Here is a 55,469-nt window from a genome sequence, read left to right as displayed (position 1 = left end):
CGAATTGAATGGTTCGAATAAAGACTATTTAGCGAAAACTCGCCAATATTTGCAAGATTTGTTGGATGAAAAATAAGCTTATGGTCATACTTTTATGAAAGATATTAAAGAGATGAACGCCTACATGAAGTTTGTTTTCATAACCGGTATAGGTACTTCGTTTTTATTGAATTTATAAATTCCTCATTCATGACGTGGGATGGTGGAAATTCATTTTGACCTTTTATCTTTCTTATTGGATAATTTATACCGGAGGAAAATGGTTGTTTGTAGGTGCTAAGAAAGAGTAAAATAAAAAAGGTTACTGGGAATTTTGATGCGACGTCTCGAAGGGAGTTCTTTTTATTATTGAGGAAGGTAAAGCTTGCGCATGATGAACGTTTCGAGAATTTCGAAAAAACAAACTTGATTGAAGGTTTGTTTAACAGTTGACATCTCTTTTTCCGCAAGGCGGTTATTGTAAATAATCTGATATATTTGTACGCGTAAGCAGCAGCAACATAATGATTAAATACGGAACATGATAACTCCTCGCAGACTGTGGAATTGGTGCCGACGGATCCGGCATAGAGGCGGTTTCGGAGTGCAGTCGCCGACGGATTTTTTTTTGGTTACTTCCGTCATTTATGAAAAGCGCCCATATTATGCCTATCGTACTTTGCAAATGCGTGAGTATGATGGTTATCTTCCTCACTACAGGCCAAAGGTCAACAGGCTTCTCTTTAGGCTGGTCAATTTCTATCAGCCTACTAATTTGATTGAGTTCGGACGAGAAAACGGCGCTTCCTTTGATTATATGTGTGCCGCTAATCGGAAGATGAAAGCTTATGCTGTTCGCAGTCGTGGCAGAGAGAGTTCCTTAAACGAGTTACAACAAAGGTTGGAAAAGATAAAGCAAGTCGACTGTCTGCACATCGGGCATACTCCCTATTACAAGGAAGTGTACGAGAAGGCAATCTTATATGGAAAGGCCGAGACTTGGTTCATCGTAGCCGGGATTCACGAGTCAGAGGAAAAACGTTTCTGGTGGAGGCAGATCCAGAAAGATGAACGTACGGGACTGACATTTGATCTATTTGATATAGGGCTTGTATTCTTTGATAGGAAACGTTATAAAGAACATTATATTATTAATTTTTTGTAATCATGAAAATATATACTCGAACAGGTGATAAGGGAACGACTTCTTTGGTTGGAGGAGTACGTGTTCTGAAAACGGATGTGCGTTTAGAGGCTTATGGAACGGTAGACGAGTTGAATGCACAATTAGGTTTGTTATATACTTATCTTGCAGCCGCGGAAGATTTGGAATGCATGAATTACTTGCAGCGGAAATTGTTCTCGATCGGCGGATATTTGGCCACCGATCAATTGCAGACGGAATTGAGAGGAAGCTGTGGGGTGACTTCCGAGGATGTGACGAAGATAGAAAATGCCATCGATGCTGTTACGAAGGATTTGCCTCCTTTAAGATCGTTTATTATTCCCGGAGGATCGCGGGGAGCGGCCGTGTGTCATGTTTGCCGAACTGTTTGCCGGAGGGCGGAGCGCCGTATTCTGTCGTTGGGCGAGCGCTTTGAAGTAGATGCACAATTGACTGCTTTTATGAATCGGTTGTCCGATTATTTTTTTGTCCTTTCGAGGAAATTGAATCTTTTATCCGGAGAAGAAGAAAAATTATTGGATATTAGTGGCACATGATCTAAATTATACTATCTTTGCGCCGAAAATTAGGTGTATGTAATTCATTTTTAACACGTAAGGAGATTTACTATGTACTGGACATTAGAATTAGCCTCGAAATTAGAAGATGCTCCTTGGCCTGCTACCAAAGATGAACTGATTGACTATGCAATTCGTTCAGGAGCTCCTATGGAGGTCATTGAAAATCTGCAGGAAATAGAAGATGAGGGCGAAATATACGAAAACATTGAAGATATATGGCCTGATTATCCGACAAAAGAAGATTTTTTCTTCAACGAGGATGAATATTAATCGCATGTGGGAAAGATACGCAGGGATGCACGGAAATCTCTGCGTATCTTTTGTTTATAGCAGGATATCTGGTCGTTTTTCTCTACATTTGCTCTAATTAAACTTATAATAGGATGATAAGATTATCTAAGTCGGTCGTAGGCAAACGGGAAGCGGATGCCGTCGCGCATGTTATTGAAGACATCGGATATTTAGGAATGGGATCGCTGGTGGGAGATTTCGAACACGCTTTGGAACAATTTGTCGGCGGAGGGTTTAAATGTATTTGTGTAAATAGCGGAACGGCGGCGCTACATTTGGCCGTTCAGGCGGTGACCGAGCCGGGTGACGAAGTGCTGGTTCCCTCGTATACGTTTGTCTCTTCTTTTCAGGCAATAACGGGGGCAGGTTGCGTACCGGTCAGCTGCGATGTCGATCCGGATACGATGTTGCTCGACTTGAAGGATGCGGAAAAACGGATTACTCCAAAGACAAAAGCCATCATGCCGGTATACTATGCAAGCAATATCGCAGGAATTGACGCCTATCATGCGTTTGCCCGGACACATCGACTTCGATTGGTGGAAGATGCTGCCCACGCTTTCGGCTGTAAAAGCCAAGGGCGGAAAGTTGGCTCCTTTGGCGATGTGACCTGTTTCAGTTTCGACGGTATTAAGAACATAACCTGCGGCGAAGGTGGCGCGATCTTTACAGCCGATCAAAAGGTGATCGAAGCGGTTAGCGATGCCCGTCTGTTGGGTGTCCAGAAAGATGCTGAGAAGCGATATCTTGGTCAACGCAGCTATGATTTTGACGTGACTGAACAGGGGTATCGGTATCATTTGAGCAATATCTTCGCAGCGATAGGTTTGGTACAGCTCTCGCGTTTCGAAAAGGAGTTCGCTCCAAAACGGCAACACATCGCTAAGCGATACACGGAACTGCTGTCGGGCAACGAAAATGTCCGTCTCATTCAGATGAACTACGACGAGATCGTTCCGCATATTTTTCCCATCTTGGTGCAGCGCGGGAAGCGGGAGCAGTTGGAGAAACTCTTTCAGGAACATGATATCCAATGCGGTATCCAATATCGTCCGAACCATCAGCTGACTTATTTCAAGTCCTCCTATCGGCTGCCGATTACGGAACGGCTTTTCTCGCAAGAGCTCTCCATACCGATGCATCCCGACCTGACCGATCGGGACATTGATTTGATTTGTTTGTTGATTAATAGTTTATAATGCCATGAAAGTTGTTATTTTAGCAGGAGGATTCGGCACTCGCCTCTCAGAATACACTAAGCTGATTCCCAAACCGATGGTCGAAATTGGTGATAAACCGATTCTTTGGCATATCATGCATCATTACGCTTATTACGGATATAAGGATTTTATTGTCGCCTTAGGCTATAAGGGAGAAGTGATCAAAGACTATTTCCTTAATTATTATTCGCTGAATAATGATTTTACCATCGACCTGGCTGCCAATCAGGTTCATTATCTGAACGACCGGAGCCAGCTGGATTGGCAGATTTCTTTGGTGGATACCGGTCAACATTCCATGACGGGGGGACGAGTGCTCCGTTTGAAGGAATTGATCGGCGAGGAGGACTTTATGCTGACTTACGGCGATGCGGTTTCGGATGTGAATATACGGGCGTTGGCGGAGAGCTATCGTAAGTCAGGCAAGTGGGCGATGGTGACGTCGGTTCATCCGACGGCGCGTTTCGGAGAATTGACTATTGATGGGGAAAACCTTGTCCACGCCTTCAAAGAGAAGCCCCAGATCAATCAAGGATGGATCAACGGAGGTTTTTTCGTCCTTAATCACAAAGTCTTCGATTATATCTGCAACGATTCGACGGTTTTTGAACGCGAACCTTTGGAAAATCTGGCTCGCGACGGGCAGCTGACGGCTTATCGTCACGAAGGTTTCTGGCAATGTATGGATACCGTTCGCGACAGGGATTATCTGAACGCTTTGTGGGCCTCGGGGGAGGCACCTTGGCGATTCAACCGATGAGCCTTTGATACAGTTCGATCAGCTTCTTCGCCTGAAGCTCGTCGGAGAAACTGACTGCATGTTTTAACCCGTCGTCGATCATTTGCTGTCGGAGACGCTCATCCGTAAGAACGGACAATTCTGCTTGCGCCAGTTCATCTACCGCATACGGGGCGACATAGATTGACGATGCGCCTCCCGCTTCTTCCATACTCGACAGGCGGGTCGAGATCACGGGAACCTTGGAGTGTAACGCTTCCAAGACGGGAATACCGAATCCTTCATAAACAGAAGGATAAACGAATAAAGATGCTTGCTGATAGATGGCCGGAAGGTCGTCGAAAGAGACCTTGTCTAACAAGTGTACCCGCTTTTCCAACTGATGTTCGGCGACGAATCGATCGATCAGTTCTGCATATTTCGTCCTTCGCCCGACGATAACGAGATGGATGTCGTTCGGCAGTCGGAGTAACGACTTTACGATAGACAACGCGTTTTTGCGTTTTTCCACGCTTCCTACGTTTAGGATGTATTGCTCTGGCAGGCGATAAGTCTCCCGAATGCGATTCTTCTTCTCTTCGGCGACGGAAACGGAGAAAACAGGGTCGCAGTTCTGATAGACGGTCAGAATCTTTTCTTCCGGAATATGATAGAGTGCGATGATATCTCTTTTGGTACATTCACTCACGGCGACGATTTGGTCGGCATCTTCACAAGCCTTTCGAAATTTGATGTTGTAGATCATCCGGTCGATGGGGGAATAGCAGTCGGGTTGTCGGAGGAAGATCAGGTCATGAATGGTCACGATGCTTTTCACCCCGCTTTTCCGAATATTGAAGGGGAGTTCGTTACTCAATCCGTGATATAATTGGATGCCGGATGTTTTCAGCCGATTGCCGATGCCCCACGAACGCCAGAGGGCGGGAAAGTGCGCTCCCATTCCGGTGGCGTATTGCATTTTCAAACAAGTATTCTTCTCCAATAAAGCGCTCATTCGGTCATTGTCGATCGCTTTCGCGGCGAAGACCTCGTATTCGTTTTCGGGAAAGAACCTGCACAGGATATTTAGTACATAACGGCTGTAATTGCCCAAGCCGGTGAAATTGCGAATCGCCCGTTTTCCGTCGAATCCGATTTTCATTTCTCTCGGTATTCCTTGTAGGGTTTATTTAAATCCAAATAGTAAAAATTATGTTGGCGTCGATGCTCCGCATCGGGAAGTTGCTTGTAATCGCCATAGATTCGGGTGAGGTATTCTTCGTACAGTTTAGGCCCTTGTACCTTTTCTTTTTCAAACTCGTAATAGGCATAAGTATCGTAAACCGACTTGCGCATCACCCCTCGCAGACCGTCCGTATAGTCGGCCGTATAGTGGCATTGGTCGAAATCGTATTTCGTTAAGATACGGCGGATCTTTTGCTGTATTCCTTTCTTGGTGAAAAGTTTCCGACACAAGAGAGGAATCCAGCAACTCGGGCCGTGCCCATGCTTGTAGGGATCGCGATAAACGAGGTAGAGGATCTGTTTGAAGCATTCAAACGATGCATAGTGCACCCGACGTTTTAATTGGCTTGCCGGTACCCCGTCGTAAGGGAACACATCCACGTAGATGCCTCCCAGATAGCTCAAATGTTTCCGTTCGATCAGCGTGGTGCTTGCGTCCTGAATCTTTCCGAAAGGCAAGGGATAGTTCTCGTCGTTCTCTGCGCAGACAAACTCGTAAGGGGTAGGCAACCACTCTGCGGCATGTTGGATAAACCGTTCGTAATCGGGGCGCGGCATACCCACATCCATATCGTCGTCCCACGGGATGAATCCCTTATGTCGTATCGCACCCAATAAGGTTCCGGCAAAAATACAATAACGCAAATCGTGTTCGCGACAAACCTTATCGAATGCGAGTAAAATTTTCAGCATGCGCAGCTGAAGCGGTCGGATATCATAATGTGCCATAGAAAAACTTGTTTGATGCAAAAGTATGAATTAAATAGGAATTGCAAAAACGGAAGGATGAAATAAGTTCGGTCAAAAGCTTCCGATTTTTTTTATCACTTTTTATCTCGACAAAGTGTCTGCCGGCATGCAATATCTGTTTTCAGAAGATGTTGCAAGTCAGAACAAGGCCTGCCATTACGATCGAAATCATACTCATCAGTTTGATGAGGATATTCAGGCTCGGTCCTGAAGTATCTTTGAAGGGATCGCCTACGGTATCGCCTACAATGGTAGCCTTGTGGGCGACGCTTCCTTTTCCTCCGAAATTTCCCTCTTCGACCATCTTCTTGGCATTGTCCCAGGCACCGCCGGAGTTGGACATGAAGACCGCCAGGGTGAATCCAGTCGAGAGTCCGCCTACCAACAGCCCGAGTACGCCTGCTACTCCCAGCACTATTCCTACAGCAATAGGGATGACGATGGCCAGCAGCGAAGGGAGTATCATTTCGCGTTGGGCAGCCCGGGTAGAAATCTCTACGCAGCGCTTGTAGTCGGGCGCGGTTTTGCCTTCTAAAATACCGGTAAGGGTCTTAAACTGCCGGCGCACTTCTTCGACCATCGCCTGGGCAGCCCGTCCCACCGCTCCCATGGTAAGCCCGCAGAACAGGAAGGCGGTCATCGCTCCGATGAAAATGCCTGTCAGTACTTTCGGATTCATCAGGTTGACTTGGAAGAAATCCATGAACTGAGGCATATCTGCTGTCTGCGGGTGAAAGATTTCGCCGCTGACATAGCGATAGACTTCGCCCGTTTCGTTCACGATTCGCGTCATGGCGACTTTGATCTCTTCTACGTACGAAGCGAGGAGAGCTAATGCGGTGAGGGCGGCCGACCCGATGGCGAAGCCCTTGCCGGTAGCCGCAGTGGTATTGCCTAAGGCATCGAGAGCATCGGTGCATTGGCGCACGTAGGGTTCTAATTTGCTCATTTCAGCGTTTCCTCCCGCATTGTCGGCTATCGGGCCGTACGCATCGGTAGCCAGCGTGATTCCCAAAGTGGAAAGCATACCCACGGCGGCGATGCCTATGCCGTAAAGCCCCATTTGGATGTTTTCCGCACTCATCAGGTGGAGTATGTCGAACCGAATAGCGCACAGGTAACTCAGTAGGATGGCTGCGGAAATAGTGACTATCGGAATGCAGGTAGAGATCATACCGGTGCCAATTCCTTTGATGATCACGGTGGCGGAACCTGTACGGGAGGCTTTGGCAATCGCCTGAGTGGGACGGTGGCTGTGAGACGTGTAATATTCGGTCGCCTGTCCGATGACGACGCCGGCCGTTAAGCCGGTAACGACGGAGCAAGAGAAGCCGAACCAGTTTTCCAGGCCTAACAGATAGAGGATTCCAAATGTGGAGAATGCGATGAGTATGGCGCTTATATGGGTTCCTACACGCAAGGAGTTAAGTAGATCTTTCATGGCGGCTCCTTCTTTGGTATGCACCATAAAGATACCGATGAGCGAAAGAAAGGTCCCCACGGCGGCAATCAGCATGGGAGCGATGACGGCGCGAAACTGCATGCCGCTTTTTGCCTCCATGGCGAAGGCCACAGCACCTAAGGCGGCTGTGGAGAGAATGCTTCCGCAATAGCTTTCGTAGAGATCGGCTCCCATCCCCGCCACGTCCCCCACGTTGTCACCCACATTATCGGCGATGGTCGCGGGATTACGCGGGTCGTCTTCTGGTATATCGGCTTCCACCTTACCTACGATATCGGCGCCTACGTCGGCAGCTTTGGTGTAGATGCCGCCGCCTACGCGGGCGAATAGGGCTTGCAGTGAAGCGCCCATACCGAAGGTCAGCATGGTGGTCGTAATGGAAATCAAACCGTTGGCATCGAACCGGTTCAGTACGACAAACCAAAGGGAAATGTCGAACAAACCGAATCCTACCACTACGAGTCCCATCACCGCTCCGCTACGGAAGGCGATTTTCAATCCGGCATTCATACTGGTGCGTACGGCGAACGCCGTACGCGCGGAAGCGTAAGTTGCAGTCTTCATCCCCAAGAAGCCGGCCAATCCCGAAAAGAGCCCCCCCTGTCAGAAAGGCAAACGGCACCCAAGGATTCTGAATGTGAAAAGCATAAGCCATGAAAGCGAAAAGCGCAAAGACTACGGCGAATACGTACCCTACTATTTTGTATTGCTGACGTAAGTAAGAATCAGCACCCTCACGCACGCTGGCGGCAATACGTCTCATCTGAGGAGTTCCTTCACTCGATTTCTTCATCCTTTTGTAAAAGAACAGGGCGAAGCCTAACGCCGCTATCGAAGCGATAGGCACAAGGAAAAAAAGTGTCCAATCCATAATTGTGTTCTTTTTAGTGCTTGAACAAAGTTATTCATTTTTTATCACTCTGCCATGAGATAAATTCGTTTAATTCTTCATTCTTTCCTACCTTTGCAGTTGGATATAATATCGAAGAGCGATGGCGACAATATTGGAAGCAGATTTAAATTATACCTATAATGGTTTATCGACACAGGAAAAAGAGAGATTTCGTAATTCGACCGTACTGATTACGGGATGTGGAGGTTTCTTGGGCTATTATTTCATGCACTTCTTTGGTGCCCAGGCAGAAGCTTTGCACATTCGAAAAGTGATAGCGCTCGATAATTTCATGTTGGGTGATCCAGATTGGATAAAAAAACTACGGCGCAATCCTATCTTCGACATTCGGAAGTTCGATATCATCAAAGATCGTATAGCGGAGGTGAAGGGAGCGGAACATGCCGATTTTGTCATCCACATGGCTTCTATCGCTTCGCCGATGTTTTATCGCCGATACCCGATCGAAACATTGGACGCCAACGTATGGGGGTTACGCTCTTTGTTGGACTTCTATTGCGAGAAGCCTATAAAAGGATTTCTGTTTTATTCGTCGAGCGAACTTTACGGCGATCCGGATGCAGATCATGTCCCCACGTCGGAAGAATATTACGGCTATGTCTGCGCCACCGGCCCAAGAGCTTGCTACGATGAATCGAAACGTTTCGGCGAAACGTTGTGCATGCTCTTTGCGCAAAAGTATGGCATGCCGATCGGCGTAGCCCGCCCTTTCAATAACTACGGGCCAGGGATGCGTATTGACGATAAGCGCGTTCCGGCCGATTTTGCTCTCGCCATTAAAGAGGACAGGGATATCGAGATCCTTTCGAACGGTTCGCCGACTCGTACTTTCTGTTACATTGCAGATGCGGTTACAGGCTATCTCAAAATCCTCGTACACGGTGCTTACGATTACTTCAACATAGGGATAGAGATTCCCGAGATCAACATTGCCCGGCTGGCCGATATCTATGTGGAGGTAGGGAAAAGGATTTTCGGTTATACGGGGAAAGTGAAATACGCCGTTTCGGATGATCGGGACTATTTGACAAACAATCCTCAGCGCCGTTGTCCCGACATCGGCAAGGCTCGTCGGGTACTGCATTATCGGCCCGCCATCTTGGTAACAGAAGGGGTGGAGCGGTTTTTACAATTTATTAAAGAAAACGAAGAAGGGGAGTACAAATGGTAATTACGATTTTCGGATTAGGATTTGTGGGCTTGACTACCGCATTGGGATTTGCGGAGTACGGGCATAAGATATATGGGATCGAAACGGATGAAGAACGATTGCATACCGTTCGTTCCGGAAGCCTTCCCTTTTTGGAACCGGGTCTGGACGAGGCTTTGGCACGTCATTTACAACGGGATTTCTTTCCGATCGCCCTTCCCGATTTAGAAGAAGCTATCGCCGAAAGCGACTGTATTTATTATTGTGTCGGAACGCCTTACGGAAAGGATGGACAGGCTGAGCTGAGTTATCTTTTCGAAGCGATCGACCAGACATTGGCGCGCATTCGGGATGAGCGCTTCCGGGTATTGGTGGTTAAATCCACCGTTCCGCCATCGACTTGTGCGAAGCAGATCGTCCCTTATCTGGAGGATAAGGGAGTAAAACTCGGGGATAAGATAGGTCTTGCCAACAACCCTGAATTTCTGCGTGAAGGGCATTGCTGGGACGACTTTATGGGTGCCGATCGGATTGTGCTCGGTGTGAACGATGCACAATCGCAGGAGCTTCTTTGTCGACTCTATGCTTCGGTCGACGTCCCGCTCTTTTGCGTTTCTCTGAATACGGGAGAGTTTATAAAGTATCTGTCGAATGCGCTATTGGCTACTTTGATCAGCTTTTCGAACGAGATGTCGATGGTGGCCGATACTGTCGGCGATATCGATGTGGCGCGAGCTTTTCGCATTCTTCATCTGGATAAGCGGTGGGGAGGCTGCGACATGGCTTCGTACGTCTATCCGGGGTGCGGTTATGGTGGGTATTGCCTGCCGAAAGATACCAACGCGCTTTATGCTGTTCTCAAGACGATGGGTTTCGAAGCGAACTTGCTCCGCGAAGTGATAGTCGTGAATGACACCATGCCGCAGGTTATCGTTAGGCGGATTGATCAGGCTGTTAAAGGGAACAAACAGGTTAAACTGGGCTTTTTAGGCTTGTCGTTCAAGCCCGGTTCGGACGATGTCCGCGATGCTCCCAGCGCAAAGATCATTCGTTACTTGCTCGATGAAGGATATTCGAATATTTTGGCGTACGATCCAGTGGCTAATGAAGAATTTAAAAAACATTATACATTGACGATCGATTATGTCGATCAGTATCCGAAAATATTGGAACAGGCCGATGCCTTTGTGATAACCACTGCCTGGCCGGAGTTCAGGCATATAGAGTCGGAGACGACGAAGCCTGTAGTCGATTGTCGTTATATGTTATAAAATGTTTTATTTTGTTCCATTTGCGAGTAGAACGAACTTTTTCTGTATGTTTGCGCGTGTAACCAATAAAAAAGAAACGCGTATGAAAAAGATTTTTGGTATTTTAATAGCAGCGTTTGGCTTGTGGATGGCAATGCCTTCGCAGGCACAGGTGAAGTTTGGCGTAAAGGGAGGGCTTAACATTACGAAGCTCAAATTCAAAGAGAGCGCTTTCAGTAGTGAAAATAAGACGGGGTGGTTTATCGGTCCGATGGTCGAGTTTAAGGTTCCGATTGTCGGTCTGGCGATGGATGCGGCAGCGCTCTATACCCAGAACGATCTGAATGCGGGAAAGGCGACTGTTACGCAGAAGACGTTAGAGTGCCCTATCAATGTGAAATACGAGTTCGGGTTGGGCGATAACGCCGGTTTCTATCTTGCCGTAGGTCCTCAATTCGGATTCAATATCGGAGCTAAGAACATCAAAGAATTTAAAGATGACTTTAAATTAAAGGATCATGAATTGTCGTTTAATCTTGGCGGCGGGGTGAGATTGCTGCGGCATATCCAGGCCGGAGTGACTTATAATTTTTCTATCGATGAAATTACGAAGGGCAGCACCTATGAAACGAAGAAGAATACGTGGCAAGTATCGGTCGCTTATCTTTTCTGATTGATGCATTGAGAAAATTTGTAGACGTCATAGTACCATTACCCATAGCCGGTTTGTACACTTACTCTCTTCCTGAAAGGATAGGGAATAACGTACAGGCCGGCTGTCGTGTTATCGTGTCGTTTGGAAAGAAAAAGTTCTATACCGGCATGGTAATAAAGGTACATGATATCGAACCGGAAAACTGTGAAACAAAACAAATAGAAGAGGTGTTAGACGATCGTCCCATCCTGCTGCCTTACCAGTTGACATTTTGGAACTGGCTCTCTGCTTATTATTTGTGTACGTTGGGGGAAGTATTTAAGGCGGCTTTGCCTTCGGGGATGAAATTGGCGAGCGAGACGAAGGTTGTATATAATCCTGATTATGAAGCGGAGGCGCCCTTATCGGAAAAAGAACAGCAGGTAGTGGATACCTTGAGCCGCAAGCCCGAACAGATGTTGAACCAGTTGGAACGGATTACCGGACTGAAAAATTTATTGCCTGTTGTTCATGCTTTGCTTGACAAAGAAGCGATTTTCATCAAAGAAGAACTGAAGCGGGTTTATAAACCGAAGTTGGAAACGCGTGTTCGGTTAGTCGATGCTATGGAGGAGGGGCGTCTCCTTCAGCTTTTCCAGCAATTGAAACGTGCGCCGAAGCAGTTGAACTTGCTGATGAAGTATATCGAGTTGTCTCAATGGACGAGAGATGGTAAACCTTTGAAAGAAGTGACCAAGAAGACATTGTTGGAGCAGTCGAAGACTTCGGTTGCGGCGTTGAACGGGTTGATAGAGAAGGGCGTCTTTCGTACGTATGTTCAGGAGATCGGTCGATTGCGGAAAGATACGGGGAGGGTCGTTGGACTCAATTCGTTGAATGCTTCGCAACAGGTCGCCTTTGATGCCGTCAAACGACAGTTTGCGGAGAAGCATGTTTGTCTGTTGCACGGAGTGACCTCCAGCGGGAAAACGGAAATTTATATGCATCTCATCGAAGAAACGTTGCGAACAGGAAAGCAGGTCTTGTACTTGCTTCCAGAAATTGCTTTGACTGCGCAGCTCACCGAACGTCTGCAACACGTTTTCGGGGAGCGGTTAGGCGTTTATCATTCCAAATACCCCGATGCGGAAAGGGTGGAAGTGTGGCAAAAACAATTGGGTACCGATCCTTATCAAGTTATTCTCGGCGTGCGTTCTTCCGTTTTTCTGCCATTTCATCGATTGGGGCTCGTCATTGTCGATGAGGAACACGAGCATACCTATAAGCAAGAAGATCCAGCTCCCCGTTATCATGCCAGAAGCGCCGCTATCGTGTTAGCCCGTGCATTCGGCGCGAAGGTTTTGTTAGGGACGGCCACACCCAGCATAGAGAGCTATTATAATACGACTGTCGGGAAGTATGGGCTGGTAACGTTGAAGGATCGGTATAAGGATTTGGAACTGCCGGAAGTGCAGGTGATCGATATCAAAGAACTTGTACGAAAGAAGATGATGAAAGGTCCTTTCTCTCCTCCGTTGATCGAAGCTGTATCGGCTGCATTGGAGAAGCGTCAGCAGGCGATCCTCTTCTTGAATCGTCGGGGATTCGCTCCGATGATGGAATGCCGTGTTTGCGGTTGGGTGCCGAAATGCGAACATTGCGATGTCAGTCTGACGTATCATCGGGGGGGGAATCGGTTGACCTGCCATTACTGTGGATGTACGTACCAGGTACCGAATGTTTGTCCGGCTTGCGGAAATATGGATATGATTCGTCGAGGTTTCGGGACGGAAAGGATAGAAGATCATATAAAGGAAATCTTTCCAAAGGCAAAGGTCGCCCGCATGGATTTGGATACGGCCAAGACACGTTCTGCCTACGAGAAAATCATTTCCGACTTCGAAGCGGGCAAGACGGACATACTGGTCGGTACGCAAATGGTTTCAAAAGGTTTCGACTTCGATCGTGTGAGTGTCGTGGGCATTTTAAATGCGGATAGTCTGTTGAATTATCCGGATTTCCGTAGTTATGAACGGGCTTTCCAGCTGATGGCACAAGTGGCGGGACGTGCCGGACGGAGAGGGAAACGGGGGGGGGTGATTCTGCAGACTAAATCGCCCGAAGTCCCCGTGATCCGGCAGGTGGTGACAAACGATTACGATCAGCTGTATCGTGATCAGTTGGCAGAGCGACAACTGTTTAATTACCCTCCTTCTTGCAGACTCGTTTATGTGTATCTCAAGCACCGTAAAGAATCTGTTTTGGACGTGGCAGCCGATGAGATGGGAACCATCTTGCGGCAGGGGATGGGAAAGCGGGTCGTCGGACCTGTCAAACCGCCCGTTTCACGTATCCAGACCTGGTTTATCAGGAAGATGATGCTGAAAATAGAGTTGCAAGCCTCCATGCCGAAAGTACGCGCTTATCTCCTTCGAGTTCAGGCCGGACTCTTACGAGATGAACGTTTTCGTTCCTTGCAGGTGTATTATGATGTCGATCCGCAATAAAACGCATTAGTTTTTCTCAAAAGTCCCTTATAATCGCCTTACTTAGGTTTGTCCTCTGTAGTAGGTTCGGCAGCATCCTTTAATTCTGGGTAACTGATACGCGTATGATACATGATCTTTAGCTTTTCCTTGAAGAGTTCTTTTACATGGGCGATGTCGGAAAAAGTGATAGGACATTCTTTGAAAAAGCCCTCCGCCACTTGCGAATCGATGATTTTTTCTACTAAAGCGGCGATGCTTTCTTCGGTATATTCTTTCAAACTTCGCGAAGCAGCCTCGATGGAGTCGGCCATCATCAAAATAGCCTGTTCCTTAGTGAAGGGGTTCGGCCCGGGATATCGAAACGCTTCCTCATTGATTTCTTCGTGAGGATGGTCGTTCTTATACATGATATAGAAATATTTCGTTACGCCGCGGCCGTGATGGGTAAGAATGAAGTTCTTCACTTCTTCTGGAAGGCGGTATTTTTCGGCTAACTTGTAACCGTCCGTTACGTGGCTGATGATAATCTTCGCGCTTTGTTCGTAGGTTAGCTTTTTATGCGGATTGACCCCGGATTGGTTTTCTGTGAAGAAGGCCGGATTGATCATTTTACCGATGTCGTGATACAAGGCTCCGGTACGTACCAGCTGTGCTTTGGCTCCGATTTTGTTCGCTGCTGCTGCTGCCAGATTGGACATCTGCAGCGAATGTTGGAATGTTCCCGGAGCGACTTCCGACAATTCTCGTAAAAGCGGATTGTTTATATTCGATAATTCGACCAATGTGACGTTCGAAGTGAAGCCGAACAGTTTTTCTACCAAATAGAGCAACGGATAGGTGAACAATAAGAAGATACAATTGATGACGAAATAGATGTACATGCTCATATTCAAGTTGCTCAGACTATTTTGACGGATCAACTCGAGCGAGAAATAAAGCAGGGCATAGCTCAGAAGCACGATAAATGCGGAACGGAATAACTGAGACCGTTGAGAGAGTTCGCGCAAACTGTAAATGGCAGCCATACTCCCTACTATCTGAAGCAAGATGAAATCGAATGGGTTATGCAGCGAGATAGAACTTAACAGGATGATTATGATTTGGGCTGTCAACGCCGTGCGAGAATCCAAGAAGATGCGAATGAACATGGCACTCATGGCGAATGGCACGACATAGATGCTGATGAAATTGTGTGTTAAGATAATTGTAGAGAGAATCGGAAACAGCAGCATGAGAGAAAAAAGCAGCAGCCATACGTTTTTTTTCTGATAGTAATCTTTGCGGAATAATTCGATATAAACCATGAAGCATCCTAACAGAATGCCGACGAACAAAATTTGCCCCAGTGTAGTCAGTCGTTTCTCTTTAACGGTACTGCTCCGATTCGACCATTCTTTTTTCAGCGACTCCAGAATGTTGTAAGTTTGTTCGTTGACGATTTCGCCCCGGTCGATGATCTTTTGTCCGTTGAGGACATAACCGTTCGCCCACGATACGTTCGACAGCAAGTCTTTTTTCGCTTCTTCTGACTTCTCTTCATCGTAAATCAGATTGGGAGCGATATAGTCGTTCAAATTGCATTGTTGCAGAAACTGTTTTTGGAAATGCGTGGTGTCCGCTTCCAACAATTGTTCGTAAGCTTGCTTCAAACTGTAAAACTGACTGAGCGAGAAACTGGTTGCCGTATTCTCGTCGACCAGTCGGATCGTATGGACCTTATCTTTCTCCAATTGTTCGAAGTCAGGAACGGAGATGATACCGTCCTGGTAAATCATATGCAGCATCCGTTCGATATGATAATAATAGTCCCTGTTGGGCAGTTTGGGGCGGAGCGTTTTAACATAATCGGTTTTCAGCTTGCTCATCATTATTTTCTCGACGGAATGATCCATGTAAAAGTAAGGCTGATACTCGGTCAGGATACTGTCTTGTTCTTTCTTGACCTGCGCGTCGTTCTTGTAGATCGGGAAATCGAACGAGGCTTGAAGCAATCCGTATCTCCACGGCCGATTCACTTCGAATTGATAGTTGAAGCTGCTCCCTTTCGGTAAAAAGTAAACGATAGCGGCTACGGTAATAACGAAAATAAGGATTTTATAGAGAAAATCTTTCTTTAGCATTCTGGTTTCTTTGTCAAGACTTCGCATGATGATATAAATTTGCCTGCAAAATACGAAAAAATCAGGAATTTAGATTAATTTTGCACCGTATTTTTATTGTGGATCATCATGGATGAAAGAAAAGTAAGAGTTCGTTTCGCCCCGAGTCCGACGGGACCGTTGCATATCGGCGGCGTACGTACCGCATTATATAACTATTTGTTTGCTAAGCAGCATCAAGGCGATTTGATATTCAGAATCGAGGATACCGATTCGAATCGTTTTGTCCTCGGTGCCGAAGAGTACATTCTGGAATCTTTCGAGTGGTTGGGCATTCGATTTGACGAGGGAGTTGGTTTCGGCGGGAACTACGGGCCGTACCGTCAGTCGGAGCGCAGGGAGATCTATCGGAAATACGTCGAGGCGTTATTGGATAACGGAACGGCCTACGTGGCTTTCGATACACCGGAGGAACTGAATGCAAAAAGGAAAGAAATGAAGAACTTCCAGTATGATGCGACTACTCGCATGCAGATGTGCAATGCTTTAACCTTATCGAAAGAAGAAGTCGACGCTTGGCTGGCGGAAGGAAAACAATACGTGGTGCGGTTTAAAGTGGAGCCGAACATCGACGTGCATGTGGAGGATCTGATCCGCGGCGACGTGGTCGTCCGTTCTTCAGTCTTAGACGATAAAGTGCTGTACAAATCGGCTGACGACTTGCCCACTTACCATTTGGCCAATATTGTGGACGATCACTTGATGGGAGTGACTCACGTGATTCGCGGAGAAGAATGGCTGCCTTCGGCACCGTTGCATGTCTTGCTCTATCGAGCTTTCGGATGGGAAGATACGATGCCTTGCTTCGCCCATCTTCCTCTCTTGTTGAAGCCGGAAGGCAATGGCAAACTGAGCAAGCGCGACGGTGATCGGTTAGGATTTCCCGTCTTTCCGTTGGAATGGCGTGATCCAGCCACGGGAGAAAGTTCGTCGGGGTATCGGGAATCGGGCTACTTGCCCGAGGCCCTCATCAACTTCTTGGCACTGTTGGGATGGAATCCGGGCAACGATCGGGAAATCTTTTCCATGGACGAGCTGATCGAATGGTTCGACTTAGCTCATTGCAGCAAGTCGGGAGCCAGGTTCGACTATGAAAAGGCCAAATGGTTCAACCATGAGCACATCCTGCGCAAAGACGATGAAGAAATTGCCGATATGTTTATTCCGATCCTCCAGGAACACGGTGTGGAAGCGCCGCGCGAGAAAGTGGTGGCGGTGGTCGGCATGATGAAAGATCGCGTTAGCTTCGTAAAAGATTTGTGGGATACGTGCAAATTTTTCTTCGTCGCTCCGACGGAATACGATGAGAAGACCCGGACAAAGCATTGGAAAGAAGATTCTCCCCGATATATGATCGAGCTGGCCGATCTGCTGGAAGGACTGCACGATTTCTCGTTGCAGAATCAGGAGACCACTGTGATGCAGTGGATAGCCGACAAGAGATATAATACGGGCGCTATCATGAATGCGTTCCGCCTGACCTTGGTGGGAGAGGGAAAAGGGCCTCATATGTTCGATATCTCCGCTCTCTTAGGGAAAGAAGAAACGTTAAGGCGTATGCGTCGGGCGATAGCGGTGCTAAAATAAACGCGAAGCGAAATGCTTTATAATCTTGCCATATCGATCTATCTATTGGGCGTCAGGGTGGCTGCTTTCTTCCGACCGAAATCGAAGGCGGCACACATGGTCAGGGGGCATCGTCAAGTATTCGGCATTTTAAAACGACAACTCGATCCGAAGGTCGATTACATTTGGTTCCACGCCGCTTCGTTGGGAGAGTTCGAACAGGGACGTCCTCTGATCGAATGGATTCGGGCAAACCATCCGGAATACCGGATCCTGCAAACTTTTTTTTCGCCTTCCGGCTACGAGGTCAGGAAGGATTATTCAGGGGCGGATGTAGTTTGCTATCTCCCGCTCGATACTCCGATCAATGCGTATCGTTTCGTGGAAGCTGCACGTCCGCGTATGGCTTTCTTTATCAAGTACGAATTCTGGCGTAATTATCTGAACCGTTTGCATAAGAAACAAATCCCCGTTTACAGCGTTTCCTCCGTCTTCCGCCCCAACCAGATCTTCTTCCGCTGGTATGGTCGCGATTATCGGAATGTGCTGAAGAGTTTTACGCATCTGTTTGTGCAAAACCAGCTCTCAAAAGATTTATTGAGCCGTATAGGCATCACGAATACGACTATTGTCGGAGATACGCGCTTCGATCGCGTATTGGATATTTATAAGGCGGCCAAGCTCTTGCCCATTGTCGAGTTGTTCAAGCAAGATAAGCCGACCATCGTGGCGGGAAGCTCCTGGTCCCCGGACGAGGAGCTCTTAGTGGACTACTTCAACAATCATCCGGAAATAAAATTGATCATTGCTCCGCACGTAGTGAATGAGGAACGTTTGGCGGAAATCGAATCGAAACTGAAGCGCTCGTATGTGTTGTATACGCAGGCGGGTGAGGAGAAAATGAAACAGGCGGATTGTCTGATTATCGACGGCTACGGTTTGCTTTCGTCTATTTATCGCTATGGAGAGATCGCTTATGTCGGAGGCGGTTTTGGAGCAGGCATTCATAATGTTTTGGAAGCTGCTGTCTATGGCATTCCCGTCGTCTTCGGACCGAATAATCGAAAGTTCCGTGAGGCACGCCATCTCTTGGAGGTCGAGGGAGGCTTCGAGGTACAGGATACGGCGAGTTTTAGCCGAGTGATGGATCGACTCCTCATCGATAAGGATTTTCTCGAGAAAGCTGGTAGGGCAGCTGGCGACTATGTCCGGGATCACTCCGGTGCGTTGCACAAAATCTTGAAAAAAATCGAGTTCTGAGACCGTGGATCGAGCTCGTGATTGAACCGGGGGGCGGAATTTTGCCGACAGAGGATGCACTTCGCCTGTTCGGTCGGAAATCATTGATTCCATGATATTAGGATAGATGTGTTTTCTCGTTGAAAGCTCTTTTTCGAGTTCTTGGCAGTAGTCAGTTTCCGTCGGAATTTCTTTTTAAATGGTGTGGTACAAACTGCTTTTAGAGGCTCGATACGCGGTTTGTTTTTCCTCTTTGGAGCTATCTTTGTTTTTCCGTTTCGTCTTCTTTAAACCACTCCTTGTACATCAGGTATCCCTGCGTGGTCTTGGCATTTATGCGGGCTATTTCCTCCTCAGGGAGCTTCTTGATAAATTTGGCGGGAACTCCTGCCCAAAGGGTGTGCGGCTCGATCATTGTTTTGCTCAATACCAGCGAGCCTGCGCCGACGATGGCTCCTTCGCCGACTTCTGCGAAATCGAGGATGGTGGAACCCATTCCGATGAGGGCGCCTTTTTTCACCTTGGCTCCATGAACGGTTACATTGTGCCCGACGGAGACATCATCTTCGATTTCGACCATCGACCGTTGATAGAGGGTGTGCAAGACAGTCCCATCCTGAATATTGACTCGGTTGCCCAATCGAATGGGGTTGACGTCGCCACGCAGGACGGCTCCGTACCAAATGCTGCAGTCGTCACCCATCATCACGTCGCCGATAATCGTTGCGTTTTCAGCTAAAAAACAATTTTTTCCCATCGTAGGCGCAAAGCCTCTTACTTTTCGTATGATTGCCATCTTTTAACGTGTTAAAGGTGAAGTGGCTTCCTTCAGCCAGGTCCGTTCTTCAGCGTCGAGCGAAAGAAATAATTTTTTGTAAACCATTGCATGGTAATTGTTCAGCCATGTCAATTCTTCGTCAGTGAGCATTTCGACGAGGATGGGCTCTTTACTGATCGGGCAGAGGGTGAGCGGTTCGAATTGGAGGAATTTTCCGAATTCCGTTTCCATCGCCGGCACGATGAGCAACGTATTTTCGATACGCACTCCGTGGCGATTGGGTTTGTAGATGCCGGGCTCGTCCGTCAGCGTCATGCCGGCTTGAAGAACGGTTGGCATATAGTTCATTCGCAACTGGTGGGGGCCTTCGTGAACGCAAAGGTACGCGCCCACTCCGTGTCCTGTGCCGTGCAGGTAGTTGATACCGTCTTTGCACATCGGGAGGCGGGCCAGGAAGTCTAACTGGGTTCCGCACGTACCTTCTGGGAATACGGCATTTTGGATTTGCAGATGCCCTTTTAGAACCAGTGTGTAATCTCGCTTCTCCTCGTCCGTGAGGGGCCCTAAGGGGATAGTCCGCGTAATGTCGGTCGTGCCATCCAGGTATTGAGCGCCGCTGTCGAGCAACAAGAAGCCTCTTGGTTCAAGCGGTATATCCGTTTCCGCAGTAGGTTCGTAGTGCACGATCGCCCCGTGAGCGCCGTAGCCGGCGATAGTATCGAAGCTGATCCCTTTGAAATCAGCTTGCTCCGCACGGAAAGCGGTCAAGGTGCTGTCTACCGAACATTCGGTCTCGCGGCCTTTTTGCATAGCTTCTTCCAGCCAGATCAAGAATTTGACCATGGCTACCCCGTCTTTTCGCATGGCGTTGTGGAAACCTTCGATCTCAACAGCATTCTTCACGGTTTTGAATACCCCGGTGGGAGGGGTGATCCGCTCGACTTCCCGACAAGCATGCACGGCTGTTAAGGTCAGCGCCAGGTTCAGGTTCGGGGCAATCTGCAAGATGCCTTCGGCGTTTTTCAGATCCTCTTTTACCGACTCGTACGGCTTGATTTCAATCTCATTTGTTGTCAGGTAGGCCAAAACGTCCGGAGTGAGTTTCACCTTATTTATATATAGGACGGTCTTCGAATCGGAAATATAAAGGTAACTGATGAACACCGGATTGCAGTGAACGTCGTTTCCGCGGAGATTTAGCGTCCAGGCGATGTCGTCCAATGCTGACAATAGGATGCTGTCACAACGATTTTCATGGATAGCCTGCAGAATTTGAGCGATTTTTTCTCGCGTCGACCGGCCCGTGTATCGAAGATCGTGCAGAACGACCGGATCGGTCGGAATTGCCGGCCGGTTTTCCCAAATGGCATCGAAAGGGTCGGGGATTACTTTCAAAGTAATGCCTTTCGTTTTGCACTCATGTTCAATTTCTTCTTTTAATGAACATTGATTGACCCATCCGTCAAGGCCGATCGTATCTCCCGCCTTCAACACGTTGCTCAACCATTCGGCGGGAGTCGGTATCCCCGGAATTTTCTCTTTGAAGAGCGTTATATTGCTGCCCCTCAATTGAGAGGTAGCTTGCAGGAAGTATCTCGAATCTGTCCAGAGCCCGGCAGCATGGAGGGTGATGACGGCGGTTCCGGCTGATCCGGTAAAACCGGTTAACCACTTGCGGGCTTCCCAGTGAGGGGCTACATACTCGCTGCTGTGAGGGTCGGTAGTGGGGACGATGAATGCGCTTATCCCCTCTTTTCGCATGACTTCGCGCAAGGCGCTTATTCTTTTCCTTATCTCTGATTCCATGAATTGGACGATTAAGTAGATTTGAACACAAAGATACGATTTCTCGGATATTTCAATGAAAAAATTACGGGAAGTTTTGTAAATAAAGAAAGTATATGTAATTTTGCCTCACGAATTGCCGAAAATGATATGATTACTAATAAATAAAATTAATTATTGAAAACATGATTGTAGTACCAGTTAAAGAAGGCGAAAACATTGAGAGAGCATTAAAAAAATTCAAGCGAAAATTTGAGAAAACAGGAATTGTCAAAGAATTGAGAGCGAGGCAACAATACGACAAACCCTCCGTTCTGAAGAGATTGGAGAGAGAGCATGCTATTTACATTCAAGGACTTCATCGACAAGAGGATTAAATTCCTCTTTTTTCTTTGAATTATCGAATTCTTTTTCATATATTCGTTGCTGAGAAATAAGAGCAACGTTTGTATGTGGAGAGAATCCTTTTTGAATTATCTGAAATTGGAACGGAACTATTCTGTCTTAACTGTCAACAGTTACAGAATAGATTTGGAACAATTTGAAATATATTTGAAAGGTATTGGCAGGGGGATCGATGATATTACTGTAGACGGCGATATTGTCAGGAATTGGATCGTCTTCCTGATGGACGAGAAGATGACGTCTGCTTCTGTTAACCGAAAATTAAGTTCCTTACGTTCGTTTTATCGTTTCTTGTTGAGAAAGGGAATTATAGAAAGCGATCCTACGAGAAAGGTCGTAGGGCCGAAGAAGAAGAAAGCGCTACCCGTCTTTTTAAGAGAGAAAGAGATGGATAGATTATTGGACGATATCCCTTTCAACGAGGACTTTGAAGGTTGCAGAGATAAAATGATTATCGAAATGTTTTATGACACTGGTATAAGGCGTTCGGAACTGATCGGACTGAATGATGCGGATGTCGATTTTTCTACCTTATTAATTAAGGTGACGGGAAAGAGGGATAAGCAGCGATTCATTCCTTTCGGCGAAGCTTTGAAAGAAAAACTTTTGTCGTATCTCGAAACGAGGGACAAAACCGTAGCGAAACGTTGTGAAGCATTTTTTGTTCGAAAAAACGGAGAACGGCTTTATGCCGGTCTGGTCTATAATTTAGTGAAACGAAACCTTTCGAAAGTCGTGACGTTGAAGAAGAGAAGTCCCCATGTGCTAAGGCATACTTTTGCCACCAATATGCTGAATAATAACGCTGCATTAGGTGCCGTGAAAGAACTGTTAGGCCATGGGAGTTTAACTACGACAGAAATCTATACACATACGACTTTTGAAGAATTAAAGAAAGTTTATGAACAAGCTCATCCAAGAGCATAAAAAGGAGGTATTTATGGAAGTTAGAATTCAAGCTATTCATTTCGATGCATCTGAAAAACTTCAGAATTTCATCCAAAAGAAAACTGCTAAGTTGGAAAAGTATTGTGATCATATAAATAAGGTGGAAGTGTCATTAAAGGTCGTAAAGCCGGAGACTGCCAACAACAAAGAAGCTAGTATCAAAGTCTTGGCACTGAATGGCGAGTTTTTTGCAGAAAAAGTCAGCAATACCTTCGAGGAATCCGTCGATGTCTGTCTCGAAGCATTGTTTAAACAATTAACCAAAGCAAAAGAAAAACTTCGCGGCAAATAAAAAAAACATAAAAGTTTTTGATATAAGAAATATTTGGTTAACTTTGCAGCCGCTTAACTCTCTAAAGAGGAAAGAACGGTTGCAAAGTTAGGACAAGCCTCTTTAACTCGGCAGGCCAAAGCATGTGACGTGTAATTTCGGGGGCGTTGGTTCGAATCCCACAATGAGATTCCGGAGTTAAAGGTGAGTTTATTGGGCAAATACCAGAGTGGCCAAATGGGGCAGACTGTAAATCTGCTGGTTTATACCTTCGGTGGTTCGAATCCATCTTTGCCCACGGGTTGAAAACAGTCTTTATCATTGCGGAAGTAGCTCAGTTGATAGAGCATTAGCCTTCCAAGCTGAGGGTCGCGGGTTTGAGTCCCGTCTTCCGCTCTTTTAATTGCTGTTATAGCTCAGTGGTAGAGCACTTCCTTGGTAAGGAAGAGGTCCCGAGTTCAACTCTCGGTAACAGCTCAGAGTGAGGGAGATATATTGATTACTAATCAAATAAATAACAATAACAAGTAAAGCTATGGCTAAAGAGAAATTTGAACGTACGAAACCACATGTTAACATTGGTACGATTGGTCACGTTGACCACGGGAAAACCACTTTGACTGCTGCCATTACCAAAGTTTTGGCTGAAAGAGGTTTCTCAAAGAAGGATGAGGTCAAATCATTCGATCAGATCGATAATGCTCCCGAAGAGAAGGAACGCGGTATTACGATTAATACTTCTCATGTGGAGTATGAAACTGCAAATCGGCACTATGCGCACGTAGACTGTCCGGGACATGCCGACTACGTAAAGAACATGGTTACGGGTGCTGCTCAGATGGACGGCGCTATCATTGTAGTTGCTGCTACCGACGGCCCGATGCCTCAGACACGCGAGCACATCCTTTTGGCTCGTCAGGTAAACGTTCCCCGTCTGGTTGTATTTCTGAACAAATGCGATATGGTGGAAGATGAAGAAATGTTGGAGCTGGTAGAAATGGAAATGCGTGAATTGCTTTCTTTCTACGGGTATGACGGAGATAATACTCCGATCATTCGCGGCTCGGCATTAGGTGCTTTAAACGGCGTTAAGGAATGGGAAGACAAAGTGATAGAGTTGATGGATGCTGTAGATACTTGGATTCCATTGCCGCAACGCGATAAAGATAAACCTTTCTTGATGCCTGTGGAGGATATTTTCTCCATCACCGGTCGCGGTACTGTAGCTACGGGGCGTATTGAAACCGGTGTCGTGAAGATTGGTGACGAAGTTCAGATCCTCGGGCTGGGGGAAGATAAGAAGTCTGTCGTTACCGGTGTGGAGATGTTTCGTAAACTGTTGGACGAAGGCGAAGCGGGCGATAATGTCGGATTGTTACTTCGCGGAATTGATAAGAATGAAATTAAACGCGGTATGATCCTTTGCCATCCGGGTCAAGTCAAAGCCCATGCTAAATTTAAAGCAGAGGTTTATATCTTGAAGAAAGAAGAAGGCGGACGTCATACTCCATTCCATAATAAGTACCGTCCTCAGTTCTATATTCGTACCATGGACTGTACGGGCGAGATCAGTCTCCCGGAAGGCGTAGAAATGGTAATGCCCGGCGACAATGTCACGATCAACGTAGAACTGATTTATCCGGTTGCGTTGAATGTAGGTCTTCGCTTCGCTATTCGCGAAGGTGGACGCACTGTCGGTGCAGGTCAGATCACGGCGCTTGAAGATTGATATTCTATATCTATCGGTTCTCACTATTTTTGTTGAGAACCGATTTATACGGGAGTGGCTCAGTTGGTAGAGCATCGGTCTCCAAAACCGAGGGTCGGGAGTTCGAGTCTCTCCTCCCGTGCTAATTGTTGTGACTATGTATCAGAGAATTGTCAATTATTGCAAAGAATCTTATAACGAATTAGTCCATAAAACGACATGGCCTACTCGTAAGGAATTGTCTAACAGCGCAGTGGTTGTTTTATATGCTTCCCTACTCATTGCGTTGGTCGTATTTCTGATGGATTCCGTCTTCCAATTTTTCATGGAAGATATCATTTATCCGCATTAATCCTGGTGAAATGTCTGAGATTGAGAAAAAATGGTATGTTTTGCGTGCCGTCAGTGGTAAGGAAAACAAAGTCAAAGAATATATCGAAGCGGATATAAAAAACGGAGACTTTGGCAATTACGTCTCTCAGGTATTGATCCCGACGGAGAAAGTACATCAAATCCGGAACAGTAAGAAAGTAGTGAAGGAGAAAAATTATCTCCCGGGCTATGTTCTTGTCGAAGCTGCATTAGTGGGGGAGATCCCTCATCTGTTGAGGAACGTTCCCAACGTCTTGGGCTTCTTAGGCGGCATGGAAAATCCCACGCCACTTCGTTCATCGGAAATCAGTAGAATACTTGGTACGGTAGATGAACTTCGAGAAGGAGGAGAGGAACCGATGATTCCTTATGTAATTGGAGATGCTGTGAAAGTGACTGTTGGCCCTTTTAACGGATTTAGTGGAACCATTGAAGACGTGAATAGGGATAAACGGAAACTGAAAGTGATGGTCAAGATCTTCGGACGTAAGACTCCTGTAGAACTTGGCTTTATGGACGTGGAGAAAGAATAAGGCAGATGTTACATGCCCTTCTTTCGGTATATATTAATAATTAATTATAAACAAAATGGCTAAAGAAGTTGCTGGATTAATCAAATTACAGATTAAAGGAGGAGCTGCTAATCCATCGCCTCCCGTAGGGCCGGCTTTAGGTTCTAAGGGGATCAATATTATGGATTTTTGCAAGCAATTCAATGCCAGAACTCAGGATAAGGCAGGTAAAATCTTGCCTGTCATTATCACTTACTACGCGGACAAGTCTTTTGATTTCATCGTTAAGACTCCTCCTGTCGCAGTACAGTTGTTAGAAATGGCAAAGATTAAGAAAGGTTCTGGAGAACCGAACCGTAACAAGGTGGCGCAATTGACTTGGGACCAAATTCGTACCATCGCCCAAGACAAGATGGTCGATTTGAACTGCTTTACGGTAGAGTCGGCGATGACGATGGTAGCTGGTACGGCCCGAAGTATGGGTATTGCCGTAAAAGGTGAATTCCCGAGTAATAATCAATAAACTTCAATTATCATAATGAGTAAACTGACAAAAAATCAAAAGTTGGCTGCAGGGAAAATTGAAGCAGGGAAAGCATACTCACTCAATGAAGCTGCTAAACTTTTAAAAGAAATCACTTTTACGAAGTTTGACGCTTCTGTCGATATTGCAGTGCGTTTAGGCGTAGATCCTCGGAAAGCTAATCAGATGGTGCGTGGAGTGGTTTCATTACCCCACGGAACGGGCAAACAAGTTCGAGTTTTAGTACTTGTGGCACCTGATACTGAAATTGCTGCTGCCGCCAAAGAAGCTGGTGCCGACTATGTTGGTCTGGATGAATATATTGAAAAGATCAAAGGAGGATGGACAGATGTGGACGTGATCATCACCCAGCCGTCGAATATGGGAAAGATCGGTGCTCTGGGCCGTATTCTCGGCCCTCGTGGATTAATGCCTAATCCGAAGAGTGGTACGGTTACTATGGATGTTGCCAAGGCTGTGCAAGAAGTTAAGCAAGGTAAGATTGATTTTAAGGTTGATAAAACCGCTATCATTCATACTTCCATTGGGAAGGTGAGTTTTACGGCCGAACAGATTGTAGATAATGCTCGTCTGTTCATTGATACAATTATCAAATTGAAACCGACAGCAGCTAAAGGTACTTATATGAAGAGCATTTATCTTTCGACAACAATGAGCAAAGGCATCAAGATTGATCCGAAAGCTGTTGCCGAAAACCAATAACGGAGGAAGGAAGTCATGAAAAAGGAAGATAAAAGCATTATTATAAGTCAACTCTCGGAAACCATCAAAAAATATGGTCATTTCTATTTGATCGATGTGACTGCCATGAATGCAGAAGCTACGGCTCAACTTAGGAGAAGATGTTTTGAAGTGGGCGTAAAATTGGTTGTGGTGAAGAATTCTTTATTTCACAGAGCTCTCTTGAGCATGGAGGATGTGGATTATTCACCCTTATTCGATTCTTTGAAAGGCAACACGGGAGTGATGTTTGCAGAAGTAGCAAATGTTCCTGCCAAGCTCTTGAAAGAATACAAGGATACCAATCCTACTTTAAAGGGTGCCTATGCCGAAGAAGGAATATACGTTGGAGCAGATCAATTAAATACGCTGGCTAATATTAAGAGTAAGAGCGAAGTGATTGCTGATATCGTTGCATTGTTGCAATCTCCGATTAAGAACGTCGTTTCCACTCTTCAATCAGGAGCAAATACTATTCATGGGGTGCTCGAAACGCTAAGTAAGCGCCCCGAATAATAATTATCAATCAATTTAGTAACAAACAATTAAATTTATACTGAAATGGCAGATTTAAAAGCTATTGCTGAACAATTAGTTAACTTGACAGTTAAGGAAGTGAATGAACTTGCAACTATCCTTAAAGACGAATATGGTATTGAACCGGCTGCTGCAGCTGTCGCTGTTGCCGCTCCCGTTGCTGCGGGGGAGACAGCCGCTGAGGAAAAAACTTCTTTTGATGTGGTATTGAAAGAAGCAGGTGCTGCTAAACTGAAAGTCATTAAAGTGGTGAAAGAGGAATGTGGTCTTGGATTGAAAGAAGCCAAAGACTTGGTTGACGGTGCTCCTAGTACTCTGAAAGAAGGCTTGTCTAAAGACGATGCCGAAGCGCTTAAAGCAAAAATCGAAGCAGAGGGTGCAACGGTTGAACTTAAGTAAAAATCCCTGTTTGTCAGGATATTTCGGTTAAGAATTCTCTCAGAGAATTCTTAACCTTTTTGCGTTTTTATTCGTATCGTTCTTTTAATCTTTATAGCAAATGTCTTCAAATACAGAAAACAAAAGAATTAGCTTTGCTTCTATCCAGAATCCGATGCCTTATCCGGATTTTTTAGAAGTACAATTGAAGTCATTCCAAGACTTTTTACAATTGGATACTCCTCCTGAGAAAAGAAAGAAAGATGGATTGTATCAGGTTTTTGCAGAGAATTTCCCCATCGCCGATACCCGTAATAATTTTGTTCTCGAATTTTTGGATTATTATATCGATCCGCCTGCTTATTCTATAGAGGATTGTTTGGAGCGCGGTCTTACCTACAGTGTACCATTGAAAGCCAAACTCAAGCTTTATTGTACGGATCCTGATCATGAGGATTTTGATACGGTTGTTCAAGATGTCTATTTGGGGCCTATCCCTTATATGACGCCACAGGGCACTTTTGTCATCAATGGGGCGGAACGTGTTGTCGTTTCTCAGTTGCACCGTTCTCCGGGCGTGTTTTTCGGACAGAGCATTCATGCTAACGGCACCAAGTTGTATTCGGCTCGTATCATTCCTTTCAAAGGCTCATGGATCGAGTTTGCAACGGATATAAACAGCGTGATGTATGCGTATATCGACCGTAAGAAAAAATTGCCTGTCACCACCTTGTTGCGTGCTGTCGGGTTCGAAACGGATAAAGATATTCTGGAAATATTTAATCTTGCCGAAGAGGTAAAAGTTAATAAGACGAATTTAAAGAAATTAGTGGGCAAGAAATTAGCCGCCCGTGTTTTGAAGACTTGGACCGAGGATTTTGTCGATGAAGACACCGGAGAGGTGGTTTCTATCGAACGCAATGAAGTCATTATCGATCGAGAAACAGTGTTGACTGCGGAACATGTTGAGGAAATTATCGATTCCAACGTTCCAACGATTCTGATTCATAAGGACGAAGCGAATTCATCGGACTATTCTATTATATTTAATACTCTTCAGAAAGATCCGAGCAATTCGGAAAAAGAGGCTGTACTTTATATCTATCGACAATTGCGAAATGCCGACCCGGCTGACGATGCCAGTGCTCGCGAGGTTATTAACAATTTATTCTTTTCTGAAAAGAGGTATGATCTCGGGGAAGTGGGCCGCTACAGGATCAATAAGAAATTGGGTTTAACTACGGATGTAGATGTCAAAGTGCTGACCAAACAGGATATTATTGAAATCATTAAATATCTGATTGAATTGATCAATTCGAAAGCGGATGTAGACGATATCGATCATTTGAGTAACCGACGCGTCCGTACTGTCGGCGAACAGCTTTCCAACCAGTTTGCTATCGGTTTGGCTCGCATGGCGCGTACGATTCGCGAACGTATGAATGTTCGTGATAACGAAGTGTTTACTCCCGTTGATCTGATCAATGCAAAGACCATATCCTCAGTCATTAATTCTTTCTTTGGAACAAATGCCTTGTCGCAGTTTATGGACCAGACGAATCCTTTGGCTGAGATTACCCATAAGCGTCGTATGTCGGCTTTAGGCCCTGGCGGCTTAACTCGTGAGCGTGCCGGATTCGAAGTCCGAGATGTACACTATACTCATTATGGCCGTTTGTGCCCTATCGAAACTCCTGAGGGGCCTAATATCGGTTTGATCTCTTCGCTGTGCGTTTATGCGAAGATTAATAATTTAGGGTTCATTGTGACTCCTTATCGTAAAATTATGGATGGAAAAGTCGATCTGTCCGACGAAGGAATTCGCTACTACACCGCAGAGGAGGAGGAAGATAAGATTATTGCACAGGGAAACGCTCCTTTGAATGAGGATGGAGATTTTGTTCGCGATAGGGTGAAAGCTCGTCAGGATGCCGATTATCCTGTCGTTTCACCTACCCAGATCGATTTGATGGACGTATCTCCACAGCAGATCGCATCGATCGCTGCTTCTTTAATTCCGTTTTTGGAACACGACGATGCTAATCGCGCGCTCATGGGCTCTAACATGATGCGCCAAGCTGTACCTCTGTTGCGTACCGAAGCTCCTATCGTAGGAACGGGTATCGAGAAGCAATTGGCCGAAGATTCTCGTACGCAGATTGCAGCGGAGGGCGATGGAGTTATAGAATTTGTAGATGCTACTACCATTCGTGTGCTGTATGACCGTACGGAAGATGAAGAGTTCGTTAGTTTCGAGTCGGCCCTGAAGGAATATAAAATCCCTAAGTTCCGTCGTACGAACCAAAGTATGACTATTGACCTCCGTCCTATTTGTGCGAAGGGACAGCGTGTTAAGAAAGGTGACATCCTGACTGAAGGTTATTCGACTGCAAACGGTGAACTGGCTTTGGGTAAAAACTTCTTGGTTGCTTATATCCCTTGGAAAGGTTATAACTATGAAGACGCCATCGTCTTGAATGAACGGGTAGTCCGTGAAGACCTTTTGACTTCCATCCATGTCGATGAATATGTGTTGGAAGTTCGTGAGACGAAACGAGGTATGGAGGAGTTTACCTCCGATATCCCAAATGTGAGTGAAGAAGCGACCAAGGATTTGGATGATAACGGTATCGTCCGTATCGGCGCTCGTGTTCAGCCGGGTGACATCTTGATCGGCAAAATCACTCCCAAAGGGGAATCCGACCCTTCTCCGGAGGAAAAATTATTGCGCGCCATTTTCGGCGATAAAGCCGGTGACGTAAAGGATGCTTCGTTGAAAGCTTCTCCTTCGTTACACGGTGTAGTCATCGGTAAACGATTATTCTCCCGTGCAGTGAAAACACGTAGCGAAAAAACTTCGGATAAGGCTTTAATGCCGAAGTTGGATGAAGAATTCAAAGCAAAGGCGGATGAACTGAAAGGCGTCTTGGTTGAAAAGTTGTTGGCGCTTACTAACGGCAAAGTTTCACAAGGTGTGAAGGATTATACCGGTGCGGATGTTATCGCCAAGGGAGCTAAATTCAATAAAGGCGTTTTGGAGAATCTGGATTATGAAACTGTTCAGTTGAATAAATGGACGACAGATGCTCATAAAAACAACATGATCCGAGATTTGGTCATGAATTACTTGAAAAAGTATAAGGAAATGGATGCGGAACTGAAGCGCAAGAAATTTGCTCTCACTATAGGCGATGAACTTCCTTCAGGAGTTATCCAGATGGCGAAAGTATATATCGCAAAGAAACGCAAGATCGGTGTCGGAGACAAGATGGCCGGCCGTCATGGAAATAAAGGCATTGTATCGAGAGTTGTCCGTCAGGAAGATATGCCGTTCTTAGCGGACGGTACCCCGGTAGATATTTGTTTGAACCCGTTGGGTGTACCTTCCCGCATGAATATCGGACAGATATTCGAAGCTGTGTTAGGACGCGTAGGGAAAACCTTAGGACTGAAGTTTGCAACTCCTATTTTCGATGGTGCCACATTGGACGATTTGGATAAGTGGACGGATAAAGCAGATCTTTCACATTATTGCAAAACAGATTTGTACGATGGTGAGACCGGTGAGAAATTCGACCAGCCTGCCACTGTGGGCGTAGCTTATATGTTGAAGTTGGGACACATGGTCGAAGATAAGATGCATGCCCGTTCCATTGGGCCGTACTCCCTCATTACTCAGCAACCTTTGGGCGGCAAGGCGCAGTTTGGCGGCCAGCGTTTTGGAGAAATGGAGGTTTGGGCGCTCGAAGCATTTGGCGCGTCGCACGTGCTACAGGAGATTTTGACGATCAAGTCGGATGACGTAAATGGACGTTCGAAAGCTTACGAAGCGATTGTCAAGGGAGAACCGATGCCTACGCCCGGCATTCCTGAATCGTTGAACGTGTTATTGCATGAATTGAAGGGCTTAGGTTTAAGTATCCGTCTTGAATAATTTTAAATAACTCTTTACAAGATAATTAATATGGCTTTTAGAAAAGAAAATAAGCTAAAGAGTAATTTCTCGAAGATTTCCATCGGATTAGCTTCTCCGGAAGAAATCTTGGAAAATTCGTACGGTGAGGTGTTAAAACCTGAGACGATTAACTATCGTACGTATAAACCGGAAAGAGATGGACTGTTTTGCGAACGTATCTTCGGACCGGTAAAGGACTATGAATGTGCTTGCGGTAAGTATAAGCGCATTCGTTACAAAGGTATTGTCTGTGACCGTTGCGGTGTGGAAGTAACGGAGAAGAAGGTTCGTCGCGAACGTTCGGGACATATTCAATTGGTCGTTCCCGTCGCACATATTTGGTATTTCCGTTCGTTGCCCAATAAGATTGGGTATTTGCTCGGGTTGCCGACCAAGAAATTGGATTCCATCATCTATTACGAACGTTATGTGGTTATTCGCCCCGGAGCGGCTGCCGACCAAGGCATTCAGAAATTCGATTTACTTTTGGAGGATGAATACCTCGATTTATTGGATAAATTGCCTAAAGACAATCAGTATTTGGAAGATACGGATCCGAACAAGTTCATCGCTAAGATGGGAGGGGAAGCGTTATTAGACCTCTTGTCTGAAATCGACTTGGATGCCTTGTCGTATGAATTGCGCGATAAGGCGAACAACGATTCTTCCCAGCAACGTAAAAACGAAGCCTTGAAACGCTTGCAGGTTGTGGAAGCATTCCGTGCTTCTCGCGGACGGAATAAACCGGAGTGGATGATTATGCGCATCATTCCGGTTATTCCGCCGGATTTACGCCCTTTGGTTCCGTTGGATGGCGGTCGTTTTGCTACTTCCGATTTGAATGATTTGTATCGTCGCGTTATTATTCGCAATAACCGGCTGAAGCGCTTGATCGAAATCAAAGCGCCCGAAGTGATTCTACGTAATGAGAAACGTATGTTGCAGGAAGCCGTCGATTCTTTGTTTGATAATTCGCGTAAGTCGAGCGCTGTCAAGAGCGAAGCCAATCGCCCATTGAAATCGCTTTCCGACAGTTTGAAAGGCAAGCAAGGGCGTTTTCGTCAGAATTTGTTAGGCAAGCGCGTGGACTACTCCGCTCGTTCCGTCATTGTGGTCGGACCGGAATTGAAGATGGGCGAATGCGGTTTGCCTAAGCTGATGGCTGCAGAATTGTATAAACCTTTTATTATTCGCAAACTGATAGAACGCGGTATCGTAAAGACGGTGAAGTCGGCCAAGAAGATCATAGATCGGCGCGAACCGGTCATCTGGGATATCTTGGAGCATGTCATGAAAGGACATCCTGTATTGCTGAACCGCGCTCCTACCTTGCACCGTTTGGGTATTCAGGCTTTCCAGCCTCACATGATCGAAGGAAAGGCCATTCAGTTACATCCCTTAGCATGTACTGCGTTTAATGCCGACTTCGACGGCGATCAGATGGCGGTTCATTTGCCGTTGAGCAATGAAGCTATTTTAGAAGCCCAGCTGTTGATGCTCGAACCTCATAACATTTTGAATCCTGCCAATGGAGCTCCTATTACCGTACCGGCGCAGGATATGGTTCTCGGGCTTTACTATATTACCAAACTGCGGAAAGGAGCCCAGGGCGAAGGTTTGACCTTTTATGGCCCTGAAGAAGCGATCATTGCTTATAACTTGGGCAAAGTGGACATGCATGCCATTATCAGCGTGGTGGTGAAAGACCTGGATAAGGACGGGAATATTGTCGACGTCATGATGAAGGAAACGTCGGTAGGTCGTGTCATCGTGAATCAAATCGTTCCCGAAGAGGTCGGTTATTTGAATACCATTATTTCGAAGAAATCCTTGCGCGATATCATCAGTGAAGTCATCAAGAAGGTTGGTGTCGCCCGCGCCTGCGAATTTTTGGATGGCATTAAGAACCTCGGTTATCGCATGTCGTTCAGAGGCGGTTTATCGTTTAACCTCGAAGACATTATCATCCCGAAAGAAAAGGAAGAGCTCGTTCGGCGCGGAAACGAAGAAGTAGAGCAGATTATGGCTAACTATAACATGGGTTTCATTACTGATAACGAACGTTATAATCAGGTGGTCGATACGTGGACCCATGTAAACGGTGACTTATCCGATATTCTGTATAAGACCATTAAGAATGATGATCAGGGCTTTAATTCCGTGTTCATGATGCTGGACTCCGGCGCACGCGGTTCCAAAGAACAGATCCGTCAGTTGTCGGGGATGCGCGGTTTGATGGCGAAACCGCAGAAAGCGGGTGCAGAAGGAGCTCAGATTATCGAGAATCCGATCTTGTCGAACTTTAAAGAAGGTTTGTCCGTATTGGAGTATTTCATCTCTACTCACGGCGCGCGTAAAGGATTGGCCGATACTGCACTGAAGACGGCGGATGCCGGGTATTTGACCCGACGTCTGGTCGACGTATCCCACGATGTGATTGTAACGGAAGAAGATTGTGGTACGCTTCGCGGCTTGGTTTGCACGGCATTGAAGAATAACGACGAAATCATTGCCACGTTATACGAACGAGTTTTAGGCCGCGTAACCGTACACGATATTATTCATCCTACCACTGGCAAGTTGATTCTTGCCGCAGGCGAGGAAATTACGGAAGATATTGCCCAGGAGATCGAAGATTCTCCTATCGAAAGTGTAGAAATCCGTTCCGTTCTGACTTGCGAGGCCAAGCATGGCGTCTGTGCTAAATGTTACGGACGCAATCTGGCTACCAGCCGGATGGTACAGAAAGGTGAGGCGGTGGGCGTGATCGCTGCACAGTCTATCGGCGAACCGGGTACGCAGTTGACCTTGCGAACCTTCCACGCCGGCGGTATCGCCGGCAACATGGCCGCCGATGCAAGCATCGTCACGAAGAATGACGGACGGTTGGAATTCGACGAACTCCGAACCGTAGATGCGACGGATGATACCGGCGAAATCGTGAAGATCGTTGTCGGTCGATTGGCAGAACTCCGATTGGTGGATATTCATACGGGCATCGTCTTGTCCAGCCATAATATTCCTTACGGTTCGACGTTGTATGCGGCCAATGGCGATACGGTAGAACGGGGAAAGCTCATTGCCAAGTGGGATCCTTTCAATGCCGTCATCATTACCGAAGTTACCGGTAAGATCCGCTTCGACAGCATGGTCGAGAATGTGACCTATGCGGTCGAGTCTGACGAATCTACAGGTTTGCGCGAGATTATTATCATCGAATCGAAGGATCGGACGAAAGTTCCGACTGCCGACGTGGTCGATGCTCAAGGAAACGTGCTTCGTACGTATAATTTCCCCGTAGGAGGCCACATCGTGGTGGAAGACGGTCAGCAAGTGAAGGCTGGGAATATCCTCGTCAAGATTCCGCGAGCGGTAGGGAAGGCCGGCGATATCACCGGCGGTCTGCCTCGCGTCACAGAATTGTTTGAGGCCCGTAACCCGTCCAATCCTGCGATCGTTTCCGAAATCGACGGCGAAATAACCATGGGTAAGATCAAACGCGGGAACCGTGAAATTATCGTCACTTCTAAAACGGGTGAGCAAAAGAAATATCTGGTGAACCTATCTAAACAGATCTTGGTCCAGGAGAACGACTATGTTCGGGCGGGCACCCCGTTGTCGGACGGGGCGATCACGCCGTCGGATATTTTGGCGATCAAAGGTCCTACTGCCGTTCAGGAATATATTGTGAACGAAGTGCAAGATGTCTATCGCCTACAAGGAGTGAAGATTAACGACAAACACTTTGAGATTATCGTTCGTCAGATGATGCGCAAGGTCGAAATCAATGAGCCGGGCGATACGCGTTTTTTGGAACAACAGATTGTGGACAGGCAGGATTTCCGTGATGAAAACGACCGCATTTGGGGAAAGAAAGTCGTGGTCGATCCGGGAGATTCGCAGAATATGCAAGCCGGTCAGATTGTGACTGCTCGCAAGTTACGGGATGAAAATAGTGCGTTGAAACGACGCGACTTGAAATTGGTCGAAGTGCGGGATGCTCTTCCCGCCACATCCACGCAGATTCTGCAAGGTATTACTCGTGCCGCTTTGGGTACGAAGAGTTTCATGTCCGCCGCTTCGTTCCAGGAGACGACAAAAGTATTGAACGAAGCTGCCATCGAAGGAAAAGTCGACTTCCTGGAAGGCATGAAGGAGAATGTGATTACAGGTCACCTGATTCCTGCCGGTACGGGACAACGCGAATACGATAAGTTGATTGTCGGTTCTAAGGAAGAATACGATCGGATCCTGGCCAATCGCAAGAATGTCATCGACTATAACGATGAAGTGAGCGAGGAAAGTGAGAGAAGTTTGGAAGAACGTGTGGTGATGAACCGTTGACAGATCGGCTTTCAGTGCGATAAAAAGGAGATGGCTGCGTCGAAATGAAAGTTTTGGCGCAGCCGTTTCGTTTAGGAGGACGTATCCGGCGGGATAAACAACCTCACCGTTTAGGTCGAAGGACGTATCCAGATAGGTTGGTGGACGTCAAATTTGCCGTTTCGAACCCCGTCGTTGACGTTAGGTAACCTAAGATTTGCCGTTCCGAACCTTGTCGTTGAGGTGGAGGGACCTATCCGGTGCGGTCTTTTATCCCGTCATTGAGGTTAAGGAACCCCGTCATTGACGTTATTGGACTTCAAATTTGGGGTTGGTCGACCTATCCGGATAGGTTATCGGACATCGAATTTGAGGTTAGTCAACGTATCCTTGGTTGTAGTGATGATATCTCATAAGATACCAGTCGTATTTGAATTCTTTCTTCGCCAAAAAGAATAAAGACGCTGCAGATCTCAAATTTAATTGCTATTTTTGTTATTACTTTATAAATGTATAAACAGATAAGAATGATGGAAAATGGAAGAAATGACGACAATGCTCAGTTGCAGATAGAATTGAAAGATGAGGTGGCTCAAGGCACCTATGCCAATTTAGCGATTATTGCCCATTCGAGTTCGGAATTTATCGTAGATTTTGTCCGCGTCATGCCCGGTTTGCCCAAGGCCGGCGTTCAATCTCGGATTATCCTGACTCCGGAACACGCCAAACGTTTGCTTTTTGCCTTGCAGGAGAATATAGCCAAATACGAACGCGCCTTAGGGCCGATCCGTATGCCGGAAAATATTCAAGGAGGATCGAACTCTCCGGATGGGAAAACATTTATTCCGCCGCTAAACGGTTTCAAAGGCGAAGCTTGAGGAACGTCGCTGCGTAAAGGAAATCGAATCAGTCTGTCTTTCGAAAAGTTTTTCAGAAAGACAGGCTAATTTTTGCAAGAAAAATATTGTTTATTAAAATGTTATTGATAACTTTGCAGCCCCAAAAGTATATTTTGGACTTTAATATAGATAATTAAGAAATAATAATAAATAATAAAAACAAAACAAAATGCCTACTATTCAACAATTAGTAAGAAAAGGAAGACGGGTTTTGACAGAGAAGAGTAAGTCGCCCGCACTTGACTCGTGTCCGCAAAAACGAGGCGTGTGCGTTCGGGTTTATACCACTACTCCCAAAAAACCTAATTCGGCAATGCGTAAGGTTGCACGTGTCCGTTTGACTAATTCGAAGGAAGTCAACTCTTATATCCCGGGAGAAGGACACAATTTACAGGAACACTCTATCGTATTGGTACGAGGTGGTCGTGTGAAAGATTTGCCGGGAGTTCGTTACCACATCGTACGTGGTACCTTGGATACAGCCGGTGTGGCTGGTCGTACTCAACGCCGCAGCAAATATGGTGCTAAGCGTCCTAAAGCAGGAAAGAAGTAATAGAAACCGAATACTTCCGAAGAATAACAGTATGTTAAATTTTAGTTTTTGGTTTGTCGGATAAAGCAATAAAGGTTGAGTAAATACTTCGGTGGAAGTGTTGAAGTAAACGGAAAATGCAACCCAAACAAAAACATTAGTTTTAGAACAATGAGAAAAGCAAAACCAAAAAAACATGTGATCCTGCCGGATCCCGTCTTTAATGACACCAAGGTCTCTAAATTCGTGAACCATCTCATGTACGATGGGAAGAAGAATACTTCGTATGAGATTTTCTACGCTGCGTTGGAAACAGTCAAAGTAAAATTGCCCAATGAAGAAAAATCAGCTTTGGAAATCTGGAGAAAAGCGCTCGATAATATTACCCCTCAAATAGAGGTTAAATCACGCCGTATTGGCGGTGCAACATTCCAAGTACCTACCGAGATCCGTCCGGAGCGAAAAGAGTCTATTTCCATGAAGAATATGATTTCGTACGCTCGAAAACGAGGAGGAAAGTCGATGGCCGATAAATTGGCTGCAGAGATTACGGATGCCTATAATGAACAGGGGGGAGCATTCAAGCGTAAAGAAGATATGCATCGCATGGCCGAAGCTAACCGCGCCTTCGCACACTTCAGATTTTAATTTAAGTAAGAACGAAAAATGGCAAAACAAGATCTTAGTTTAACCCGAAATATTGGCATTATGGCTCACATTGATGCCGGTAAAACAACTACTTCCGAACGTATCTTGTTCTACACCGGATTGACTCACAAGATTGGTGAAGTTCATGATGGCGCAGCTACGATGGACTGGATGGAAGAAGAGCAGGAACGCGGCATCACCATTACTTCTGCGGCCACTACTGCTAATTGGAAAGTTGGGGACAAGACTTATAAAATTAACTTGATTGATACGCCGGGACATGTCGACTTTACCGCCGAGGTAGAACGTTCGTTGCGCGTACTCGATGGCGCCGTGGCTACTTATGCTGCTGTCGGCGGCGTAGAGCCGCAGTCAGAAACCGTTTGGCGCCAAGCCGAAAAATACGGCGTTCCCTGCATCGGGTATGTAAATAAGATGGACCGCTCGGGGGCGAACTTCTTTGATGTAATGACTCAGATGAGAGAGAAACTGGGTGCAAATCCTTGTGCCGTTATGATCCCGATCGGGGCTGAGGAAAATTTCAAAGGTGTGGTCGACCTGATTAAAATGAAGGCCATCTATTGGCACGACGAAACGATGGGAGCGGAATACGAAGTGGCCGATATCCCTGCTGAATTGACGAATGAAGTGCAGGAATGGCGGGACAAAATGCTTGAAAGCGCAGCCAATTACGATGACGAAGTCATGGAGAAATTTTTCGAGGATCCCTCAACCATTACCGAAGAAGAAATCTTGCGCGCCATTCGTAAAGGTACGTTGAAACATGAAATCGTTCCGATGACTTGCGGCTCTTCTTTTAAGAATAAAGGCGTTCAGACTTTGCTTGACTATATCTGTGCGTTCTTGCCTTCCCCATTGGACACTCCCAACATCATGGGTAGAAATCCTATGACAGATAAAGAAGAAGACCGCCGTCCCTCGGAAGACGAAAAGACTTCGGCGCTAGCATTTAAGATCGCCACCGATCCATATGTAGGTCGTTTAACTTACTTCCGTGTCTATTCGGGAAAGGTGGAGTCTGGATCGTATATTTATAACTCTCGCTCAGGGAAGAAAGAACGTGTATCCCGTTTGTTCCAGATGTTCTCTAATAAACAGAATCCGGTGGATGTTATCGGTGCTGGAGATATTGGCGCTGGAGTAGGTTTTAAGGATATCCACACGGGGGATACCCTTTGCGACGAAGACGCTCCGATCGTCCTCGAATCCATGGATTTTCCCGACCCGGTGATTGGTATCGCCGTTGAACCCAAGACCCAGAAAGACATGGAAAAATTGTCGAACGGTTTGGCTAAATTGGCTGAGGAGGATCCGACGTTCAGGGTGCATACGGACGAACAATCCGGTCAGACGGTTATTGAGGGTATGGGAGAACTTCATTTGGAGATTATCATTGAACGCTTGAAGAGAGAATTTAAGGTGGAATGTAATCAGGGTCGTCCGCAGGTAGCTTATAAAGAGGCTATTACTAAAATTGTCGACCTTCGTGAAGTGTATAAAAAACAGACCGGAGGCCGCGGTAAGTTTGCTGACATCATTGTTTCCGTTGGGCCGGTTGATGACGATTTCAAAGAAGGCGGATTGCAATTTGTGGATGAAGTGAAGGGAGGCAATATCCCGAAAGAATACATCCCTTCCGTGCAGAAAGGTTTCCAGACAGCCATGAAGAGTGGTGTTCTGGCCGGATATCCACTTGATTCCTTGAAGGTCATTTTGAAAGATGGATCATTTCATCCGGTAGACTCTGACCAGCTCTCCTTTGAGATTTGTGCTATTCAAGCTTATAAGAAAGCTTGTGAAAAGGCAGGTCCTGCTCTGATGGAGCCTATTATGAAACTGGAGGTCGTTACTCCGGAAGAAAACATGGGCGATGTGATCGGTGACTTGAATAAACGGCGTGGTCAAGTAGAAGGGATGGAATCGACAAAGTCCGGAGCAAGAATTGTAAAGGCGATGGTGCCTTTGGCAGAAATGTTTGGCTATGTAACAGCATTACGAACGATTACATCAGGCCGTGCAACTTCGTCTATGACTTATGATCATCACTCTCAGGTGTCTTCGTCGATTGCGAAGAACATTCTTGAAGAAGTCAAAGGGCGTGTAGACTTAGTGTAAAGAAAAAGAAGGGGCTACGGATTAGCGAATGACTCTTAATTCGGCCCCGACTTAATAAATAATTAATAATTAATATTTAATCAAATGAGTCAGAAAATCAGAATTAAACTGAAATCTTACGATCACAACCTGGTAGATAATTCGGCTGAAAAAATTGTTAGAACAGTGAAATCTACAGGCGCTATTGTCAGCGGTCCTATTCCGTTACCGACACATAAAAAAATTTTTACTGTGAATCGGTCGACTTTCGTAAACAAAAAGTCGCGCGAACAATTTGAACTTTCGTCTTACAAACGCTTGATCGATATCTACAGTTCTACAGCTAAGACCGTCGATGCGTTGATGAAATTGGAACTGCCGAGCGGTGTAGAAGTGGAGATTAAGGTTTAATGCTATTAAAATTTAACTGAAATGCCAGGATTATTAGGAAAGAAAATCGGAATGACTTCCGTTTTTAGTGCTGATGGTAAAAATGTACCATGCACTGTCATCGAAGCTGGTCCTTGTGTGGTTACTCAGGTTAAAAGTGTTGAAAAGGACGGGTATGCAGCTATCCAAGTCGGTTTTCAGGACATGAAAGAGAAAAATGTCACCAAACCGTTGATGGGACACTTTAAGAAAGCTGGCGTAACACCGAAGAGACACTTGGCCGAGTTCAAAAATTTTGAGAAAGATTATCATTTGGGAGATACGATCACGGTCGATCTGTTTGAGGGAACTGATTACGTCGACGTGATAGGAACTTCTAAAGGTAAAGGTTTCCAAGGGGTGGTTAAACGCCATGGGTTTGGAGGAGTAGGACAAACTACTCACGGTCAGCATAATCGTGCGCGTAAACCGGGCTCCATAGGCGCCTGTTCTTACCCTGCAAAGGTATTTAAGGGAATGCGTATGGCCGGTCAGTTGGGCGGTGATCGGGTGACTACCCAAAATTTGCGTGTGTTAAAAATAATTCCGGAACATAATCTCCTTTTAGTAAAGGGATCAGTGGCCGGATGTAAAGGTTCAATCGTATTAATTGAGAAATAATGGAAGTTAACGTATTAAATATTAAAGGTGAGGACACCGGGAGAAAGGTTACGTTAAACGAATCTATCTTCGGAATTGAACCTAATGATCATGCGATCTACCTGGATGTAAAACAATTTTTAGCAAATCAGAGACAAGGAACACACAAATCTAAAGAGAGAAGTGAACTGAGTGGTTCTACGCGTAAATTAGGTCGTCAGAAAGGTGGTGGGGGCGCACGTCGTGGGGATATCAATTCTCCATTGCTACATGGCGGCGCTCGTGTCTTTGGTCCTAAACCACGAGATTATTCTTTTAAACTGAATAAGAAAGTGAAGGTTTTGGCCCGTCGCTCAGCCTTATCGTATAAAGCTCAGGACAATGCCATCATAGTGGTTGAAGATTTTACATTGGATCTTCCAAAGACGAAAGATTTTATCACCATAATAAATAATCTTAAAATTGCTGACAAAAAGTTACTTTTGGTTTTGCCTAACGGAAATAAAAATGTATATTTGTCAGCTCGTAACATTCAGGATGTTAAGATGTCAACAGCTTCTGCATTAAATACTTACAATGTACTCGATGCTGAAACGATTGTATTGACTGAAGATTCACTGAAAGTGATGGATGGAATCTTGTCTGAATGAAAGAAGAGGAGGCTTGAATAATGGGATATATTATTAAACCGTTAGTAACTGAAAAAATGACGGCGGAAACTGAAAAACTGAATCGTTTCGGTTTTATTGTACGTCCAGAAGCTAACAAATTGGAGATTAAGAAAGAAGTAGAAACTTTGTATAATGTTACGGTGTTGAGTGTTAATACCTTAAGATATGCTGGGAAAAGCAAAAACCGTTATACAAAGTCTGGTTTGATTAAAGGAAAAACAAACGCTTATAAGAAAGCTATTGTTACTTTGAAAAAAGGCGATACAATTGATTTTTATAGCAATATTTGATAAAAATGGCAGTACGTAAATTTAAGCCCACTACACCTGGGCAAAGACATAAAATTATTGGTACCTTTGAAGAAATTACTGCGTCGGTGCCAGAGAAATCTCTTGTGTACGGAAAACGGGCGAGCGGTGGTCGTAATAATGTCGGCAAGATGACAGTCCGCTATATTGGCGGAGGCCATAAACGTAAATTCCGTTTAATAGATTTCAAGAGAGAGAAAGATGGTGTCCCAGCAGTTGTTAAAACGATTGAATACGATCCGAATCGTTCGGCGCGGATTGCTTTGCTGTTTTATGCTGATGGTGAAAAACGATATATTATTGCTCCGAGTGGTTTACAAGTAGGGCACACCGTTATGTCAGGTGCAAATGCCGCTCCGGAGATTGGTAATACATTGCCACTTGAAAATATTCCTATCGGTACTGTAATTCATAATATAGAATTACGTCCGGGACAGGGGGCTATTTTGGTAAGATCGGCTGGAAACTATGCTCAGTTAACATCTCGCGAAGGTAAATATTGCGTTATCAAGCTGCCTTCGGGGGAATTGCGTCAAATCCTTTCCACTTGCAAGGCTACGATTGGTAGCGTGGGTAATTCTGATCATGCCTTGGAAAGTTCGGGTAAAGCCGGACGTTCACGTTGGTTGGGATTCCGTCCTCATAACCGTGGTGTAGTAATGAACCCGGTTGATCATCCAATGGGAGGTGGTGAAGGGCGTGCATCGGGTGGTCACCCGCGTTCGCGCAAAGGCTTATATGCTAAGGGATTGAAGACAAGATCTCCGAAGAAACAGTCTTCTAAGTATATAATTGAAAGAAGAAAGAAATAATCATTAATTGAGTAAATTATGAGTCGTTCATTAAAAAAAGGTCCTTATATTAACGTTAAGCTTGAAAATAAAATTCTGGCTATGAATGAAAGTACAAAGAAGACTGTCGTTAAAACGTGGGCCAGAGCTTCAATGATATCGCCTGACTTTGTGGGGCATACTATTGCGGTTCATAACGGAAATAAATTTATTCCTGTTTATATTACTGAAAACATGGTGGGTCATAAACTGGGCGAGTTCGCTCCTACACGTACTTTCCGTGGACATGCAGGTAATAATAAAAAATAGGCAGTACAAACTGTAGAAAAAAAGAAATAAGATAATGGGAAAAAGGAAATCAATATCGGCTGCCAACAGAAAAGAAGCCCTTAAGACCATGTATTTCGCAAAACTGCGAAATGTCCCGTCTTCTCCGCGGAAAATGCGCTATGTCGTGGATATGATCCGTGGTATGGAAGTGAGTCGTGCACTTGGCGTCTTGAAATTTTCTTCGAAAGATGCTGCTGCAAAAGTAGAAAAATTGTTACGCTCTGCTATTGCTAATTGGGAACAGAAAAACGAACGCAAAGCAGAGGATGGAGAATTGTTTATATCTAAAGTCTTTGTGGATGAGGGAGTCACCCTGAAGAGAATGCGTCCGGCTCCACAAGGAAGAGGATACAGAATTCGTAAACGTTCGAACCACGTAACTTTGTTCGTCGATTCTAAAAATACTAATGATAATAAAAACGAAGCAGTATAGATGGGACAGAAAATTAATCCGATAAGTAACCGTTTAGGAATTATCAGAGGGTGGGATTCTAATTGGTATGGTGGCAAAGATTATGGTGATTCTTTGCTAGAAGACAGTAAAATCCGCAAATATTTGAAGGCGAGACTTGTAAAAGCAAGTATTTCAAGAATTATTATTGAACGTACGCTGAAGTTGGTGACAATTACTGTATGTACCGCACGTCCGGGGGTTATCATCGGTAAAGGTGGTCAGGAAGTTGATAAGTTAAAAGAGGAATTGAAAAAGATCACCGATAAAGATATTCAAATCAATATCTTCGAAGTAAAGAAACCGGAATTGGATGCAGTGATCGTGGCTAATAATATTGCTCGCCAGATCGAGGGAAAGATCGCTTATCGGCGAGTTATAAAAATGGCGATTGCTAACACGATGCGTATGGGTGCAGAAGGTATTAAAGTCCAAATTTCAGGGCGTTTGAATGGAGCAGAAATGGCTCGTTCTGAAATGTTAAAGGAGGGGAGAACACCGTTACATACTTTCCGTGCAGATATCGATTATTGTCAGGTTGATGCTTTGACAAAAGTTGGCTTGCAGGGTATTAAAGTATGGATTTGCCGGGGTGAGGTTTATGGTAAGAGAGAATTGGCACCTAATTTCGCTCAAGTTAAAGAAGGTAATCGTGGAGGTAGCGGCGGCAATGGTGGTAAGAACTTTAGAAGAAAGAGAACTAATCGATAATCGATTTGAATTTTAAGAATTATGTTACAACCGAAGAAAACAAAATTCAGAAGACAACAAGATGGCCGTCGTAATGGAAAAGGTTATGCGCACAGAGGTAATCAATTAGCCTTCGGGTCATTTGGTATAAAAGCGCTTGAACCTAAATGGATTACAGGCAATCAAATAGAGGCAGCTCGTGTGGCAGTGACAAGATACATGCAGCGTCAGGGACAGATTTGGATTCGTATTTTTCCGGATAAACCGATCACGCGTAAACCTGCTGACGTACGTATGGGTAAAGGTAAGGGAGATCCCGTGGGGTTCGTCGCACCGGTTTTACCAGGACGTGTCTTGATTGAAGCCGACGGAGTTCCGTATGAGATAGCTAAAGAAGCGTTGCGTTTAGCGGCACAGAAGCTTCCGATTACTACCAAGTTTATTGTTAGACGTGATTACGATGCTAATCAAAATGCTTAATTAATTATGAAGATCGCAGAAATTAGAGAAATTCCAACTAATGAGCTGGCAGAAAGAATTGACACCGAAGTGGCCAATTACAATCAAATGCGGCTGAATCATTCTATTTCTCCGCTGGAAAATCCTGCACAAATAAAGAAATTACGCAGAACGATTGCGCGAATGAAAGCAGAATTACGTCGGAGAGAACTTAACAACTAATATTAGTCCTCATGGAAGTTAGAAATTTAAGAAAAGAAAGAACGGGTATCGTCGTTAGCAATAAAATGGATAAAACCATTACCGTTGCTACGGTATTTAAGGAGAAACACCCAATGTATGGTAAGTTCGTTCGGAAAACGAAGAAATATCATGTTCATGACGAAAAAAATGAATGTAATATAGGCGATACGGTACATATCATGGAAACTCGCCCTCTGAGCAAGACGAAAAGATGGAGATTGGTTTCAATAATTGAAAGAGCTAAGTAATTATGATACAGGCAGAATCCAAACTTACAGTATGTGATAACAGTGGCGCAAAAGAAGCTCTTTGTATTCGTGTTTTAGGCGGAACAAAAAGACGATACGCTTCTGTAGGGGATATCATTGTGGTGGCTGTTCAAAGCGTTATCCCTTCAAGTGAAATTAAAAAAGGTGCCGTTTCGAAGGCTCTGATTGTACGTACTAAGAAAGAGATCCGTCGTGCTGATGGCTCTTATATTCGTTTTGATGATAATGCTTGCGTATTATTAAATAACGCAGGTGAGATTAGGGGTAGTCGTATTTTCGGCCCTGTGGCCAGAGAGTTGCGTGCAGCTAATATGAAGGTTGTTTCCTTGGCACCCGAAGTACTTTAATTTTGTAAACGATTTTAGTAATGAGTAAATTACATATAAAAAAAGGCGATACTGTCTACGTCAATTCTGGGGAAGACAAAGGTAGAACCGGGCGTGTGCTGAAAGTTCTTGTTAAAGAAAAACGCGCCATCGTCGAGGGTATCAATATGGTTTCCAAGAGTACAAAGCCCAGTGCAAAGAATCCTCAGGGAGGAATCATCAGACAAGAAGCTTCTATTCATATCTCGAATTTAAATGTCATTGATCCTAAGACGGGGAAGCCCACACGCATTGGGAGAAGAGAGAGTGCTGATGGAAGGACATTCGTTCGTTATGCTAAAAAATCAGGGGAGGAAATCAAATAATGAGTAGTACTGCTAGCCTTAAGAAAGATTATGCAGAACGCATCGCGCCTGCATTGATGAAACAGTTCCAATATTCTTCTTCTATGCAAATACCTGTTCTTAAAAAGATTGTGATCAATCAAGGACTTGGAGAAGCCGTAGCTGATAAGAAGATTATAGAAGTTGCTATAAATGAATTGACAGCGATTACTGGTCAGAAAGCTGTTGCAACAATTTCACGTAAAGATATTGCCAATTTTAAATTGCGTAAGAAAATGCCTATTGGCGTAATGGTAACTTTACGTCGTGAAAGAATGTATGAATTCTTGGAAAGACTTATTCGTATAGCTTTACCACGTATCCGAGATTTTAAAGGTATTAATTCCAAATTTGATGGAAGAGGTAACTATACATTAGGGATCGAAGAACAAATTATCTTCCCGGAAATTAATATTGATGGTATAACTAAGATTCTTGGTATGAACATTACTTTTGTCACTTCAGCTAAAACTGATGAGGAGGGGTTTGCTTTACTTAAAGGATTCGGTTTACCTTTTAAAAACTAAAAATAATATAGTATGGCAAAAGAATCAATGAAAGCTCGCGAAATAAAGAGAGCCAAACTTGTAGCCAAATATGCTGAAAAACGTGCTGCCTTGAAAAAGATTGTCAATACAGGTAATCCGGCTGAAGCCTATGAAGCTGCTCGTAAATTGCAGGCTATACCCAAGAATGCTAATCCTATCCGTTTGCATAATCGTTGTAAGTTGAGTGGACGTCCGAAGGGCTATATTCGTCAATTTGGTATTTCAAGAATTGAATTCCGTGAAATGGCATCTAATGGTTTGATCCCAGGCGTTAGAAAAGCAAGTTGGTAATTCTTTTTTAAATATTGTCAGGGTTGTCCTGATTAATTTAATTTTAATTTATATGACAGATCCGATCGCAGATTATCTCACAAGGTTGAGAAATGCAATTAGTGCAAAGCACAGAGTAGTTGAAATACCTGCTTCAAATCTGAAGAAAGAAATCACAAAGATTCTCTTTGATAAAGGTTACATTCTGAACTACAAGTTTATTGAAGACGGTCCTCAGGGAACTATTAAGATCGCTTTGAAGTATGACACTGTTAACAAGGTTAATGCAATCAAGAGGCTTCGAAGAGTTTCGACGCCAGGTTTGCGAAAATACACGGGTTACAAAAACATGCCGAGAGTAATTAATGGTTTAGGTATTGCTATAATATCTACTTCCAAAGGTGTAATGACAGATAAAGAAGCGGCTAATTTGAAAATTGGCGGGGAAGTTCTTTGTTACGTATATTAATAGGAGGATAAACAATGTCAAGAATTGGAAAATTACCTATCAGTATCCCTAATGGAGTTTCTGTAACTCTTAAGGGTAATGTAGTCACCGTAAAAGGACCTAAGGGAGAATTGAGTCAGTACATCGATCCTTCGATTAACGTAACCATTGAAGGGGGGCAAATATCTTTTAAAGAGAATGAAAAGGCTCTACTTGATAACACGAAGCAACGACATGCTTTTTATGGTTTATACCGTGCATTGGTAAATAATATGGTTATCGGTGTTTCTGTAGGTTATAAGAAAGAACTGGAGCTTGTCGGCGTTGGCTATCGTGCTTCGAATAATGGGAATATTATGGAACTTGCATTAGGTTATACGCATAATATTTTTATGCAATTGCCTTCAGAAATTAAAGTGGAGACTAAATCAGAGAGAAATAAAAACCCCCTGATTATTTTAGAATCATGTGACAAACAGTTACTTGGTCAGGTATGTGCGAAAATTCGTTCTTTCCGTATGCCAGAACCTTATAAAGGGAAAGGTATTAAGTTTGTTGGCGAAGAAATTCGTAGAAAGTCTGGTAAGACTGCGGCAGCTAAATAATTTATTTAAATCTGTATCATTATGACAACAAAATTAAAAAGACGAATCAAAATTAAATCTAGGGTACGTAGTAAAATTTCTGGTACAGCTGAACGTCCTCGGATGAGTGTCTTTAGAAGTAATAAGCAAATCTATGTTCAGGTTATAGATGATTTGAAGGGTGAAACATTAGCTTCTGCTTCTTCGCTTGGAATGCCAACAATGCCTAAAATTGAGCAGGCGACAAAAGTAGGTGAACTGATCGCAAAGAAAGCTCAAGAAGCGGGCATCACCGCAGTTGTATTTGACCGCAATGGTTATCTGTATCATGGGAGAATTAAAGCAGTTGCTGATGCTGCTCGTAACGGTGGACTTAAATTTTAATCGAGATTATGATAAATAATAGAGTTAAGATATCTAGCGATGTAGAATTAAAAGACAGATTGGTAGCTATCAATCGGGTAACTAAAGTTACGAAAGGTGGTAGAACTTTTACTTTTTCTGCAATTGTTGTGGTTGGGAATGAGGATGGCGTTATCGGCTTAGGCTTAGGAAAAGCAGGTGAAGTGACGACAGCTATTGCAAAGGGGGTTGAAGCTGCAAAGAAGAATCTTACACGAGTTCCGGTATTGAAAGGTACTGTTCCTCATGAACAAACAGCTAAATTTGGTGGTGCAGAAGTATTTATTAAACCGGCTTCAACGGGTACAGGCGTTGTAGCCGGAGGAGCAATGCGTGCTGTTTTGGAAAGTGTAGGCATTACAGATGTTTTGGCAAAATCCAAAGGTTCTTCTAATCCGCACAATTTAGTGAAGGCTACGATCCTAGCCCTTAGCGAGATGAGAGATGCCCGTACTGTGGCCCAAAATAGAGGTATCAATATAGAAAGAGTATTTAAAGGTTAAGGAGGAGTTATGTCAACTATTAAGATTAAACAGATCAAGAGTAGAAATGGTGCTCCCGCATGTCAAAAACAGACATTGGATTCACTGGGGCTCCGAAAATTGAATCAAGTGGTTGAACGCGAGGATACTCCTACCGTTCTTGGTATGATAAAAAAGGTAAAACACTTAGTTACTATCGTTGAGTGATTTTCTTCGAATTTTAAAATGGATTATAATATGAATTTAAGTAATTTAAAACCAGCAGAAGGATCTTCAAAAGCGCGTAAAAGAATTGGTCGTGGGCCAGGATCTGGTTATGGAGGTACCTCTACGAGAGGTAGCAAAGGTGCGAAGTCCAGATCCGGTTATAAGAGGAAGATCGGTTTTGAAGGCGGGCAAATGCCTCTTCAACGTCGTCTTCCCAAATTTGGTTTTAAGAATATCAATCGGGTCGAATATAAAGTTATCAACTTAAATACTTTACAACGTCTTGCGGAAACAAAGGCTTTGTCGAAGATCGGGTTGAAAGATCTTATTGAAGCGGGTTATATCTCTTCTAACCAGTTAGTTAAAATACTTGGTAACGGGAGTTTGACTATAAAGCTTGATGTAGAGGCGAACGCTTTCTCAAAAAGTGCCGTAGCTGCGATCGAAGCTGTTGGTGGTAATGCTGTAAAACTCTGATTCAATGAGAAAATCTATTGAAACATTAAAGAATATATGGAAAATTGAGGATTTACGTCAAAGGATTCTCATCACCTTATTATTTGTAGCTATTTACAGATTTGGTTCTTACGTGGTTCTACCGGGTATTAACCCTTCTATGTTAACTCAGTTACATCAACAAACGAGTGAAGGTTTGTTAGCACTGTTGAACATGTTCTCCGGCGGCGCTTTTTCTAATGCATCCATCTTTGCACTAGGAATTATGCCTTATATCTCGGCGTCTATCGTTATCCAGTTGCTTGCTATCGCCGTTCCTTACTTCCAGAAAATTCAACGGGAGGGGGAAAGTGGAAGGAGGAAGATCAATCAATATACCCGTATATTGACGATCTTTATCCTGATCTTTCAGGCACCTTCCTATTTGATTAACCTGAAGATACAGGCAGGAGGAGCGCTTAATGCTTCATTAGATTGGACGACCTTTATCATTTCTTCTACGGTCATTCTCGCTGCTGGGAGTATGTTTATCTTATGGTTAGGAGAACGAATTACGGACAAAGGCATTGGCAATGGTATTTCTTTAATTATCATGATTGGTATTATTGCCCGATTGCCCCAAGCTTTAATTCAAGAAGTGGTCTCGCGCTTCTCTTCTCCGGGAGCTGGAGGGATTGTGATGTTTTTGTTTGAGATGGTATTCTTGCTATTAGTTATGGCTGGCGCTATCCTTTTGGTGCAAGGTGTACGCAAAGTGCCTGTGCAATATGCAAAACGTATCGTCGGTAACAAGCAATACGGCGGCGCTCGTCAATATATTCCGCTGAAAGTGAATGCAGCTAACGTGATGCCTATTATTTTCGCTCAGGCATTGATGTTTATTCCTATATCTATCGTAGGCTATTCGAATGTGGCTACGGCAAGTGGTCTCGCACGCGCATTAGTCAATAACAACGGTTTCTGGTATAATTTGATTTATGCAGCATTGATTATTTTATTTACTTATTTCTATACTGCAATTACGATCAATCCTACGCAAATGTCTGAAGATATGAAGAGGAATAATGGCTTCATCCCAGGTATTAAACCGGGGAAGAATACGGCTGATTATATCGATTCTATCATGTCGCGTATTACGTTGCCGGGATCTATCTTCTTGGCCATTGTAGCTATCATGCCTGCTTTTGCAGGAATATTTGGAGTGCAACAAGGTTTTGCACAGTTTTTTGGTGGTACATCGCTATTGATTCTCGTAGGTGTGGTGTTGGATACCTTGCAGCAAATAGAGAGTCATTTGCTAATGCGCCATTACGATGGGTTGTTGAACACCGGAAGAATTAGAGGGCGTTCAGGCAATATTCAAGCTTATTAATTTGCTTGAAAGATGATATTTCTTAAAACAGAGGATGAAATAGAATTGCTTCGACAGAGTAATTTACTCGTCGGTAAGACGTTGGGAGAGGTAGCTAAACTCATTAAACCCGGTGTTACAACTAAAGAACTTGATAAGGTAGCTGAAGAGTATATTCGCGATAATGGCGCTATTCCTACTTTTAAAGGTTTCCCTAATCAATATGGTAATCCATTTCCCGCCTCGATCTGTACGTCTGTAAACGATCAAGTGGTTCATGGAATTCCTAATGATATTCCTCTCAAGGAAGGCGATATCGTTTCTGTTGATTGCGGTACTTCTATGAATGGCTTTTGTGGCGATTCTTGTTATACATTCCCGGTAGGCGAGGTTTCGCTGGAGGTGATGCAACTGCTTAAAACAACCAAAGAAGCTCTTTACTTAGGCATACGGCACGCTGTACATGGAAAGAGAGTGGGGGATATAGGCTTTGCCATTGAAGAATGTTGTGAGTCAAAATCTTATGGCGTAGTCAGAGAATTTGTCGGTCATGGTATTGGTAGAGAGATGCACGAAGATCCGATAGTGCCTAATTATGGGAAAAAAGGCAGTGGTGTTCTGTTGAAGAAAGGTATGTGTATCGCCATTGAGCCGATGATTGCGATGAGAGATCGTCAGATTTATATCGAGGATGATGGTTGGACCGTCCGTACCCGTGACGGGAAGCCTGCCGCACATTACGAACATACGGTGGCGATAGGCGTAGGCAAAGCCGATATTTTATCCTCTTTCGAGTATGTTGAACAAGTTTTAGGAGATAAAGCAATTTAATTTTATGGCTAAACAATCCGCTATAGAACAAGATGGAACGATAGTCGAAGCATTGTCGAATGCAATGTTTCGTGTTGAACTGGAAAATGGGCATGAAATCACTGCTCATGTTTCGGGAAAGATGAGAATGCATTACATTAAAATATTACCCGGAGACAAGGTCAGAGTAGAGATGTCTCCTTACGACTTGTCAAAAGGAAGAATCGTTTTTAGATACAAATAAAAAAATTAAGATATGAAAGTAAGAGCATCAATCAAGAAACGTACGCCTGAATGTAAAATTGTAAGACGTAAAGGCCGTTTGTATGTTATTAACAAGAAAAATCCTAAGTATAAACAACGTCAAGGATAATTTATTATTTTTGCAGGAAAAATAATTAAGTATATGGCTATAAGAATAGTTGGTGTAGATTTACCCCAGAATAAAAGAGGGGAAATTGCGTTGACCTACATTTATGGTATCGGACGCAGTAGCTCAGCCAAAATCTTGAATAAGGCTGGTGTAGATAGAGATATTAAAGTGCAAGATTGGACTGACGATCAAGCCGCTAAGATACGTAGTATCATTGGTGAAGAATTTAAAGTAGAAGGAGATCTCCGTTCCGAAATTCAGATGAACATTAAGAGATTAATGGATATCGGTTGTTATCGAGGGGTGCGCCATCGTTTAGGATTGCCTGTACGTGGACAAAGCACCAAGAATAATGCACGTACGCGTAAAGGAAAGAAGAAAACTGTTGCAAATAAGAAAAAAGCTACTAAATAATAATCGTTGATATGGCAAAAAAAACAGTCGCTGCAAAGAAAAGAGTCGTCAAAGTTGAGGCGAGTGGACAGTTGCACGTCCATTCTTCATTCAACAATATCATTGTTTCTTTGACAAATAACGAAGGGCAGATCATTTCATGGTCTTCTGCAGGAAAGATGGGATTTAGAGGTTCTAAAAAGAATACTCCTTATGCAGCCCAGATGGCTGCCCAAGATTGCGCCAAAGTGGCATACGACCTTGGCCTTAGAAAAGTTAAAGCGTATGTGAAAGGTCCTGGAAACGGAAGAGAGTCCGCTATTAGAACCGTACATGGAGCAGGAATCGAGGTTACTGAAATCGTTGATGTGACTCCATTACCGCATAATGGCTGTCGTCCTCCCAAGAGAAGAAGAGTATAAGATAAGCTTAATGTAAATGTTACTTGATTCGGTTGATTTGGATTACATCTTCCTTTCTGTAATCGCGGCTGTAACGGATTAAGTGCATGATTAACAATTTAATTACTAAAGAAAATGGCAAGATATACTGGACCAAAAACAAAAATCTCACGCAGATTCGGAGAAGCAATATTTGGACCCGATAAAGTTTTATCTAAAAAGAATTATCCTCCAGGTCAGCATGGCGTAAATCGAAGAAGAAAAATTTCTGAATATGGAATAATGTTAGCTGAAAAACAAAAGGCTAAATATACCTATGGCGTGTTGGAAAAGCAATTCCGTAACATGTTTGATAAGGCGGCAAGAGCCAATGGGATTACAGGCGAAATCCTGCTCCAAAACTTAGAAGCCCGTTTGGATAATGTCGTATACCGTTTGGGCATAGCTCCTACACGCGCAGCGGCCCGTCAATTGGTCAATCATAGACACATCGTCGTCAACGGCAATGTGGTCTCTATTCCTTCTTATTCGGTAAAACCGGGTCAACTTGTAGGAGTTCGTGAAAGATCCAAATCATTAGAAGTGATTGCTAATTCACTAACTGGATTTAATCATGGCAAATATTCTTGGTTAGAATGGGATGAAAATGCAAAAACAGGTAAATTATTACATGTTCCTGCCAGAGAAGACATCCCTGAGAACATTAAAGAACATTTGATCGTTGAATTGTACTCTAAATAATCATTAATTTCATGGCAATATTAGCATTTCAAAAACCTGATAAAGTATTAATGTTGGAAGCGGATGCCAAATATGGCAAATTTGAATTCCGCCCCCTCGAACCCGGTTTCGGTATTACTGTAGGTAATGCTTTGCGCCGTATCCTGCTTTCTTCGTTGGAAGGATTTGCAATCAATACCATACGTATGGCAGGCGTAGAACATGAATTCGCGACCGTTCCCGGTGTGAAGGAAGATGTGACCGGCATTATCTTAAATCTGAAACAAGTAAGATTTAAGCAAGTTGTGGAAGAGTTTGAAAACGAGAAGGTATGCATTACCATCGAGAATTCTAATGAATTTAAAGCAGGGGATATAAGTAAGTATCTGACTGGATTTGAAGTGTTAAATCCCGAATTGGTTATTTGCCATTTAGATCCTAAAGCAACTTTGCAAATGGATATTACCATTAACAAAGGAAGAGGGTATGTTCCCGCAGATGAAAACCTGCAATTCTGCACTGATGTGAACACGATCCCCATCGATTCTATATACACCCCGATTCGTAATGTCAAGTATTCCGTTGAAAATTTCCGCGTCGAACAGAAAACCGATTACGAGAAACTGATTCTTGAAATTACTACCGATGGCTCCATCCATCCCAAGGAAGCCCTGAAAGAATCCGCTAAGATTCTGATTTACCACTTCATGCTTTTTTCGGACGAGAAAATTACGCTGGAAGTATCCGATTCGGAGAGTAATGAAGAATTCGATGAGGAAGTATTGCACATGCGTCAGCTTCTCAAGACGAAATTAGTCGATCTGGATCTTTCGGTGCGCGCGTTAAATTGTTTGAAAGCCGCCGACGTAGAAACCTTAGGTGATTTAGTTCAATATAATAAGACCGACTTGCTGAAGTTCAGAAATTTCGGAAAGAAATCCCTGACAGAATTGGAAGATTTACTCTCCGGCCTGAGTCTTTCTTTCGGAACAGATATTTCAAAGTATAAATTAGATAAAGAATAAGATGAGACATAATAAGAAATTCAATCACCTGGGGCGTACCGCCTCTCATAGAGCCGCGCTGTTATCAAACATGGCCAATTCCCTGATTAAACATAAAAGGATCAATACGACCGTAGCCAAGGCTAAAGCTTTGAAAAAATATGTAGAGCCTCTGATCACAAAATCGAAAGAAGATACCACCCATTCGCGTCGTGTGGTGTTTAGCTATTTGCAAGATAAGTATGCCGTTACGGAATTGTTCAAAGTTGTTTCGGAAAAAATCGCCGAACGTCCCGGAGGATATACGAGAATCATCAAGACAGGTAACCGATTGGGGGATAATGCATCGATGTGTTTCATCGAGTTGGTTGACTTTGACGAAAAGATGGCTAAAACTGCCCTGAAGAAAGCTACACGGACTCGACGTTCTAAAAAGACTTCCTCCAAGGTTGAACCAGCTGTGGAAGAAGTCGTAAGTCCCGAAGAAGCTCTTCCTTCAGAAGAATCACAGCCTCAGGGATAGTTTTTGAGGTACAACTATTATAGCATAGCTCAAAGGGCTGTCTCTTTAAGAGATAGTCCTTTGTTTCTACTCGCCCGCAGTCATTCCTCGCCCTGTCTCGTGTAAGACTCCGATACGACGTGATTCCACACAGACATGCAGACCGTTTTAATTCTCTACGTAGACAATTTTAATTCTCTACGTAGACAATTTTAATTCCCTGCGTAGACAATTTAAATTTTCAGGGCAGGCCGTTTTCAGGTGCTTATTCTCCCTTGCTTTCGCTTCCTTCGATCGGAGAGACTACCAAGAGGAATCGACGACGTG

The 55,469-nt window shown here is 44.5% G+C and carries 65 protein-coding genes and 4 tRNA genes (1 of these 69 running past the window's edge); 62 read left to right on the top strand and 7 right to left on the bottom strand.

What is annotated here, in order from left to right; all coding sequences use genetic code 11:
• From BN102_RS00330 to rfbF, 6 genes are all read left to right on the top strand, one after another.
• Nucleotides 1-76 carry the final stretch of a sugar phosphate isomerase/epimerase family protein gene (locus tag BN102_RS00330; protein ID WP_245545291.1) on the top strand. Its footprint begins 866 nt before the window's first position, so the window shows 76 of its 942 coding nt (coding positions 867-942); the start codon falls outside the window, past its left edge; it ends in the stop codon at nt 74-76.
• 444 nt (nt 77-520) lie between these two features.
• A complete protein-coding gene (locus tag BN102_RS00325; RefSeq protein WP_021311201.1) occupies nt 521-1,144 on the top strand; it encodes a hypothetical protein in 624 nt (207 codons plus the stop codon).
• 2 nt (nt 1,145-1,146) lie between these two features.
• Nucleotides 1,147-1,701, top strand: coding sequence for a cob(I)yrinic acid a,c-diamide adenosyltransferase (locus BN102_RS00320; protein WP_019207048.1), 555 nt, complete (start codon nt 1,147-1,149; stop codon nt 1,699-1,701).
• A 72-nt stretch (nt 1,702-1,773) separates the two neighbouring features.
• The gene (locus BN102_RS00315) at nt 1,774-1,995 is read left to right on the top strand and encodes a DUF2795 domain-containing protein (RefSeq protein ID WP_019207047.1); all 222 of its coding nucleotides are present in this window, start codon (nt 1,774-1,776) and stop codon (nt 1,993-1,995) included.
• Between the two features lie 113 nt (nt 1,996-2,108).
• Complete coding sequence (locus BN102_RS00310) at nt 2,109-3,215, top strand: DegT/DnrJ/EryC1/StrS family aminotransferase (protein WP_019207046.1); 1,107 nt, start codon at nt 2,109-2,111, stop codon at nt 3,213-3,215.
• A gap of 4 nt (nt 3,216-3,219) precedes the next feature.
• Nucleotides 3,220-3,996 (top strand): glucose-1-phosphate cytidylyltransferase, encoded by a 777-nt coding sequence (rfbF, locus tag BN102_RS00305; RefSeq protein ID WP_019207045.1) that lies wholly within the window; start codon nt 3,220-3,222, stop codon nt 3,994-3,996.
• On the opposite strand, the gene BN102_RS00300 is transcribed toward rfbF, so the two are convergent.
• The 4 genes from BN102_RS00300 to BN102_RS11265 form a co-directional block, all read right to left on the bottom strand.
• Nucleotides 3,986-5,116 (bottom strand): glycosyltransferase family 4 protein, encoded by a 1,131-nt coding sequence (locus BN102_RS00300; protein ID WP_019207044.1) that lies wholly within the window; start codon nt 5,114-5,116, stop codon nt 3,986-3,988. The two genes, rfbF and BN102_RS00300, sit on opposite strands and share 11 nt — an antisense overlap.
• Complete coding sequence (locus BN102_RS00295; RefSeq protein ID WP_019207043.1) at nt 5,113-5,928, bottom strand: LicD family protein; 816 nt, start codon at nt 5,926-5,928, stop codon at nt 5,113-5,115. The genes BN102_RS00300 and BN102_RS00295 overlap by 4 nt, the downstream gene beginning before the upstream one ends.
• Before the next feature lie 142 nt (nt 5,929-6,070).
• Nucleotides 6,071-7,975, bottom strand: a complete 1,905-nt coding sequence (locus BN102_RS00290; RefSeq protein WP_425357558.1) for a sodium-translocating pyrophosphatase — start codon at nt 7,973-7,975, stop codon at nt 6,071-6,073.
• Nucleotides 7,890-8,282, bottom strand: coding sequence for a sodium/proton-translocating pyrophosphatase (locus tag BN102_RS11265; protein WP_425357557.1), 393 nt, complete (start codon nt 8,280-8,282; stop codon nt 7,890-7,892). Before BN102_RS11265 ends, BN102_RS00290 begins: the two co-directional genes overlap by 86 nt.
• A 121-nt stretch (nt 8,283-8,403) precedes the next feature.
• Here BN102_RS11265 and BN102_RS00285 point away from each other — a divergent pair, with 121 nt between their 5' ends.
• The 4 genes from BN102_RS00285 to priA all read left to right on the top strand — a co-directional run bounded on the left by BN102_RS00285 (nt 8,404) and on the right by priA (nt 13,865).
• On the top strand, nt 8,404-9,495 hold the full coding sequence (locus tag BN102_RS00285) for an NAD-dependent epimerase/dehydratase family protein (protein WP_019207041.1): 1,092 nt from the start codon (nt 8,404-8,406) through the stop codon (nt 9,493-9,495).
• Nucleotides 9,489-10,745, top strand: coding sequence for a UDP-glucose dehydrogenase family protein (locus BN102_RS00280; protein ID WP_019207040.1), 1,257 nt, complete (start codon nt 9,489-9,491; stop codon nt 10,743-10,745). The genes BN102_RS00285 and BN102_RS00280 overlap by 7 nt, the downstream gene beginning before the upstream one ends.
• A gap of 82 nt (nt 10,746-10,827) precedes the next feature.
• Entirely contained in the window at nt 10,828-11,397 is a 570-nt protein-coding gene (locus BN102_RS00275; RefSeq protein WP_035455697.1) for a porin family protein, read from the top strand.
• Nucleotides 11,398-11,405: 8 nt separating this feature from the next.
• Nucleotides 11,406-13,865 carry a replication restart helicase PriA gene (priA, locus tag BN102_RS00270; protein WP_036786868.1) on the top strand — a complete coding sequence of 820 codons (2,460 nt, stop codon included), beginning with the start codon at nt 11,406-11,408 and terminating at the stop codon, nt 13,863-13,865.
• A 38-nt stretch (nt 13,866-13,903) separates the two neighbouring features.
• On the opposite strand, the gene BN102_RS00265 is transcribed toward priA, so the two are convergent.
• A complete protein-coding gene (locus BN102_RS00265) occupies nt 13,904-15,994 on the bottom strand; it encodes an HD family phosphohydrolase (protein WP_019207037.1) in 2,091 nt (696 codons plus the stop codon).
• 81 nt (nt 15,995-16,075) lie between these two features.
• Here BN102_RS00265 and gltX point away from each other — a divergent pair, with 81 nt between their 5' ends.
• Both gltX and BN102_RS00255 read left to right on the top strand, forming a co-directional pair.
• Nucleotides 16,076-17,593, top strand: coding sequence for a glutamate--tRNA ligase (gene gltX / locus BN102_RS00260; protein ID WP_019207036.1), 1,518 nt, complete (start codon nt 16,076-16,078; stop codon nt 17,591-17,593).
• Between the two features lie 12 nt (nt 17,594-17,605).
• A complete protein-coding gene (locus BN102_RS00255) occupies nt 17,606-18,832 on the top strand; it encodes a 3-deoxy-D-manno-octulosonic acid transferase (protein ID WP_021311208.1) in 1,227 nt (408 codons plus the stop codon).
• A 238-nt stretch (nt 18,833-19,070) separates the two neighbouring features.
• On the opposite strand, the gene BN102_RS00250 is transcribed toward BN102_RS00255, so the two are convergent.
• Nucleotides 19,071-19,607, bottom strand: coding sequence for a gamma carbonic anhydrase family protein (locus tag BN102_RS00250; protein WP_021311211.1), 537 nt, complete (start codon nt 19,605-19,607; stop codon nt 19,071-19,073).
• Between the two features lie 3 nt (nt 19,608-19,610).
• Nucleotides 19,611-21,395: an aminopeptidase P family protein gene (locus BN102_RS00245; protein ID WP_019207033.1), complete on the bottom strand. Its 1,785-nt coding sequence runs from the start codon at nt 21,393-21,395 to the stop codon at nt 19,611-19,613.
• Between the two features lie 164 nt (nt 21,396-21,559).
• Between BN102_RS00245 and rpsU the strand changes: the two genes are divergently transcribed.
• The 50 genes from rpsU to rplQ all read left to right on the top strand — a co-directional run bounded on the left by rpsU (nt 21,560) and on the right by rplQ (nt 55,163).
• Nucleotides 21,560-21,751: a 30S ribosomal protein S21 gene (gene rpsU / locus BN102_RS00240; protein WP_019207032.1), complete on the top strand. Its 192-nt coding sequence runs from the start codon at nt 21,560-21,562 to the stop codon at nt 21,749-21,751.
• 73 nt (nt 21,752-21,824) lie between these two features.
• Nucleotides 21,825-22,706 carry a tyrosine-type recombinase/integrase gene (locus BN102_RS00235; protein WP_019207031.1) on the top strand — a complete coding sequence of 294 codons (882 nt, stop codon included), beginning with the start codon at nt 21,825-21,827 and terminating at the stop codon, nt 22,704-22,706.
• 13 nt (nt 22,707-22,719) lie between these two features.
• Nucleotides 22,720-23,019: a ribosome hibernation-promoting factor, HPF/YfiA family gene (gene hpf / locus BN102_RS00230; RefSeq protein ID WP_021311188.1), complete on the top strand. Its 300-nt coding sequence runs from the start codon at nt 22,720-22,722 to the stop codon at nt 23,017-23,019.
• 194 nt (nt 23,020-23,213) lie between these two features.
• Nucleotides 23,214-23,296, top strand: a tRNA-Tyr gene (locus BN102_RS00225).
• A gap of 25 nt (nt 23,297-23,321) precedes the next feature.
• Nucleotides 23,322-23,394: transfer RNA gene (locus BN102_RS00220), tRNA-Gly, on the top strand.
• 9 nt (nt 23,395-23,403) lie between these two features.
• Nucleotides 23,404-23,475: transfer RNA gene (locus BN102_RS00215), tRNA-Thr, on the top strand.
• 58 nt (nt 23,476-23,533) lie between these two features.
• Entirely contained in the window at nt 23,534-24,727 is a 1,194-nt protein-coding gene (tuf, locus tag BN102_RS00210; RefSeq protein WP_019207029.1) for an elongation factor Tu, read from the top strand.
• 48 nt (nt 24,728-24,775) lie between these two features.
• Nucleotides 24,776-24,848: transfer RNA gene (locus BN102_RS00205), tRNA-Trp, on the top strand.
• Between the two features lie 15 nt (nt 24,849-24,863).
• Complete coding sequence (gene secE / locus BN102_RS00200) at nt 24,864-25,058, top strand: preprotein translocase subunit SecE (protein ID WP_019207028.1); 195 nt, start codon at nt 24,864-24,866, stop codon at nt 25,056-25,058.
• A 10-nt stretch (nt 25,059-25,068) separates the two neighbouring features.
• Nucleotides 25,069-25,611 (top strand): transcription termination/antitermination protein NusG, encoded by a 543-nt coding sequence (gene nusG, locus BN102_RS00195; RefSeq protein ID WP_019207027.1) that lies wholly within the window; start codon nt 25,069-25,071, stop codon nt 25,609-25,611.
• 55 nt (nt 25,612-25,666) lie between these two features.
• Nucleotides 25,667-26,113: a 50S ribosomal protein L11 gene (gene rplK, locus BN102_RS00190; RefSeq protein WP_019207026.1), complete on the top strand. Its 447-nt coding sequence runs from the start codon at nt 25,667-25,669 to the stop codon at nt 26,111-26,113.
• 15 nt (nt 26,114-26,128) lie between these two features.
• Nucleotides 26,129-26,836, top strand: a complete 708-nt coding sequence (gene rplA, locus BN102_RS00185; RefSeq protein WP_019207025.1) for a 50S ribosomal protein L1 — start codon at nt 26,129-26,131, stop codon at nt 26,834-26,836.
• Nucleotides 26,837-26,851: 15 nt separating this feature from the next.
• Complete coding sequence (gene rplJ / locus BN102_RS00180; protein ID WP_019207024.1) at nt 26,852-27,370, top strand: 50S ribosomal protein L10; 519 nt, start codon at nt 26,852-26,854, stop codon at nt 27,368-27,370.
• A gap of 45 nt (nt 27,371-27,415) precedes the next feature.
• Nucleotides 27,416-27,790 (top strand): 50S ribosomal protein L7/L12, encoded by a 375-nt coding sequence (rplL, locus tag BN102_RS00175; protein ID WP_019207023.1) that lies wholly within the window; start codon nt 27,416-27,418, stop codon nt 27,788-27,790.
• A gap of 100 nt (nt 27,791-27,890) precedes the next feature.
• Complete coding sequence (rpoB, locus tag BN102_RS00170) at nt 27,891-31,703, top strand: DNA-directed RNA polymerase subunit beta (RefSeq protein WP_036786861.1); 3,813 nt, start codon at nt 27,891-27,893, stop codon at nt 31,701-31,703.
• A 30-nt stretch (nt 31,704-31,733) separates the two neighbouring features.
• Nucleotides 31,734-36,068 carry a DNA-directed RNA polymerase subunit beta' gene (gene rpoC / locus BN102_RS00165; RefSeq protein WP_019207021.1) on the top strand — a complete coding sequence of 1,445 codons (4,335 nt, stop codon included), beginning with the start codon at nt 31,734-31,736 and terminating at the stop codon, nt 36,066-36,068.
• A 509-nt stretch (nt 36,069-36,577) separates the two neighbouring features.
• Nucleotides 36,578-36,925, top strand: coding sequence for a DUF3467 domain-containing protein (locus BN102_RS00160; RefSeq protein ID WP_035455701.1), 348 nt, complete (start codon nt 36,578-36,580; stop codon nt 36,923-36,925).
• 190 nt (nt 36,926-37,115) lie between these two features.
• A complete protein-coding gene (gene rpsL, locus BN102_RS00155; RefSeq protein WP_021311186.1) occupies nt 37,116-37,499 on the top strand; it encodes a 30S ribosomal protein S12 in 384 nt (127 codons plus the stop codon).
• A 150-nt stretch (nt 37,500-37,649) separates the two neighbouring features.
• On the top strand, nt 37,650-38,126 hold the full coding sequence (gene rpsG / locus BN102_RS00150) for a 30S ribosomal protein S7 (protein ID WP_019207018.1): 477 nt from the start codon (nt 37,650-37,652) through the stop codon (nt 38,124-38,126).
• An 18-nt stretch (nt 38,127-38,144) separates the two neighbouring features.
• Nucleotides 38,145-40,262: an elongation factor G gene (gene fusA / locus BN102_RS00145; protein WP_019207017.1), complete on the top strand. Its 2,118-nt coding sequence runs from the start codon at nt 38,145-38,147 to the stop codon at nt 40,260-40,262.
• A gap of 84 nt (nt 40,263-40,346) precedes the next feature.
• The gene (gene rpsJ, locus BN102_RS00140; protein WP_019207016.1) at nt 40,347-40,652 is read left to right on the top strand and encodes a 30S ribosomal protein S10; all 306 of its coding nucleotides are present in this window, start codon (nt 40,347-40,349) and stop codon (nt 40,650-40,652) included.
• A 21-nt stretch (nt 40,653-40,673) separates the two neighbouring features.
• The gene (gene rplC / locus BN102_RS00135) at nt 40,674-41,291 is read left to right on the top strand and encodes a 50S ribosomal protein L3 (protein ID WP_019207015.1); all 618 of its coding nucleotides are present in this window, start codon (nt 40,674-40,676) and stop codon (nt 41,289-41,291) included.
• Entirely contained in the window at nt 41,291-41,920 is a 630-nt protein-coding gene (gene rplD, locus BN102_RS00130; protein WP_019207014.1) for a 50S ribosomal protein L4, read from the top strand. The genes rplC and rplD overlap by 1 nt, the downstream gene beginning before the upstream one ends.
• A 20-nt stretch (nt 41,921-41,940) precedes the next feature.
• Nucleotides 41,941-42,231: a 50S ribosomal protein L23 gene (rplW, locus tag BN102_RS00125; RefSeq protein ID WP_019207013.1), complete on the top strand. Its 291-nt coding sequence runs from the start codon at nt 41,941-41,943 to the stop codon at nt 42,229-42,231.
• Between the two features lie 5 nt (nt 42,232-42,236).
• A complete protein-coding gene (gene rplB / locus BN102_RS00120; RefSeq protein WP_019207012.1) occupies nt 42,237-43,061 on the top strand; it encodes a 50S ribosomal protein L2 in 825 nt (274 codons plus the stop codon).
• Nucleotides 43,062-43,079: 18 nt separating this feature from the next.
• A complete protein-coding gene (gene rpsS, locus BN102_RS00115; protein ID WP_019207011.1) occupies nt 43,080-43,349 on the top strand; it encodes a 30S ribosomal protein S19 in 270 nt (89 codons plus the stop codon).
• A gap of 34 nt (nt 43,350-43,383) precedes the next feature.
• Entirely contained in the window at nt 43,384-43,803 is a 420-nt protein-coding gene (gene rplV / locus BN102_RS00110) for a 50S ribosomal protein L22 (protein WP_021311212.1), read from the top strand.
• Nucleotides 43,804-44,532 carry a 30S ribosomal protein S3 gene (gene rpsC, locus BN102_RS00105; protein WP_019207009.1) on the top strand — a complete coding sequence of 243 codons (729 nt, stop codon included), beginning with the start codon at nt 43,804-43,806 and terminating at the stop codon, nt 44,530-44,532. It abuts the gene before it with no gap.
• A 21-nt stretch (nt 44,533-44,553) separates the two neighbouring features.
• Nucleotides 44,554-44,991 carry a 50S ribosomal protein L16 gene (gene rplP / locus BN102_RS00100; protein ID WP_019207008.1) on the top strand — a complete coding sequence of 146 codons (438 nt, stop codon included), beginning with the start codon at nt 44,554-44,556 and terminating at the stop codon, nt 44,989-44,991.
• A gap of 6 nt (nt 44,992-44,997) precedes the next feature.
• Nucleotides 44,998-45,192, top strand: coding sequence for a 50S ribosomal protein L29 (gene rpmC / locus BN102_RS10615; protein WP_021311195.1), 195 nt, complete (start codon nt 44,998-45,000; stop codon nt 45,190-45,192).
• 11 nt (nt 45,193-45,203) lie between these two features.
• Complete coding sequence (rpsQ, locus tag BN102_RS00095; RefSeq protein WP_019207007.1) at nt 45,204-45,461, top strand: 30S ribosomal protein S17; 258 nt, start codon at nt 45,204-45,206, stop codon at nt 45,459-45,461.
• A 2-nt stretch (nt 45,462-45,463) separates the two neighbouring features.
• Nucleotides 45,464-45,829 (top strand): 50S ribosomal protein L14, encoded by a 366-nt coding sequence (rplN, locus tag BN102_RS00090; protein WP_019207006.1) that lies wholly within the window; start codon nt 45,464-45,466, stop codon nt 45,827-45,829.
• Between the two features lie 20 nt (nt 45,830-45,849).
• The gene (gene rplX / locus BN102_RS00085) at nt 45,850-46,173 is read left to right on the top strand and encodes a 50S ribosomal protein L24 (protein WP_019207005.1); all 324 of its coding nucleotides are present in this window, start codon (nt 45,850-45,852) and stop codon (nt 46,171-46,173) included.
• On the top strand, nt 46,173-46,718 hold the full coding sequence (rplE, locus tag BN102_RS00080) for a 50S ribosomal protein L5 (RefSeq protein ID WP_019207004.1): 546 nt from the start codon (nt 46,173-46,175) through the stop codon (nt 46,716-46,718). Before rplX ends, rplE begins: the two co-directional genes overlap by 1 nt.
• Nucleotides 46,719-46,730: 12 nt before the next feature.
• Nucleotides 46,731-47,030 (top strand): 30S ribosomal protein S14, encoded by a 300-nt coding sequence (gene rpsN, locus BN102_RS00075; RefSeq protein WP_019207003.1) that lies wholly within the window; start codon nt 46,731-46,733, stop codon nt 47,028-47,030.
• A 52-nt stretch (nt 47,031-47,082) separates the two neighbouring features.
• Entirely contained in the window at nt 47,083-47,478 is a 396-nt protein-coding gene (gene rpsH, locus BN102_RS00070; protein ID WP_019207002.1) for a 30S ribosomal protein S8, read from the top strand.
• Nucleotides 47,479-47,492: 14 nt separating this feature from the next.
• A complete protein-coding gene (gene rplF, locus BN102_RS00065) occupies nt 47,493-48,062 on the top strand; it encodes a 50S ribosomal protein L6 (RefSeq protein ID WP_019207001.1) in 570 nt (189 codons plus the stop codon).
• 21 nt (nt 48,063-48,083) lie between these two features.
• Nucleotides 48,084-48,425, top strand: coding sequence for a 50S ribosomal protein L18 (rplR, locus tag BN102_RS00060; RefSeq protein WP_019207000.1), 342 nt, complete (start codon nt 48,084-48,086; stop codon nt 48,423-48,425).
• A 5-nt stretch (nt 48,426-48,430) separates the two neighbouring features.
• On the top strand, nt 48,431-48,946 hold the full coding sequence (rpsE, locus tag BN102_RS00055) for a 30S ribosomal protein S5 (RefSeq protein WP_198006545.1): 516 nt from the start codon (nt 48,431-48,433) through the stop codon (nt 48,944-48,946).
• 9 nt (nt 48,947-48,955) lie between these two features.
• On the top strand, nt 48,956-49,132 hold the full coding sequence (gene rpmD, locus BN102_RS00050) for a 50S ribosomal protein L30 (protein ID WP_019206998.1): 177 nt from the start codon (nt 48,956-48,958) through the stop codon (nt 49,130-49,132).
• Nucleotides 49,133-49,162: 30 nt separating this feature from the next.
• Entirely contained in the window at nt 49,163-49,609 is a 447-nt protein-coding gene (rplO, locus tag BN102_RS00045) for a 50S ribosomal protein L15 (protein WP_035455703.1), read from the top strand.
• A 4-nt stretch (nt 49,610-49,613) separates the two neighbouring features.
• Nucleotides 49,614-50,960, top strand: a complete 1,347-nt coding sequence (gene secY, locus BN102_RS00040; RefSeq protein ID WP_019206996.1) for a preprotein translocase subunit SecY — start codon at nt 49,614-49,616, stop codon at nt 50,958-50,960.
• A gap of 12 nt (nt 50,961-50,972) precedes the next feature.
• Complete coding sequence (map, locus tag BN102_RS00035) at nt 50,973-51,770, top strand: type I methionyl aminopeptidase (RefSeq protein WP_019206995.1); 798 nt, start codon at nt 50,973-50,975, stop codon at nt 51,768-51,770.
• A gap of 4 nt (nt 51,771-51,774) precedes the next feature.
• Nucleotides 51,775-51,993 (top strand): translation initiation factor IF-1, encoded by a 219-nt coding sequence (infA, locus tag BN102_RS00030; RefSeq protein ID WP_019206994.1) that lies wholly within the window; start codon nt 51,775-51,777, stop codon nt 51,991-51,993.
• A gap of 12 nt (nt 51,994-52,005) precedes the next feature.
• Nucleotides 52,006-52,122, top strand: coding sequence for a type B 50S ribosomal protein L36 (ykgO, locus tag BN102_RS10610; protein ID WP_021311189.1), 117 nt, complete (start codon nt 52,006-52,008; stop codon nt 52,120-52,122).
• 33 nt (nt 52,123-52,155) lie between these two features.
• Nucleotides 52,156-52,536 (top strand): 30S ribosomal protein S13, encoded by a 381-nt coding sequence (gene rpsM / locus BN102_RS00025; RefSeq protein WP_019206993.1) that lies wholly within the window; start codon nt 52,156-52,158, stop codon nt 52,534-52,536.
• 11 nt (nt 52,537-52,547) lie between these two features.
• The gene (rpsK, locus tag BN102_RS00020) at nt 52,548-52,937 is read left to right on the top strand and encodes a 30S ribosomal protein S11 (RefSeq protein ID WP_019206992.1); all 390 of its coding nucleotides are present in this window, start codon (nt 52,548-52,550) and stop codon (nt 52,935-52,937) included.
• Between the two features lie 114 nt (nt 52,938-53,051).
• Nucleotides 53,052-53,657 (top strand): 30S ribosomal protein S4, encoded by a 606-nt coding sequence (gene rpsD / locus BN102_RS00015; protein ID WP_019206991.1) that lies wholly within the window; start codon nt 53,052-53,054, stop codon nt 53,655-53,657.
• A gap of 11 nt (nt 53,658-53,668) precedes the next feature.
• A complete protein-coding gene (locus BN102_RS00010) occupies nt 53,669-54,661 on the top strand; it encodes a DNA-directed RNA polymerase subunit alpha (RefSeq protein ID WP_021311206.1) in 993 nt (330 codons plus the stop codon).
• Between the two features lies 1 nt (nt 54,662).
• Nucleotides 54,663-55,163 carry a 50S ribosomal protein L17 gene (gene rplQ, locus BN102_RS00005; RefSeq protein WP_036786849.1) on the top strand — a complete coding sequence of 167 codons (501 nt, stop codon included), beginning with the start codon at nt 54,663-54,665 and terminating at the stop codon, nt 55,161-55,163.
• Nucleotides 55,164-55,469 lie beyond the last annotated feature (306 nt).

Source organism: Phocaeicola abscessus CCUG 55929 (genome assembly GCF_000312445.1).
Lineage (GTDB): Bacteria > Bacteroidota > Bacteroidia > Bacteroidales > Bacteroidaceae > Phocaeicola > Phocaeicola abscessus.
The sequence above is the reverse complement of the archived record's forward strand: the minus strand, read 5'-3'. Positions and strand labels throughout refer to the sequence as shown.

What these genes read in the sequence shown, in the direction of transcription:
- secY (WP_019206996.1), top strand. Translation starts at nt 49,614, where the DNA reads ATGAGAAAATCTATTGAAACATTAAAGAATATATGGAAAATTGAGGAT.
- rplJ (WP_019207024.1), top strand. Translation starts at nt 26,852, where the DNA reads ATGAAAAAGGAAGATAAAAGCATTATTATAAGTCAACTCTCGGAAACC.
- rpsG (WP_019207018.1), top strand. Translation starts at nt 37,650, where the DNA reads ATGAGAAAAGCAAAACCAAAAAAACATGTGATCCTGCCGGATCCCGTC.
- rplF (WP_019207001.1), top strand. Translation starts at nt 47,493, where the DNA reads ATGTCAAGAATTGGAAAATTACCTATCAGTATCCCTAATGGAGTTTCT.
- rplO (WP_035455703.1), top strand. Translation starts at nt 49,163, where the DNA reads ATGAATTTAAGTAATTTAAAACCAGCAGAAGGATCTTCAAAAGCGCGT.
- BN102_RS00245 (WP_019207033.1), bottom strand. Translation starts at nt 21,395, where the DNA reads ATGGAATCAGAGATAAGGAAAAGAATAAGCGCCTTGCGCGAAGTCATG.
- rpmD (WP_019206998.1), top strand. Translation starts at nt 48,956, where the DNA reads ATGTCAACTATTAAGATTAAACAGATCAAGAGTAGAAATGGTGCTCCC.
- rplL (WP_019207023.1), top strand. Translation starts at nt 27,416, where the DNA reads ATGGCAGATTTAAAAGCTATTGCTGAACAATTAGTTAACTTGACAGTT.
- rplV (WP_021311212.1), top strand. Translation starts at nt 43,384, where the DNA reads ATGGGAAAAAGGAAATCAATATCGGCTGCCAACAGAAAAGAAGCCCTT.
- rplC (WP_019207015.1), top strand. Translation starts at nt 40,674, where the DNA reads ATGCCAGGATTATTAGGAAAGAAAATCGGAATGACTTCCGTTTTTAGT.
- BN102_RS11265 (WP_425357557.1), bottom strand. Translation starts at nt 8,282, where the DNA reads ATGGATTGGACACTTTTTTTCCTTGTGCCTATCGCTTCGATAGCGGCG.
- rpsK (WP_019206992.1), top strand. Translation starts at nt 52,548, where the DNA reads ATGGCAAAAAAAACAGTCGCTGCAAAGAAAAGAGTCGTCAAAGTTGAG.
- infA (WP_019206994.1), top strand. Translation starts at nt 51,775, where the DNA reads ATGGCTAAACAATCCGCTATAGAACAAGATGGAACGATAGTCGAAGCA.
- BN102_RS00295 (WP_019207043.1), bottom strand. Translation starts at nt 5,928, where the DNA reads ATGGCACATTATGATATCCGACCGCTTCAGCTGCGCATGCTGAAAATT.
- rplB (WP_019207012.1), top strand. Translation starts at nt 42,237, where the DNA reads ATGGCAGTACGTAAATTTAAGCCCACTACACCTGGGCAAAGACATAAA.
- BN102_RS00235 (WP_019207031.1), top strand. Translation starts at nt 21,825, where the DNA reads ATGTGGAGAGAATCCTTTTTGAATTATCTGAAATTGGAACGGAACTAT.
- rplR (WP_019207000.1), top strand. Translation starts at nt 48,084, where the DNA reads ATGACAACAAAATTAAAAAGACGAATCAAAATTAAATCTAGGGTACGT.
- rfbF (WP_019207045.1), top strand. Translation starts at nt 3,220, where the DNA reads ATGAAAGTTGTTATTTTAGCAGGAGGATTCGGCACTCGCCTCTCAGAA.
- rplA (WP_019207025.1), top strand. Translation starts at nt 26,129, where the DNA reads ATGAGTAAACTGACAAAAAATCAAAAGTTGGCTGCAGGGAAAATTGAA.
- rpsQ (WP_019207007.1), top strand. Translation starts at nt 45,204, where the DNA reads ATGGAAGTTAGAAATTTAAGAAAAGAAAGAACGGGTATCGTCGTTAGC.
- tuf (WP_019207029.1), top strand. Translation starts at nt 23,534, where the DNA reads ATGGCTAAAGAGAAATTTGAACGTACGAAACCACATGTTAACATTGGT.
- rplE (WP_019207004.1), top strand. Translation starts at nt 46,173, where the DNA reads ATGAGTAGTACTGCTAGCCTTAAGAAAGATTATGCAGAACGCATCGCG.
- ykgO (WP_021311189.1), top strand. Translation starts at nt 52,006, where the DNA reads ATGAAAGTAAGAGCATCAATCAAGAAACGTACGCCTGAATGTAAAATT.
- rpmC (WP_021311195.1), top strand. Translation starts at nt 44,998, where the DNA reads ATGAAGATCGCAGAAATTAGAGAAATTCCAACTAATGAGCTGGCAGAA.
- rplD (WP_019207014.1), top strand. Translation starts at nt 41,291, where the DNA reads ATGGAAGTTAACGTATTAAATATTAAAGGTGAGGACACCGGGAGAAAG.
- map (WP_019206995.1), top strand. Translation starts at nt 50,973, where the DNA reads ATGATATTTCTTAAAACAGAGGATGAAATAGAATTGCTTCGACAGAGT.
- secE (WP_019207028.1), top strand. Translation starts at nt 24,864, where the DNA reads ATGTATCAGAGAATTGTCAATTATTGCAAAGAATCTTATAACGAATTA.
- rpsJ (WP_019207016.1), top strand. Translation starts at nt 40,347, where the DNA reads ATGAGTCAGAAAATCAGAATTAAACTGAAATCTTACGATCACAACCTG.
- BN102_RS00265 (WP_019207037.1), bottom strand. Translation starts at nt 15,994, where the DNA reads ATGCGAAGTCTTGACAAAGAAACCAGAATGCTAAAGAAAGATTTTCTC.
- rplP (WP_019207008.1), top strand. Translation starts at nt 44,554, where the DNA reads ATGTTACAACCGAAGAAAACAAAATTCAGAAGACAACAAGATGGCCGT.
- BN102_RS00320 (WP_019207048.1), top strand. Translation starts at nt 1,147, where the DNA reads ATGAAAATATATACTCGAACAGGTGATAAGGGAACGACTTCTTTGGTT.
- BN102_RS00255 (WP_021311208.1), top strand. Translation starts at nt 17,606, where the DNA reads ATGCTTTATAATCTTGCCATATCGATCTATCTATTGGGCGTCAGGGTG.
- rpsD (WP_019206991.1), top strand. Translation starts at nt 53,052, where the DNA reads ATGGCAAGATATACTGGACCAAAAACAAAAATCTCACGCAGATTCGGA.
- rplQ (WP_036786849.1), top strand. Translation starts at nt 54,663, where the DNA reads ATGAGACATAATAAGAAATTCAATCACCTGGGGCGTACCGCCTCTCAT.
- BN102_RS00290 (WP_425357558.1), bottom strand. Translation starts at nt 7,975, where the DNA reads ATGAAGACTGCAACTTACGCTTCCGCGCGTACGGCGTTCGCCGTACGC.
- rpsH (WP_019207002.1), top strand. Translation starts at nt 47,083, where the DNA reads ATGACAGATCCGATCGCAGATTATCTCACAAGGTTGAGAAATGCAATT.
- fusA (WP_019207017.1), top strand. Translation starts at nt 38,145, where the DNA reads ATGGCAAAACAAGATCTTAGTTTAACCCGAAATATTGGCATTATGGCT.
- rplX (WP_019207005.1), top strand. Translation starts at nt 45,850, where the DNA reads ATGAGTAAATTACATATAAAAAAAGGCGATACTGTCTACGTCAATTCT.
- BN102_RS00010 (WP_021311206.1), top strand. Translation starts at nt 53,669, where the DNA reads ATGGCAATATTAGCATTTCAAAAACCTGATAAAGTATTAATGTTGGAA.
- BN102_RS00315 (WP_019207047.1), top strand. Translation starts at nt 1,774, where the DNA reads ATGTACTGGACATTAGAATTAGCCTCGAAATTAGAAGATGCTCCTTGG.
- rpsC (WP_019207009.1), top strand. Translation starts at nt 43,804, where the DNA reads ATGGGACAGAAAATTAATCCGATAAGTAACCGTTTAGGAATTATCAGA.
- nusG (WP_019207027.1), top strand. Translation starts at nt 25,069, where the DNA reads ATGTCTGAGATTGAGAAAAAATGGTATGTTTTGCGTGCCGTCAGTGGT.
- BN102_RS00300 (WP_019207044.1), bottom strand. Translation starts at nt 5,116, where the DNA reads ATGAAAATCGGATTCGACGGAAAACGGGCGATTCGCAATTTCACCGGC.
- rpsS (WP_019207011.1), top strand. Translation starts at nt 43,080, where the DNA reads ATGAGTCGTTCATTAAAAAAAGGTCCTTATATTAACGTTAAGCTTGAA.
- rplK (WP_019207026.1), top strand. Translation starts at nt 25,667, where the DNA reads ATGGCTAAAGAAGTTGCTGGATTAATCAAATTACAGATTAAAGGAGGA.
- BN102_RS00160 (WP_035455701.1), top strand. Translation starts at nt 36,578, where the DNA reads ATGGAAAATGGAAGAAATGACGACAATGCTCAGTTGCAGATAGAATTG.
- rpoB (WP_036786861.1), top strand. Translation starts at nt 27,891, where the DNA reads ATGTCTTCAAATACAGAAAACAAAAGAATTAGCTTTGCTTCTATCCAG.
- rpsM (WP_019206993.1), top strand. Translation starts at nt 52,156, where the DNA reads ATGGCTATAAGAATAGTTGGTGTAGATTTACCCCAGAATAAAAGAGGG.
- BN102_RS00280 (WP_019207040.1), top strand. Translation starts at nt 9,489, where the DNA reads ATGGTAATTACGATTTTCGGATTAGGATTTGTGGGCTTGACTACCGCA.
- rpsN (WP_019207003.1), top strand. Translation starts at nt 46,731, where the DNA reads ATGGCAAAAGAATCAATGAAAGCTCGCGAAATAAAGAGAGCCAAACTT.
- gltX (WP_019207036.1), top strand. Translation starts at nt 16,076, where the DNA reads ATGGATGAAAGAAAAGTAAGAGTTCGTTTCGCCCCGAGTCCGACGGGA.
- rplN (WP_019207006.1), top strand. Translation starts at nt 45,464, where the DNA reads ATGATACAGGCAGAATCCAAACTTACAGTATGTGATAACAGTGGCGCA.
- rplW (WP_019207013.1), top strand. Translation starts at nt 41,941, where the DNA reads ATGGGATATATTATTAAACCGTTAGTAACTGAAAAAATGACGGCGGAA.
- BN102_RS00285 (WP_019207041.1), top strand. Translation starts at nt 8,404, where the DNA reads ATGGCGACAATATTGGAAGCAGATTTAAATTATACCTATAATGGTTTA.
- rpoC (WP_019207021.1), top strand. Translation starts at nt 31,734, where the DNA reads ATGGCTTTTAGAAAAGAAAATAAGCTAAAGAGTAATTTCTCGAAGATT.
- rpsL (WP_021311186.1), top strand. Translation starts at nt 37,116, where the DNA reads ATGCCTACTATTCAACAATTAGTAAGAAAAGGAAGACGGGTTTTGACA.
- BN102_RS00250 (WP_021311211.1), bottom strand. Translation starts at nt 19,607, where the DNA reads ATGGCAATCATACGAAAAGTAAGAGGCTTTGCGCCTACGATGGGAAAA.
- BN102_RS00275 (WP_035455697.1), top strand. Translation starts at nt 10,828, where the DNA reads ATGAAAAAGATTTTTGGTATTTTAATAGCAGCGTTTGGCTTGTGGATG.
- rpsU (WP_019207032.1), top strand. Translation starts at nt 21,560, where the DNA reads ATGATTGTAGTACCAGTTAAAGAAGGCGAAAACATTGAGAGAGCATTA.
- BN102_RS00310 (WP_019207046.1), top strand. Translation starts at nt 2,109, where the DNA reads ATGATAAGATTATCTAAGTCGGTCGTAGGCAAACGGGAAGCGGATGCC.
- hpf (WP_021311188.1), top strand. Translation starts at nt 22,720, where the DNA reads ATGGAAGTTAGAATTCAAGCTATTCATTTCGATGCATCTGAAAAACTT.
- BN102_RS00325 (WP_021311201.1), top strand. Translation starts at nt 521, where the DNA reads ATGATAACTCCTCGCAGACTGTGGAATTGGTGCCGACGGATCCGGCAT.